Annotated in this window: 55 protein-coding genes (2 of these 55 running past the window's edge); 25 read left to right on the top strand and 30 right to left on the bottom strand. The window is 36.2% G+C overall.

The features are described 5' to 3' along the window. From E7413_00810 to E7413_00780, 7 genes are all read left to right on the top strand, one after another. Positions 1–667, top strand: partial view of a shikimate dehydrogenase gene (locus E7413_00810; GenBank protein ID MBE7018409.1) — the 3' portion only. Its footprint begins 581 nt before the window's first position; only the last 667 of its 1,248 coding nucleotides appear in the window; the start codon falls outside the window, past its left edge; the stop codon is at positions 665–667. Next, the gene (aroQ, locus tag E7413_00805) at positions 664–1,092 is read left to right on the top strand and encodes a type II 3-dehydroquinate dehydratase (GenBank protein MBE7018408.1); all 429 of its coding nucleotides are present in this window, start codon (positions 664–666) and stop codon (positions 1,090–1,092) included. Before E7413_00810 ends, aroQ begins: the two co-directional genes overlap by 4 nt. A gap of 1 nt (position 1,093) precedes the next feature. Next, the gene (locus tag E7413_00800) at positions 1,094–2,296 is read left to right on the top strand and encodes a 3-phosphoshikimate 1-carboxyvinyltransferase (GenBank protein MBE7018407.1); all 1,203 of its coding nucleotides are present in this window, start codon (positions 1,094–1,096) and stop codon (positions 2,294–2,296) included. Next, complete coding sequence (locus E7413_00795; protein MBE7018406.1) at positions 2,296–3,150, top strand: prephenate dehydrogenase/arogenate dehydrogenase family protein; 855 nt, start codon at positions 2,296–2,298, stop codon at positions 3,148–3,150. The genes E7413_00800 and E7413_00795 overlap by 1 nt, the downstream gene beginning before the upstream one ends. A gap of 13 nt (positions 3,151–3,163) precedes the next feature. Further along, on the top strand, positions 3,164–4,198 hold the full coding sequence (locus E7413_00790) for a 3-deoxy-7-phosphoheptulonate synthase (GenBank protein ID MBE7018405.1): 1,035 nt from the start codon (positions 3,164–3,166) through the stop codon (positions 4,196–4,198). A 162-nt stretch (positions 4,199–4,360) separates the two neighbouring features. Beyond that, complete coding sequence (locus E7413_00785) at positions 4,361–5,308, top strand: radical SAM protein (protein ID MBE7018404.1); 948 nt, start codon at positions 4,361–4,363, stop codon at positions 5,306–5,308. Further along, positions 5,301–5,507 carry a hypothetical protein gene (locus tag E7413_00780; GenBank protein ID MBE7018403.1) on the top strand — a complete coding sequence of 69 codons (207 nt, stop codon included), beginning with the start codon at positions 5,301–5,303 and terminating at the stop codon, positions 5,505–5,507. Before E7413_00785 ends, E7413_00780 begins: the two co-directional genes overlap by 8 nt. 37 nt (positions 5,508–5,544) lie before the next feature. On the opposite strand, the gene E7413_00775 is transcribed toward E7413_00780, so the two are convergent. From E7413_00775 to E7413_00765, 3 genes are read right to left on the bottom strand one after another with little or no spacing between them, the layout of a single operon-like run. After that, the gene (locus tag E7413_00775) at positions 5,545–5,793 is read right to left on the bottom strand and encodes a TIGR03905 family TSCPD domain-containing protein (GenBank protein MBE7018402.1); all 249 of its coding nucleotides are present in this window, start codon (positions 5,791–5,793) and stop codon (positions 5,545–5,547) included. A gap of 26 nt (positions 5,794–5,819) precedes the next feature. Next, on the bottom strand, positions 5,820–9,254 hold the full coding sequence (addA, locus tag E7413_00770; GenBank protein ID MBE7018401.1) for a helicase-exonuclease AddAB subunit AddA: 3,435 nt from the start codon (positions 9,252–9,254) through the stop codon (positions 5,820–5,822). Beyond that, positions 9,244–12,588 (bottom strand): hypothetical protein, encoded by a 3,345-nt coding sequence (locus E7413_00765; protein MBE7018400.1) that lies wholly within the window; start codon positions 12,586–12,588, stop codon positions 9,244–9,246. The genes addA and E7413_00765 overlap by 11 nt, the downstream gene beginning before the upstream one ends. A 200-nt stretch (positions 12,589–12,788) precedes the next feature. Here E7413_00765 and E7413_00760 point away from each other — a divergent pair, with 200 nt between their 5' ends. Continuing rightward, complete coding sequence (locus E7413_00760; protein ID MBE7018399.1) at positions 12,789–13,349, top strand: ECF transporter S component; 561 nt, start codon at positions 12,789–12,791, stop codon at positions 13,347–13,349. After that, complete coding sequence (locus tag E7413_00755) at positions 13,336–13,908, top strand: uridine kinase (protein ID MBE7018398.1); 573 nt, start codon at positions 13,336–13,338, stop codon at positions 13,906–13,908. The genes E7413_00760 and E7413_00755 overlap by 14 nt, the downstream gene beginning before the upstream one ends. Positions 13,909–13,945: 37 nt before the next feature. Here E7413_00755 and E7413_00750 read toward each other — a convergent pair whose 3' ends face one another. The 16 genes from E7413_00750 to E7413_00675 are packed head-to-tail and all read right to left on the bottom strand — an operon-like array spanning position 13,946 to position 29,351. After that, the gene (locus tag E7413_00750) at positions 13,946–15,364 is read right to left on the bottom strand and encodes a PDZ domain-containing protein (GenBank protein ID MBE7018397.1); all 1,419 of its coding nucleotides are present in this window, start codon (positions 15,362–15,364) and stop codon (positions 13,946–13,948) included. A 10-nt stretch (positions 15,365–15,374) separates the two neighbouring features. Next, entirely contained in the window at positions 15,375–17,063 is a 1,689-nt protein-coding gene (locus tag E7413_00745; GenBank protein MBE7018396.1) for an arginine--tRNA ligase, read from the bottom strand. Between the two features lie 20 nt (positions 17,064–17,083). Beyond that, complete coding sequence (locus E7413_00740) at positions 17,084–17,521, bottom strand: DUF1934 domain-containing protein (GenBank protein MBE7018395.1); 438 nt, start codon at positions 17,519–17,521, stop codon at positions 17,084–17,086. Positions 17,522–17,553: 32 nt separating this feature from the next. Continuing rightward, on the bottom strand, positions 17,554–18,384 hold the full coding sequence (locus E7413_00735) for a glutamate racemase (protein MBE7018394.1): 831 nt from the start codon (positions 18,382–18,384) through the stop codon (positions 17,554–17,556). Between the two features lie 32 nt (positions 18,385–18,416). Beyond that, positions 18,417–19,460: a D-alanine--D-alanine ligase gene (locus E7413_00730; GenBank protein MBE7018393.1), complete on the bottom strand. Its 1,044-nt coding sequence runs from the start codon at positions 19,458–19,460 to the stop codon at positions 18,417–18,419. 12 nt (positions 19,461–19,472) lie between these two features. Next, positions 19,473–21,032, bottom strand: coding sequence for a hypothetical protein (locus E7413_00725; protein ID MBE7018392.1), 1,560 nt, complete (start codon positions 21,030–21,032; stop codon positions 19,473–19,475). 15 nt (positions 21,033–21,047) lie between these two features. Then, positions 21,048–21,872 carry a peptidoglycan editing factor PgeF gene (pgeF, locus tag E7413_00720; GenBank protein ID MBE7018391.1) on the bottom strand — a complete coding sequence of 275 codons (825 nt, stop codon included), beginning with the start codon at positions 21,870–21,872 and terminating at the stop codon, positions 21,048–21,050. A gap of 3 nt (positions 21,873–21,875) precedes the next feature. Then, positions 21,876–22,775, bottom strand: a complete 900-nt coding sequence (locus tag E7413_00715; protein MBE7018390.1) for a bifunctional riboflavin kinase/FAD synthetase — start codon at positions 22,773–22,775, stop codon at positions 21,876–21,878. Continuing rightward, the gene (truB, locus tag E7413_00710; protein MBE7018389.1) at positions 22,775–23,680 is read right to left on the bottom strand and encodes a tRNA pseudouridine(55) synthase TruB; all 906 of its coding nucleotides are present in this window, start codon (positions 23,678–23,680) and stop codon (positions 22,775–22,777) included. The genes E7413_00715 and truB overlap by 1 nt, the downstream gene beginning before the upstream one ends. After that, positions 23,655–24,602, bottom strand: coding sequence for a bifunctional oligoribonuclease/PAP phosphatase NrnA (locus E7413_00705; protein ID MBE7018388.1), 948 nt, complete (start codon positions 24,600–24,602; stop codon positions 23,655–23,657). Before E7413_00705 ends, truB begins: the two co-directional genes overlap by 26 nt. After that, on the bottom strand, positions 24,592–24,942 hold the full coding sequence (gene rbfA / locus E7413_00700) for a 30S ribosome-binding factor RbfA (GenBank protein MBE7018387.1): 351 nt from the start codon (positions 24,940–24,942) through the stop codon (positions 24,592–24,594). Before rbfA ends, E7413_00705 begins: the two co-directional genes overlap by 11 nt. 15 nt (positions 24,943–24,957) lie before the next feature. Further along, positions 24,958–27,228 carry a translation initiation factor IF-2 gene (infB, locus tag E7413_00695; GenBank protein ID MBE7018386.1) on the bottom strand — a complete coding sequence of 757 codons (2,271 nt, stop codon included), beginning with the start codon at positions 27,226–27,228 and terminating at the stop codon, positions 24,958–24,960. Next, entirely contained in the window at positions 27,206–27,523 is a 318-nt protein-coding gene (locus E7413_00690; GenBank protein ID MBE7018385.1) for a 50S ribosomal protein L7ae, read from the bottom strand. Before E7413_00690 ends, infB begins: the two co-directional genes overlap by 23 nt. Continuing rightward, complete coding sequence (locus tag E7413_00685) at positions 27,523–27,786, bottom strand: YlxR family protein (protein MBE7018384.1); 264 nt, start codon at positions 27,784–27,786, stop codon at positions 27,523–27,525. The genes E7413_00690 and E7413_00685 overlap by 1 nt, the downstream gene beginning before the upstream one ends. A 12-nt stretch (positions 27,787–27,798) precedes the next feature. After that, positions 27,799–28,821 (bottom strand): transcription termination/antitermination protein NusA, encoded by a 1,023-nt coding sequence (gene nusA / locus E7413_00680; GenBank protein ID MBE7018383.1) that lies wholly within the window; start codon positions 28,819–28,821, stop codon positions 27,799–27,801. Positions 28,822–28,868: 47 nt separating this feature from the next. After that, a complete protein-coding gene (locus tag E7413_00675; protein MBE7018382.1) occupies positions 28,869–29,351 on the bottom strand; it encodes a ribosome maturation factor RimP in 483 nt (160 codons plus the stop codon). A 263-nt stretch (positions 29,352–29,614) separates the two neighbouring features. On the opposite strand from E7413_00675, the gene E7413_00670 reads away from it, so the two are divergent. Genes E7413_00670 through E7413_00655 form a run of 4 tightly spaced genes read left to right on the top strand, consistent with a single transcriptional unit; the run spans position 29,615 to position 32,353 of the window. Continuing rightward, positions 29,615–30,040, top strand: a complete 426-nt coding sequence (locus E7413_00670) for an acyl-CoA thioesterase (GenBank protein ID MBE7018381.1) — start codon at positions 29,615–29,617, stop codon at positions 30,038–30,040. Beyond that, positions 30,037–30,420, top strand: a complete 384-nt coding sequence (locus E7413_00665) for a DUF4430 domain-containing protein (protein ID MBE7018380.1) — start codon at positions 30,037–30,039, stop codon at positions 30,418–30,420. Before E7413_00670 ends, E7413_00665 begins: the two co-directional genes overlap by 4 nt. A gap of 32 nt (positions 30,421–30,452) precedes the next feature. Beyond that, positions 30,453–31,295: a DUF624 domain-containing protein gene (locus E7413_00660; protein MBE7018379.1), complete on the top strand. Its 843-nt coding sequence runs from the start codon at positions 30,453–30,455 to the stop codon at positions 31,293–31,295. Between the two features lie 14 nt (positions 31,296–31,309). Next, positions 31,310–32,353 carry a galactose mutarotase gene (locus E7413_00655; GenBank protein MBE7018378.1) on the top strand — a complete coding sequence of 348 codons (1,044 nt, stop codon included), beginning with the start codon at positions 31,310–31,312 and terminating at the stop codon, positions 32,351–32,353. Between the two features lie 117 nt (positions 32,354–32,470). Here the strand turns inward: E7413_00655 and E7413_00650 are convergent, their stop codons facing one another. After that, complete coding sequence (locus E7413_00650) at positions 32,471–32,680, bottom strand: DUF4368 domain-containing protein (protein ID MBE7018377.1); 210 nt, start codon at positions 32,678–32,680, stop codon at positions 32,471–32,473. 307 nt (positions 32,681–32,987) lie between these two features. Between E7413_00650 and E7413_00645 the strand changes: the two genes are divergently transcribed. The 6 genes from E7413_00645 to E7413_00620 all read left to right on the top strand — a co-directional run bounded on the left by E7413_00645 (position 32,988) and on the right by E7413_00620 (position 41,046). Beyond that, on the top strand, positions 32,988–34,967 hold the full coding sequence (locus E7413_00645; protein MBE7018376.1) for an AAA family ATPase: 1,980 nt from the start codon (positions 32,988–32,990) through the stop codon (positions 34,965–34,967). A gap of 44 nt (positions 34,968–35,011) precedes the next feature. Next, on the top strand, positions 35,012–35,803 hold the full coding sequence (locus E7413_00640) for a hypothetical protein (GenBank protein MBE7018375.1): 792 nt from the start codon (positions 35,012–35,014) through the stop codon (positions 35,801–35,803). Between the two features lie 47 nt (positions 35,804–35,850). Beyond that, positions 35,851–36,123, top strand: coding sequence for a hypothetical protein (locus E7413_00635; GenBank protein ID MBE7018374.1), 273 nt, complete (start codon positions 35,851–35,853; stop codon positions 36,121–36,123). 191 nt (positions 36,124–36,314) lie between these two features. Then, positions 36,315–39,902 carry a sce7726 family protein gene (locus E7413_00630; GenBank protein ID MBE7018373.1) on the top strand — a complete coding sequence of 1,196 codons (3,588 nt, stop codon included), beginning with the start codon at positions 36,315–36,317 and terminating at the stop codon, positions 39,900–39,902. A gap of 37 nt (positions 39,903–39,939) precedes the next feature. Continuing rightward, positions 39,940–40,551 (top strand): hypothetical protein, encoded by a 612-nt coding sequence (locus E7413_00625; GenBank protein ID MBE7018372.1) that lies wholly within the window; start codon positions 39,940–39,942, stop codon positions 40,549–40,551. Positions 40,552–40,557: 6 nt separating this feature from the next. Beyond that, the gene (locus tag E7413_00620) at positions 40,558–41,046 is read left to right on the top strand and encodes a hypothetical protein (GenBank protein MBE7018371.1); all 489 of its coding nucleotides are present in this window, start codon (positions 40,558–40,560) and stop codon (positions 41,044–41,046) included. A gap of 448 nt (positions 41,047–41,494) precedes the next feature. On the opposite strand, the gene E7413_00615 is transcribed toward E7413_00620, so the two are convergent. The 3 genes from E7413_00615 to E7413_00605 form a co-directional block, all read right to left on the bottom strand. Beyond that, positions 41,495–41,890, bottom strand: coding sequence for a hypothetical protein (locus tag E7413_00615; GenBank protein MBE7018370.1), 396 nt, complete (start codon positions 41,888–41,890; stop codon positions 41,495–41,497). Between the two features lie 331 nt (positions 41,891–42,221). After that, positions 42,222–43,445, bottom strand: coding sequence for a hypothetical protein (locus E7413_00610; protein ID MBE7018369.1), 1,224 nt, complete (start codon positions 43,443–43,445; stop codon positions 42,222–42,224). A gap of 2 nt (positions 43,446–43,447) precedes the next feature. Then, positions 43,448–44,677 (bottom strand): WYL domain-containing protein, encoded by a 1,230-nt coding sequence (locus E7413_00605; GenBank protein ID MBE7018368.1) that lies wholly within the window; start codon positions 44,675–44,677, stop codon positions 43,448–43,450. A 214-nt stretch (positions 44,678–44,891) separates the two neighbouring features. On the opposite strand from E7413_00605, the gene E7413_00600 reads away from it, so the two are divergent. Both E7413_00600 and E7413_00595 read left to right on the top strand, forming a co-directional pair. After that, a complete protein-coding gene (locus E7413_00600; protein ID MBE7018367.1) occupies positions 44,892–45,578 on the top strand; it encodes a hypothetical protein in 687 nt (228 codons plus the stop codon). A 20-nt stretch (positions 45,579–45,598) separates the two neighbouring features. Next, positions 45,599–46,822: a leucine-rich repeat domain-containing protein gene (locus E7413_00595; protein ID MBE7018366.1), complete on the top strand. Its 1,224-nt coding sequence runs from the start codon at positions 45,599–45,601 to the stop codon at positions 46,820–46,822. Between the two features lie 342 nt (positions 46,823–47,164). Here E7413_00595 and E7413_00590 read toward each other — a convergent pair whose 3' ends face one another. The 7 genes from E7413_00590 to hprK all read right to left on the bottom strand — a co-directional run bounded on the left by E7413_00590 (position 47,165) and on the right by hprK (position 52,959). After that, a complete protein-coding gene (locus E7413_00590) occupies positions 47,165–47,644 on the bottom strand; it encodes a TnpV protein (protein ID MBE7018365.1) in 480 nt (159 codons plus the stop codon). Positions 47,645–47,657: 13 nt separating this feature from the next. Next, a complete protein-coding gene (locus E7413_00585; protein MBE7018364.1) occupies positions 47,658–48,212 on the bottom strand; it encodes a CDP-alcohol phosphatidyltransferase family protein in 555 nt (184 codons plus the stop codon). 28 nt (positions 48,213–48,240) lie between these two features. Continuing rightward, entirely contained in the window at positions 48,241–49,212 is a 972-nt protein-coding gene (pfkA, locus tag E7413_00580) for a 6-phosphofructokinase (protein MBE7018363.1), read from the bottom strand. Between the two features lie 123 nt (positions 49,213–49,335). Continuing rightward, positions 49,336–50,292: an HD domain-containing protein gene (locus E7413_00575; protein ID MBE7018362.1), complete on the bottom strand. Its 957-nt coding sequence runs from the start codon at positions 50,290–50,292 to the stop codon at positions 49,336–49,338. A gap of 21 nt (positions 50,293–50,313) precedes the next feature. Continuing rightward, positions 50,314–51,375 (bottom strand): nucleotidyltransferase family protein, encoded by a 1,062-nt coding sequence (locus E7413_00570; GenBank protein MBE7018361.1) that lies wholly within the window; start codon positions 51,373–51,375, stop codon positions 50,314–50,316. Positions 51,376–51,391: 16 nt separating this feature from the next. Beyond that, entirely contained in the window at positions 51,392–51,934 is a 543-nt protein-coding gene (pgsA, locus tag E7413_00565) for a CDP-diacylglycerol--glycerol-3-phosphate 3-phosphatidyltransferase (GenBank protein ID MBE7018360.1), read from the bottom strand. 83 nt (positions 51,935–52,017) lie between these two features. Continuing rightward, positions 52,018–52,959, bottom strand: a complete 942-nt coding sequence (gene hprK / locus E7413_00560) for an HPr(Ser) kinase/phosphatase (protein ID MBE7018359.1) — start codon at positions 52,957–52,959, stop codon at positions 52,018–52,020. A gap of 189 nt (positions 52,960–53,148) precedes the next feature. Between hprK and E7413_00555 the strand changes: the two genes are divergently transcribed. The 4 genes from E7413_00555 to hydG form a co-directional block, all read left to right on the top strand. Beyond that, positions 53,149–55,068, top strand: a complete 1,920-nt coding sequence (locus tag E7413_00555) for a hypothetical protein (GenBank protein MBE7018358.1) — start codon at positions 53,149–53,151, stop codon at positions 55,066–55,068. A 64-nt stretch (positions 55,069–55,132) separates the two neighbouring features. Next, positions 55,133–55,957, top strand: coding sequence for a transketolase (locus tag E7413_00550; protein ID MBE7018357.1), 825 nt, complete (start codon positions 55,133–55,135; stop codon positions 55,955–55,957). Next, a complete protein-coding gene (locus E7413_00545) occupies positions 55,957–56,886 on the top strand; it encodes a transketolase family protein (protein ID MBE7018356.1) in 930 nt (309 codons plus the stop codon). Before E7413_00550 ends, E7413_00545 begins: the two co-directional genes overlap by 1 nt. 184 nt (positions 56,887–57,070) lie before the next feature. Continuing rightward, positions 57,071–57,671, top strand: partial view of a [FeFe] hydrogenase H-cluster radical SAM maturase HydG gene (gene hydG / locus E7413_00540; GenBank protein MBE7018355.1) — the 5' end (the start) only. It continues 788 nt past the right edge of the window; only the first 601 of its 1,389 coding nucleotides appear in the window; its start codon is at positions 57,071–57,073; its stop codon lies beyond the right edge, outside the window.

Genomic DNA, 57,671 nt, shown 5'->3' with positions numbered 1-57,671 from the left:
TGCGGTATATAATCCGCTTTGCACCAATCTAGTGCTGGATGCAAAAAAACGGGGATTAAAAGCCGAAGGCGGTCTGTATATGTTGGTGATGCAGGCAGTGGTTGCCGTGGAGAAATTTTTAAATATCGAAATTGCAAAAGAAAGGGCAGACAGCATTTTTGCCCGGATTCTTTGTGACAAAGAAAATATTGTGTTAACAGGAATGCCCGGCAGCGGAAAAAGTACGGTAGGGAAGTGTATATCCTTAGATGGTTACACCTTTGTGGATACTGATACTGAAATTGAAAAACGGTGCGGATGCAGTATTAAAGAACTCATAAAAGAAAAAGGGGAACCTTATTTCAGAGATTTGGAAACCCAAGTGATTTATGATATTTCCAAAGAAAACCGCCAGATTATTTCCACCGGTGGCGGTGCCATCTTACGGGAAGAAAATGTGCTTTACCTAAAGCAAAACGGCAAACTATTCTTCCTGGAAGCCACTCTCAAACGGTTACAAGCTACGGATGACAGACCCCTATCCGATACCGTGGAAAAACTGCAAAAATTATATGATGAACGAATCGACATTTATCGGGACACGGCAGATATCATCGTTCCCGATTTAAAAACACCCGAAGCAGAAGCTCAATTTATTACAACAAAAAGAACGGAGCTGATTATATGAACATTCTTGTGATAAACGGACCGAATTTAAATATGTTGGGTATTCGGGAGCCGAACCATTACGGCAGAGAAACCTATGCGGATTTATGCAACAAAATCAAACGATACTGTGATGAAAGAAATATTGAGGTGTCGTTCTATCAATCCAATCACGAGGGAGATTTAGTGGACGAAATTCAAAAAGCATACGGCAAATTTGACGGCATTGTCATCAATCCCGGTGCCTATACTCACACCAGTATTGCCATTTTGGATGCCTTAAAGGCAGTGGCAATTCCCACGGTGGAAGTGCATATTTCCAAAGTGGAAGAACGAGAAGATTTCAGACAAATCAGTTATATTCGGCTTGCCTGCAAAAAGACCATCACCGGTCACGGCACAAACGGATATTTAGAAGCCATTGACTTTTTATCAGAAGGTAACTAATATGAACGCGAAATTCAAATCTTGTCACTTAAAAGGGAATATAGAGGCACCGCCGTCTAAAAGTATGGCACACCGTTATCTCATTGGTGCTGCCTTATCGGGAGAAGATTGTACATTATCCGGTGTTGATTACAGTGAAGATATTTTGGCAACCCTTGATTGTTTACAAGCGTTGGGTGCAGAGGTTACTGTAAATGACGATACTGTAACAATTCATCCCAAAAACTTTATGAAAGCCCATAGCCCTGTTTTAGAATGCAGAGAAAGCGGAAGCACCCTGCGATTTCTGATTCCCCTTGCGTTGTGCCTGGGGAGAGAAGTTGTTTTCAAAGGAAGCACCCGTCTGTTAGAGAGACCTTTGTCTGTTTATGAAGAACTTTGCAAAGAAAACGGTTTTCTGTTCCAAAAAAACGAAGATTCCGTTACTGTTTACGGTAACTTCAAAAGCGGAACTTATCAGGTAAAAGGGGATATCAGCAGTCAGTTTATCACAGGACTTCTGTTTGCATTGGTGTATCGGAATGAAGATGCAAAAATCGAAATTATCCCACCTTTTGAAAGCCGTTCCTACGTGAAGCTAACCCTTTCGGCATTGCAGTCTTTTGGTGCGGATGTTTCTTTTAGTGATGAATATACCTTAGTAGTTAAATCGTCCGAATTGCATGGGTTTTCCGGCAGAAGTGAAGGCGATTATTCCAACGCCGCATTTTTGGATGCTTTTAACTTGCTTGGTTCAGATGTTACCGTCAACAATCTGAGGGAAGACAGTTTGCAGGGAGATAGGGTTTACAAAGAATATTTTTCTAAGCTGGATACGGGAACACCCATCCTTGATATTTCTGATTGTCCTGATCTTGGGCCCATCCTGATTGCACTGGCGGCTTTGAAAAACGGTGCTACTTTCATAGGTACCGACAGACTAAAAGCCAAAGAAAGTGATCGTGGTATGGCGATGCACGAAGAACTCTCAAAACTGGGAGGCGGACTGGTGTTTGGTGACAATATGATTATCGTACCAAAACAGAAATTAACGTATCGCGGCACAGTTTTATCCGGACACAATGACCATCGGATTGTGATGGCTATGTCTGTGATACTCTCTCAAATCGGCGGAGAAATTTCGGGGGTTGAGGCAGTGAAAAAAAGTTATCCCAACTTTTTTAATGATATCAGAACTCTCGGAGCAGAGGTGAATATAACATGATCGTAGATGTTAGTAAAAATATTTTAATTGTGGGACTTGGTCTTTTGGGTGGAAGTTATGCCAGAGTGTTAAAACGCTTCGGCTTTCATATTTCCGCAATCACCAAAGAGCAAAGCTCCATTGATTATGCCTTGCAAGAAGGTATTATTGATGAGGGTTCCACAGAACTTGACAAAAAATTGATCGAAGAAGCAGACCTGGTGATTTTTGCGCTCTATCCTCATATTTTTGTGGAATGGATTGAAGCAAATCAGCATCTTTTAAAAAGCGGTGCGATTCTTTCTGACGTAACAGGCGTCAAAGGAAGTATCGTCTATAAAATTCAGAATATGTTACGGGATGACGTGGAATTTATTGCCGCCCATCCTATGGCAGGACGAGAGGTTTCCGGTGTGGAAAACAGTACCGATAAGATGTTTGCAGGTGCCAACTATATTGTAACTCCCACCGATAAAAACACACCTAAAGCAATTAACACTTGTCTGGAATTAGGCAGATTACTTGGTTTTTCCAACGTGACAACCTTATCGCCTGAAGAACACGACGAGATGATTGGGTTTCTTTCCCAGTTGACGCACTGTATTGCCATTACGTTAATGACTTGCAATGACAAGGAACATATGGAAAAATTTACGGGGGATTCCTTCCGTGATTTAACCAGAATTGCCCGTATTAACGATTTGATGTGGAGTGAACTGTTTGTAGCAAACAAAGAAGTGCTCCTTAGTCAGATGGACTTATTTATGAATAAATTCAAGGAATTGAAAACAATGCTCGAAACTGAGGATATCGACGGTATGCGACAAATGATGCGCCATTCCACTGAGCGCAGAGCGTTATTTGATAAAAAATAGTATCTTGGAGGAGATTAAAATGAACATGAATTTCAAACGGAAACTGCCAATCCCTATGGAAATTAAGGAGCAGTATCCCTTATCTTATCAGTTAGAACAGTTAAAAGTAAAAAGAGATATGGAAATTAAGTCAATCTTTGAAGGCAAAGATGATAGGTTTATTTTAATTATCGGTCCCTGTTCTGCCGACCACGATGACAGTGTGATTGATTACATTTCCCGTCTTCGCACCGTGCAGGACAAAGTGGCAGATAAAATTCTTATCATCCCCAGAATTTACACCAATAAACCCAGAACCACAGGCGACGGTTACAAGGGAATGCTTCATCAGCCTGATCCAAACAAAGAATCGGATATGTTAAAAGGGGTAGTGGCAATCAGAAGTCTACACATCAGAGCGATTGCGGAAACCGGTTTCACCTGTGCAGACGAAATGCTGTACCCTGAAAATCACAGATATTTATCTGATTTGCTTTCCTATGTTGCTATCGGTGCACGTTCTGTGGAAAATCAGAAGCACAGACTCACCGCAAGCGGATTGGATATTCCCGTTGGAATGAAAAATCCCACCGCAGGAGATATTTCCGTTATGATGAATTCTATCACCGCGGCACAACATTCTCACACCTTTATTTACAGAGGATGGGAAGTGGAAAGTCATGGTAACCCGTTAGCTCACGCAATTTTAAGAGGTTATGTGAACAAACATGGGCAGTCTATGCCAAACTACCACTATGAGGATTTGATTCACTTAGCAGAAACTTACGCAAAATCAGGTCTTACAAATCCCGGTGTGATTATTGATACCAACCATGCAAACTCCGGCAAAAAATGGGCAGAACAACCTAGAATTGCGAAAGAAGTGCTGCATAGCTGTCGTCATAGCGAGGATATTAAAAAGCTGGTGAAAGGTCTGATGATTGAAAGTTATCTGGAAGACGGTTCACAAAAACCTGAAGAGGGCGTTTACGGAAAATCTATTACCGACCCTTGCTTAGGTTGGGAAAAAACCGAAAAACTCATCTACGATCTGGCAGATGTATTATAATCAATATCCCTCCGTTTTCGGGGGGATATTTCTTTCATATATTGAAATTATGGATAGTAAAAAAATGAAAAAGTGCTTTTGCTATTTTTTTTATACCAAATAAAGGAACAATTTTAGGAACAATGTTGTCTAATTATGTAATAAGAAAAGAAGGTGTGAACAATGCTATCAGCACAACATAGTCGGGCAAATATTGGTCATATTACCCGATTGCGTATCAATGAAGACGGACCGGGGGTTCGCAGCGTTGTTTTTATGTGTGCATGTCCGTTAAACTGTCTTTGGTGTTGTAATCCTGAACTTTGTGCATCAGAACGATTCAAATCATTGACTGTTGATGAGTTGTATTCTTATATTGCAAAAGATGTGATATATTTTAAAAACAGCGTGGGAGGCGTGACTTTTTCAGGAGGAGAGCCTCTGCTGCATACAGATTTTATTAAGAATTTCATTCAAAAATACTGTAAAGATTTTTCTGTAGCGATTGAAACTTCCTTGTATACCGACAGAGATACCCTAAAAAAGTTGATTCCCTTGATCGATAGATGGTATATCGATTTTAAAGTGTTTGAGGAAAAAAAGCACCTGAAATATACAGGTGTTTCCAATGAAATCATTAAGGAAAATTTGCGGTATTTATGTGAACATATCAATCAGGATAAAATTACAGTTACTTATCCAATGATTCCGGGATATAATACGACGGATGAAAATCTTACGCAGATGATAGTGTTATTAAAAGAATTGAATATTTTTCATATTGAGTTACATCCCTATCGGAAAGAACAGGAAGAAAAACACCTGGATATCGGATTAGAAGCTACAGTGATAGAAGAATTGGACCCAGAGTTGTACAATGATATTCAGAATCGGTTTTTACAAAACGGTTTTCAAATACAAAAGTTACAACCCTATCGTGAAAAAGAGAAATGTAAATATTTAAAAGATATCCGAAAGGAACTTTGCCGAAAATATCAGATACCTTTAGATATTAAAAATTGCTCATTTGAGGGACGTTGTGTGGGCACGTGTCCTCAATGTGAATATGAACTGCAAGTGATTAATGAATGGTTCAAAAATAATTGGAAAGGAAATGGTATCGATGAATAAGACAACAAAAATGATTGCTGCAGCAACGTTATCTACTGTATTACTGACCGGATGTGAATCGGAAGCACTTTTAAAGCCGATTGAAAGTATTCAGGATTGGTTTATCAGTGTGGATCCGCTTAATGTACATGATGAAACGGAAAATGTTGTGGGAATGATGATAGCCCCTACTTTTACTCCTAATCCTGATATAGACTAAAAAAAGAAGCACCTCGCAGTGCTTCTTTTTTTTAGTTTTATGATTTGATAGCTTCTTTTAAAGCTTTTGCCAATTGATCAGGGCATGAGGTTCCTTTTCCCATACAGTCAATCCCTTCTAACCGACGAATCGCTTCTTCTACGGAAAACCCTTCCATTAATCGGGAAACTCCCTGAGTGTTGCCGTGGCAACCTCCTAAAAAGCGAACTGATGTGATAATTCCGTCGGTGATTTCAAGATCAATTTTTCGGGAACATACACCCTTGGGATAATAAGTATATTGCATAATTGGCTTGTCCTTTCAGAATATTGTTAAAATTGAATGATATTTTGGTTTTGAGTGGTGTAAATCACTTTTTTTACTACCTTTTTTTGCTCGATTTTTTCCAGAGCATATCCGTAAAGCTCCAATTGCTTTTGGTAATTCTGACGAATTTTTTCTTCATTGGGATTGCTGTCTGTTTTAAAATCCAGTAATGTAATTTCATTATTTTTTATGTAATAACAGTCACATACCCCTTGCAGTAGTATCACATCTTCTGTGTCCACTGGATAAACCATTTTAGCAGGGACGCGTACCAGAAAGGATTTTTCGCGGTAAATCGTATCTGCTGCTAATATTTCTTTTGCAAGATCTGTTTGAAAGAAAAGCTTCATTTTTTCTGAAATTTCCTGAGAATATTCCCGTTCCCCTGCCAAAAGAATTGCATTTTTGATGGCGTCAGGTATTGATTCTCCTTGGTTTATGGCATCTAAATCCATCAGTTCAAACACTTTGTGAAAATAGGTTCCGTATTCACATTGGGAATAACCAAGCTCCATAGAATCCAGATCAGATAATCGCAAATTCACAATCGGAGTTTCAGCTTTTGCCAGACGATTTGCTTCTGTAACTGCAACTTTGGTTGGAAGGGAAGTGCGATATAAATGATGGTAAGGGACAAACAGATGATTTGTTTGCATAGAGACTTCTTCTGTTTGGACTGTTGCAATTTCATTGGTGTCAATCGCGGTATCATAGGTTTGTGCACCAAATACCTTCAAATTGAATTCAGGTCGTTTCAAAACACAAGGTAAAATCCATTCGATAAAGGTTAATGTTCGACGAAGTTTACTTTTGGTGATACCACAGGCATCTAAGGTTGCCAGCCATTCGTTTGATTTTTTTTCAAAATTCGAGATAGTTCCGGTGAGAATCAATTTTTCTTTGGCTCTTGTTAGTGCAACGTACAAGATACGCAGTTCTTCTTGCAGTTGATCTTCTTTTAAAGCAGCAAGGACTACTCGTTTGGTCAGCGTGGGATAATAATAACGCTTGTGAGCATCTATATAGTTTGCACCAATTCCGTATTCCGGATGAAATACGGCTTGTTTTTTTGCTTCCTCCTGATTAAATCGGGTGCCAAGACCTGATACAAATACAATTGGGTATTCCAGTCCTTTACTTTTATGCATGGTGACAATACGTACTGCATTTTCCGGAGGCTTTTGTTGAAAAGCATTGAGCGTTTTTTTGGATTTGGATGCATCATCCAAATGGCAAAGGAAACCTTTTAATCCGCTGATTTCTGTTTGATCAAAAGATTTTGCAGCTTGATAGAATAAATCCAGATTTTCCATTCGCTGTTCAGGATTTTGATATACACAAAACAATTCTTTTAAATGGTAATCGTTATATAACATGTTAATTAAATCTGAAATTTTTTTACCATATGCTGTTTTTTTGCAAATGTTCAAAAATTCTTTTACTTTGGTTGCATCAGCAGTTTCAGATTTTTTTAATGCACAAAAGAAAGGTTCCCTTGGAGCCGAATCTCTTAAACTAAGAATAGCGTCTTCGCTCCAGTAAAAGAGAGGCGATTTTAATAACCCTAAAAGTGCTAAATCATCATAGGGATTGTCAATTGCTTTTAAAATACCCAGGATTACTTTAATTTCCATTGTATCAAAAAGTCGCTCGGTTGCATCCATTGCAACGGGAATTCCGTGTTCCGATAAGGTTTTATACAAATTGGTTGCAAATTCTTTGATACCACGGACCAAAATGACAATATCACCGTAATTAGCCGGACGGGAAGTTTGTGTTTTTAAATCGTATACAGGCATTTTTTCTTCTGCAATCAACTGGTGAATTCGTTTTGCGATTACTAAAGTTTCTTGATTAAAGTCTTCAGTTTCTTCATCCGTAAACTCTTTGGCAAGAGAACAATCTGCAAACAGAACTTCTGCTTGATAATTAACGTCCGTCATTTCAGGATAAGAAGCGGTTTGAACAAGGGATTCTTTTTCATAATCTGTTTTTCCGGTTTTGGGTGTCATTAATTTTTTGAAAATTACATTGACTCCTTCCACCACTTCTTTGCGGCTTCTGAAATTGTTGGATAAGTAAATGACTTCGTGTTTTTCATCTTGGTAGGTTTCTTGTTTTTCGATAAAAATTTGAGGTTTGGCATGACGAAATCCATAAATACTTTGTTTCACATCACCCACTAAAAACAGGTTTTCTCCGTTTTTAGAAATCAATCGGAACAAGTGATCCTGAATGTCATTGGTATCCTGATATTCGTCAATTAAAATTTCGTGAAACCGTTGTTGATAGCTTTTTGCGATTTCGGAAGGATTCCCGTTTTCATCAGACAAAACTTTCAGCGCCAGATGTTCAAAGTCTGAAAAATCCAACAAAGCTCGTTTTTGTTTTTCCGCTTGGTAACGCTCAGAAAATTCTTTGGTTAATTGGGATAAGACCTTGATGAATTTTAGAACTTCTTTATAATCATTTTGTTCATGTTCCAGAGAATTTGAGATTAAGGGAATAAATTTACCGATATCTGTTTTGAAATTTTCACGGAGATTTTTGATAAAGGTGTTATCTGTTCCTGCTTTTACACCTTTTACTCTGAACGCAACGAAGGAAAATGACAGAATTTCTGCTTGAATTTCTCTGAAATTATTTGATTTGCAAAGGGTTTGTAGCTTTTTAATAAACAAAAGCTCCTGAGCAAAAATTTCATAATAAGGGGCAAGATCCGGCTTCAATTCAATTTCTTTAATCGCTTTGTGATATCCGATTTCATTGTCTGCAAGAATTTCTTGTAATTGATGAATGATAAATTCACCGTAGATAGATTTGGAAAAATCTTTTGTTACCGCAGTTGCGCTGGACATACATTTATCAAAATAAGCATCCGGATTGGAAAGGGAAGAAGTGAAATGATCATAAGCAAGAATCATATCCACAATTTTTTTATCGTTCCGTCCATAGCCGTAAGTGTCGGCCAGTTCCAGAAAATCAGTATCTTCTTCTAAGTATTTGTCCTCGATGAGTTCTGCAATACAACGCTGTTTTAAAATCATGGTTTCTGCTTCGTTGGTGATGCGAAAATTCATTGGGATATTGAGCATATTGATATTTTGTTTGATCACATTCAAACAAAAACCATGCATTGTTTGAATATTGGAATTTGGCAACAAAAGAAGCTGACGTTTTAATCTTTTATCAGACGGATTTTCTGCAATTTTTTTCATAATCGCCTGATAAATTTTATCTTTCATTTCTGCAGCTGCCGCATTGGTAAAGGTAACAACCAACAGCTTATCAATATCCGGACCGTTTTCTTTACAAACCATCTCAATAATACGTTGAACCAAAACTGCTGTTTTTCCGCTTCCTGCAGCTGCAGATACCAAAATTGATTTATCAGTGGTATCAATGGCTTTCTGTTGTGCCGGAGTATATTTAATTGCCATCTATTGCACCTGCCTTTTCTTGAGATTCAGGATGGAAATAGTCATCCTTTGAGAGTGTTTTGATATTGCGGTATGAATGCATTTTTTGATCAAACATGCAAATAGCGCCATAAGGGCACCAGTCGCAAGCTGTCATCGCACCATGACGGTACGGTTGGATAGCAAAATCACCGCTCATCATGGTATCTCCAATAGATTTTAAAGTATTTTCGCAATCGTTTAGTAAGCGATTAAATTCCTCTAAAAACAGGAAATTACTCAAACTTATCTTTCCGTTTTTATCTACTTTTATATCAGTCACCTGAGATTGATACGAAATCTCTTCCCCTAAGTGACGATCGATCGCTTGAATCAGAGAGTCATCGTTTAATACGAAGCCCTTCATCGTAAATTTCCGACGTAAGGCATCTTCTGATTCATCTGTTCCGGGACGTTCTTTAAATGGAATCAGATCGTCATTAAAGTTGGTATAAAATGCGGCTCCGGGCAAAATTTCGCCTTCAAAATCCAGATATTTTCCGCCATTTTTTATGACGGTGCGCAAATAGGTGAGCAGTTGCAGCTGAATCCCTTCTTTAATGAGTGAGAAATTAAATTCTTTCGCACTGGATTTATAGTCGATGATACGAACATACAATCTATCACCTAGATTTGCTGCATCAAAACGGTCAATTTTTCCGTATAACTGCATTAGAGTACCATCTTCTAAGGAAATTATAAGAGGCGGTATTCCGTCTTCTCCAATGGGAACTTCATATCCAACCGGGTAAAAATCGCCTTCCTGAAAATGTTCTTTGATATAAGAAATTGCCCGTTTTAGCAGACGTTTGATTTTTTGAATCAAATATTTTGTTTGGGGGTTATATAGAGATAATTCCGGGAATGAATGCATAATTTCGCGTGGAACCATTTGTTCTGTTTTTTCTTCAATATAAGTTTCCGTCAGTTCTTCCCAGGTAAGATTGTCTTTTTTGATTTGTTTTGAGAACGCATCAAACAGATTATGCACAATGGTCCCGGTTTTTCTGGGGTCGTAGCTGACATCTTCTCGTTCCTTTGCTTGCAACATATAGTTGATAAAATACATATATTTGCATTTTTGATAAGTTTCAAAACGAGAGACGGATGCGCCAAGTTGCTTTTGATATTTGGAATCCATAAGTTTTTTGGACAGTTGTTTATCGGTTCGGTAATAAGCTGCCTCTTTCATCATTTCTATTTGTTTCCAAGCTTGCATCAGTTGCTCTTTTTCGGGATTATTCCAAAAATCGTCAGGCATACTTTTAGGAGCTAATTTTTGTTTATAGGGGTTCTGATAAGTCATCAGGGATTTTTGTGAATATTCAGAAATATTCACAAAGGGGGATGTAAATTCTACTGTTTTCTGAAATTTTTCCAAGTGACTCCACAAATAGCAGGGCATCCGTTTGACCTGCTCAGTTTCAGCATTATTATAACTTAAATATAACTGTTTTTCAGCGGTGATGAAAGAACGGTACAGGGCCAGATTGGAATCACAGTTTTGAAACAGGGAAGTGGGAAGTTCAATTCCGGTTACCTCAAAAATAGTTTCCCTTTCCACATCGGATAAATAGGAAAGATTGATATTTGCTTTTGGGGTAACATTTTCGTTCATTCCCAGAATCAATACATAAGAGGAGGATAAACTTCTTCCACGTTCGGTATCTGATACGGTAACGGTATCCAGGGTGTTGGGAATATCGCCGGATTCGTAAAGTTCCAGAGATTGTTTTAGCACCAAATGATAGTCGGTAAGTGTTATCTTTTCGTCACCGAGTAATACATCAATATTTTTGATGGCTTTTAAAATGGTGTTATATGCCGTTACGGTTTCCTGGCGTAAGGATGCTTCCGATTGGTCTAAATAACGTTTTATGGCTGTTTCCAAATGAATAGCACGTGCGTAGGAAACAAACGCCTGTCGATAGTTGGCTTTTTTTGTAAAATAGGTAAAAACAGGAGCTAAAAAACGATTGTAAATATCGTTTATTTTCGGTAGAGAATATACAAAATAGTTTTTTTGTTCTTTCAAAAATTCACATTTTTGTTTCCATTTATCGGTGTCATACAGTTCTTTTTTCTGGATATGGAAGCGATGCATCAATTCTTCAAAAATGCAAACCTCATCATGCATCTCATAAAGAGCGCAAAGACTCTTTAAATATGCCAACACATGTTCTTTTTTATAGTCAGATAACACCATCTGAAAAAGTGTCAGAAAAATTTTGGAAACCGGATTTTGAGTCAACGGAGTTTTCTGATCTAAAAAGCAGGGGATATTCGCTTGCGAAAACACGGCATCGATGTCATCCTTATAAAGAGTTAAATCACCTGTTAAAACAGTAATTTCGGAAAAAGATGTACCACTTGCCACCAGTTTTAAAATCGTATCTGCCGCAAAGCGAACCTCATCATGAGTGTTTTTCGCACGAATCAGCGAATAGGAAACTTTTGGTTTTTCCTTGGGATAAGAGTCAAAAAGGTCCACAAAAAAACGGTCAGATTGCTCCGCTGTTTTTATTTGTGTTACTGTTTGATTCTGTTTTTTGGCAATCCCTAAAAGGTGTGAATACGTTTTGTAGGTAGGGAAAAACAATTCTCCCGGAGATTTTGGATTTGTATCATCCAAGAGCAGGGAAATTGTCATTGCTTCAGCGTTTTTTAATAGAGCTGAAATGACCAGATACTCGGCAGGAGAAAATTGATTGAAGTGATCAATATATACGGTATAGTTTTGGTATAATTTTTCTGTTTCGATATAATTTGCCAGGGTTTGAAAGCTATCTTCAAAATCACGGAATTTTTCAGAAATTGCTTTTTGATATTCACAAAATATAAAATCAAGATCACAGATTTTTTGATATAATGAGGAGCCTTTTTCCAATTTGTTTTTCATTTCATCAAAAACAGTGTGGTCGATTAAATATCCTTTACATTCTGATAAAATATTTTTAAACACAGCAACAGAATCAGGACTTTGTTTTCTGTTTTTAATGGTGGTTAATTCTTCGGGATGATTTCTTAAAATTTGGTATAAAATTAAATTTTTAATTTCTTCATCAATATAATCTAATTGATTCGGTTGATATTTTTTATTCACGATCGTAGCAAGACGCTTAAAGTTCACAGTTTCTGTGAGATGGGAATAAGTTTCCCCTAAAGAATCCAGAAGAGATTTTTCTGCATTAAAAGAAAACTGCTCCGGTACAATGTAGAGCACGTTTTCTCCGTTATCTATGGAAGTTTTCATTTTTTCGAAAAGGAGTTTCTCATTGGGAGCAATCTCTTTTCCGTAAAGAATTTCTAAAGCCATGGAAATTCTCCTTTTTTTTATTTTTTTATGACGAATTTATTCGAAATTTCTCATTCTTATTATAACATTTTTTTGATCAAATTGCAACAGTAAAATATTTAAAATTTATGTTAAAAAACTTGTCAAGAAAAAAATAGTGTGATATGATAATAAATAAAGATGAATGAAGTTTTTATCTAGCAGAAAAAGGAGGAGAAATATTGAAAACAATCCAAAAAATTACATATTCAGCTTTATTTATGGCGTTAGGATTGATTCTTCCGTTTTTTACAGGACAGTTGCAGCAGTTTGGGAATATGCTTTTGCCGATGCATTTACCTGTTCTGATTTGCAGCTTTATTTGCGGTTGGAAATACGGCCTTTTCGTTGGATTGGTTCTTCCGATTTTTCGGTCTGTACTATTTTCTATGCCTGCGATGTATCCTGTGGCAATCGGAATGGCTGTGGAACTTGCTACATACGGATTTGTAGCAGGGTTTCTTTATGAAAAACGTTCGTGGAAATGTTTGAAATCCCTTTACATTTCCTTAATTTCTGCAATGATTTTGGGAAGAGTGATTTGGGGAATTGCACAGTGGATTCTTTTAGGTTTGGGCGGTCAGAATTTCACTTGGAAATTGTTTTTAGCAGGAGCCGTAACCAATGCAGTTCCCGGTATTGTTTTGCAGTTGATTTTCATTCCTGTATTGATGTTATCGCTTGGAAAAACCAAATTTGTTACCATCCATAAGAAGGGAAATGGCGTAAATGAAACCAAATGATTATCGTAATATTATTACAAAAATCAGAGAATTACTTTGTCAAAAAGATTTTGCGGTGATTGCTATTGACGGACGCTGTGCATCCGGGAAGACCACTCTGGCAAAACAGCTACAACAAGAACTTTGTTGCAATGTGATTCATATGGATGATTTTTATTTACCGCTTGATAAAAGACATGCCGACTGGAAACATATTCCCGCCAAAAATATTGATTTTCAAAGCCTTCTGGATGTGTTTGGTAACATCAAGGCGCAATCAGAATATCAGTTTTCTCCTTACAGTTGTCAAAAAGGTGCATATGGAGAAGTATTGACGTTTTCACCGAACCCGATTACCATTATTGAAGGCTCTTATTCCTGCCATCCGGACTTATATGACCATTATGATGTTCGGATATTTATGGATATTACATCTGATGAGCAGAAAAAACGGTTGCATATCAGAAACAAGGAAGATGGATATACTAAATTTCAGCAGTTGTGGATTCCGTTGGAGGAAGCATATTTTAAAAAATATGATGTGCGAAATCATTGCGATTTTGTGCTGAAAAATGAATAAAAAATACCGTCTGTCCAAAAGAGACAGACGGTATTTTTTATTCTATTAACAATTCAATTGCTTTATCAAATTGGGTATCATAGTAAAATACGGTATCCAATAATTTTTGTTTGATATGTTGCTGTGTGGTAAAATCACAAACACCGTAAGGATATAATTCTGCAGTTTTTTGGAACGATTTTACGGCATTGAATGTGTTCAGGTCAAAAATATCGGTGTCATCCAAAGAATAGTTTAAAGCTTTTAAAGCCTGCTTCATATTCTTAACATCTTCACCGGAATCTCCCATTTGCATTACTCTCATAAACGGAAAATGAGGAATCTCATCTTCTGTGAGCGTGTAGGTTTCGTTATATACAGTAAGATTCGGCGCAACTCCGTGTTTGTTGATTTCAACACCGCCAGGAGCAAGATATTCTGCAATAGTATATTTGAAATATCCACCATAAATGGGAAGGGAGAATAAATGTTGAACTGTTCCTTTCCCGAAGGTTCTTTCCCCAACAACGGTGGCACGTTTATGCTCTTTTAGAGCACCGGTTACCACTTCAGATGCGCTGGCAGAATATTCATTGACTAAAACAACTACTTCTCCGTCAAATACTTTTCCGGATGCGTAAAAGGTTTCATTTTGTGCTTCATCCCGTGGCTCAACCGTTAAGATTTCCAGCCCTTCATCCAAAAACGTACCTGCAACCTGAATAGCGCCTTCCAACACGCCGCCGCCATTGTAACGAAGGTCTAAAATCAATTTAGTAACACCTTGTCCTTTTAAATCCTCAATGGCTTTTTTAAGTTCCTCTCCGGTGGTTAAGGAGAAATTAGTAATTTCGATATAACCGATTTCGGGATAGTCAATCAAGGTAGCGAAATTGACAGATGTAATTTCAATAATATCCCGTACTAAAATCATATCATATTGTTTTCCCCTAGGGTCTTCAAAAGTAATGACTACTTCTGTGCCTGCATCTCCGCGAATATAGGTGAGTGCTTCATCTAAAGATAATCCGTACAAATCGATTCCGTTTGCCTTTATGATAGCATGCCCAACTTGTACACCTGCTTTATCCGAGGGGGAACCTGCCAACACATTTACCACATAAATTTTTCCATTTCGCATTTCAACAGAAGAGCCGATTCCACCGGTCTTTCCTGTTAACTCTGTATCCATGTAAGATGTTTCTTCCGGAGAGATATAATCTCCGTATTCATCAATGGACTGGGTAAAATATTTTAAAATTTGTTCGTAGGTTTCATCATCGTCTTCAGCAATTTTCATCAGAGTATCTAAGAACAACTCAACTGCATCCACATTATCTTTTGAGGTGGCTAAAGCGTTTAAGTAAATATAGCGAATCAGTTCCCGTTTATTATTCTGGCTGACACTTCCTGCAAAAGAGGGAAGCGTGAAGCAAAATACCAATAACAGGATCAGCGCAATAATTTTTTGTTTCATAAAAAACTCCTTACATAGAATCAGGTGCTTCTACGCCTAAAATGGTGAGGGTGTTTTTAATCACATTTTTGGTTAAGATGATCAAGCCGATTCTAGCCTGCATCAAAGCTTCGTCTTCGATTTTTACGCGACAAGCATTGTAGAAGGAATGAAAATCTGCAGACACATCCAACACAAATTTAGTAATTCTGGAAGGATCGTAACTTGCAACTGCTGCTTCGATTTCTTCGGGCAGCTGAATCAGTTTTTCCATCAGAGTTTTTTCTTCTTTTTCTTTTAATAATGTAAAGTCACCCTGATTGTTATAGGAAATGTTTTCTTCGTTTAACACTCTTAAAATACTGGAAATTCTTGCATGCGCATACTGACAGTAGAATACCGGATTTTCGTTGCTCTGAGAAACCGCCAAGTCTAAATCAAAATCAAAATGGCTGGAAGGCTGACGCAGATTAAAGAAAAATCTTGCGGCATCTTTTCCGATTTCATCAATCAAGTCATTTAAGGAAATTGCTTTACCGCTTCGTTTGGATACACGGTAAGGCTCATTATCTTTGATTAAACGAACCAGCTGCATTAAGATAATATGAAGCTTGTCCCCGTTATAACCAAGTGCAGAAAGTGCGCCTTTCAAACGTTCAATATGGCCATGATGGTCTGCACCCCAAACATTGATTAACAGTTCGTTACCACGTTCAAATTTATCGGCATGATATGCAATATCTGCAGCAAAATAGGTGGGAATACCATTGGTTCTGATTAATACATCATCTTTTTCAGAGCCAAATTTAGTGGATTCAAACCATGTTGCGTTATCTTTATCGTATGCCAAGCCTTTTTCTTTTAATTTATTGATCACTTCAATGACTTTATTTTCAGCGTGTAATTTACTTTCGCGGAACCATACATCGTAGTTGATGCCGTATTTACCGGTGTCAGTTACAAGTGCATTTAAGTTTCTTTCCAACGCAAAAGCTACAAATTTCTTCTTGCGTTCGGTAGAGTCCATATCAATGTAATCTTCAGAGCCGAACTCTTTGATAAATGCTTTCATGGATTCAATAATGTCTTCGCCGTGGTAAGCATCTTCAGGAAATTCAATGGCATCTTCGCCTTTTACTAATTGAATAAAACGCGCTTCTAAGGAAATACCGAATTTTTCAATCTGATTTCCGGCATCGTTTACATAAAATTCTTTGGTAACATCATAATTTGCCCAAGACAAAATATTTGCCATACAGTCACCGATGGCACCACCTCTGGCATTACCAACGTGCATGGGACCTGTGGGATTTGCAGAAATATATTCCACGTTTGCTTTTGTGCCGTTGCCTACATTGGTTTTCCCGAAATCGTCACCTAATTCCAATGCTTTTTTTGCACTGTTTGCATAAAAGGTGTCTTTCAGATAGAAGTTGATAAAACCGGGACCTGCAACTTCGCATTTTTCTACATCGGTTTCCAGATAATCCAGTTTGGAAATAATGATTTCGGCAATTTTTCTGGGATTATTTTGCAAAGCTTTTGCATTTCTCATTGCAAAATTCACGGAAAAATCACCGTGATTTTTATCTTTAGGGATTTCTATATCTGATACATATTCGTTTAATTTGGGCAGATCTCCATCCATAAATGCTTGTTTGTAGGCATCGAATACCATCGTGTTGATGGATTCTTTCATTTCTTTGATAAAATTTCTCATTTTCTTGTTCCTCCTTGCTTCTACATTTGTTCTTTCAGGTGGATGCTCAGTTCATTATATTGTGAAATCAAATCGTTTAAGTAAACACCGTAGGATACATCTAAGCTACCGCCGTTTTCTGAAATATCCACTGTCAGATTGTCGGCAAATACACCCACTGAAAATGCACCGTAAGGGGTTTCGTATTGGCCGGTATGTTTTTTTCCTTGTTCAAAAATAAATTGAGTATTACTGGTTCCGTAACGGAGTAATGTTACTTTCTCATTTTCTATTTTTAATGTGGTTTTAGACGGCGTTTCGTTCCCAAGCGCTTCTGTATCGCAAAAGGTAACATAATATTTATCATTTTGTTTTACCAACTCAGCCCGGGTTACAAATTCAATCTGATCTTTTTCTTCTTCTAAATTTTTCATATTGCTTTTAAAGGTTAAAAGCATATTTTTTTTAATGGGATTCATTATTTGATTCCTCCTTTTTATTTTTTAAGAAATCAATATGTCTCAATATCAATCTTTTTCACATCTGTTTCGATGGGGTGACCCAAGAATACACCACCAAGATGAGCAAATTTTTCCACATCATCACTGACAAAATATTGATTGCTTCCAACATCGGTGTTATCAGATAATAAATTATTTTTTATGAGAATATTTTTGGTATATAGTGCAGTTTCGTATCCTGCATTGATAATGGAAACATTCTCACCTACGATGTCTTTAATCACTTTTTCCAAAAGAGGGTAGTGGGTACATCCTAAAATAATAGTATCGACTTTGTTTTGAATCAGCTCCGCAAGATATTCTCTGGCAATGATATAAGTAGCTTCGCTTTCTAAATATCCGTTTTCTACTAAGGGAACAAACATTGGACAAGCTTTTTGAAATACCTGTGTATCCGGCATTATAGCTTGGATTCCTTTTTTATAAGCGTTGCTGTTAATTGTGCCGGGGGTTCCCAGAACACCAATTTTTTTATTCTTTGTTTTGTTAACAGCTGCCAGACAGACAGGTTCTAACACACCGATTAACGGAATATTAAATTCACTTTTTAATTGTTCCAAAGCAACCGAACTTGCAGTTCCGCAAGCAGCAACAATTGCTTTTACTTGGTGGTTCATCAAAAATTTGATGTCTTGTCGAACATATTTTACAATGGTTTCGTTGGAACGGGTTCCATAAGGAACTCTGCCGGTATCTCCAAAGTAGATAATAGATTCCGAAGGCAAAATGTGCATGAATTCTTTCACGGCTGTTAAACCGCCGAGCCCTGAATCAAATACACCAATGGCACGATTGTCTGTTTTTTTTGTATTATTTTCCATATTGGTGAGCATTATGGTGATTCACATCCTTTTTATTTTGCAAGTTTAATCAGACGATCCAAGAGATCCTTGTATGAAACGCCTTCGTTTTTCATCAGAAGAGGATACATACTCTGTGCAGTAAAACCGGGGATAGTATTAATCTCATTTAAGTAAATCTTGCCGGTTTTTTTGCATACAAAGAAATCAACTCTGGAAAATCCGTTTAATCCTAATGCAAGAAAGGCTTTTTTTGCGTATTTTTTAATGGTTTGAATGGTATCTTCCGGAAGATTTGCGGGAATATCCAGACGATTTGCACCGGTATTGATATATTTGGTATCAAAATCGTAAAATTCGCTTTCGGTTGAAATTTCACCGGGGGTAGAAATAAAAATATCTTCATTGCCTAAAACAGCACATTCAATTTCACGGCAGTCTATGTATTCTTCCACTAAGACCTTAGAATCAATGTGAAATGCATTTTCTAAAGCAGGCGCCAACTCTTCTTTTGTAAAAACTTTGGAGCAACCGACGGAAGAACCCGCATTTGCAGGCTTTACAAAGACCGGTAGAGAAATCTTGGCGAGAATATCATCGCGGTTATCTGTGTCATTCAAATACACCGCAGGTACAACCGGTACACCTGCTTTTTCAAATATGGTTTTAGAAACAGCTTTGTCCATTGCCATTGCTGAGGATAAACAGTTTGCACCAACTCTTTTAATACCCGCCAGCTGTAACAGAGCCTGGATGATTCCGTCTTCACCGTTGCTGCCATGCAGAACAGGGAAACAAACGTCGATGGGAATTAACTCGTAGGAATCACCTTTTAAAATAACAAGACCTTGGTGTTCTTTGGAAGGGGAAATCAGTGCAGGATAACTTGTTTTTTGAGTCCAGGCACCTGTTTTAATATCTTCCAAGGAACAGCTATCGTCCACTAAAAACCATTTTCCGTCTTTCGTAATGCCAACTTTGGTGATTTGATATTTGTTTTCATCCAATTCGTTTAAGATATTAGATGCAGAAATATTGGATACATCATGTTCCGGGGATTCACCGCCGAACAAAACTAATAATCGAAGCATAAGAATGGACCTCCTGAGTTATTGATTTAAAATTTCGTAATAATAATAGCACGGCTTAATTTGCGTTACAGTTTTTAATTTAGTACTGGTTAACATAGTATTTTTGGAAAATACCAATGGAATATGTGGCATATATTCATAAAAATCATCACATAGACGCATATATTCCGGTTGTTTGACCGACATTTCATCTGATACACCGAATTTTTTTAGATAACCATCGTAATCAATGGAAAGGGGAGTTTTAAAAACACCATCGAAGAATGGCGAAATATCCAAATCATATCCAACATTGGTAGTAATCAGATATAAATCGTATGTTTTTTCTTCTATTGCGCTTTGGAATTCTTCCGCAACAACATGTTGCACATTTAAAGAAATTCCAACTTCTTTGAAATTTGCAGTTAATGTTTCACAGATTCCTTCTTTGATGGGATCTTCTGTGGTTAATAAATTCAGAATCAATTCTTTTTTTTCATTGCCTTCGTATCGTTCTATAATTCCGTTATTATCCACATCGGAAAATCCCAGTTCCGTTAGCAGAGATTTCGCTTCGTCAATGTTGCGAATATTCTCTTTGTTGTCATTATATGCCCAGCTGTTCGGTGGTAATGGCAAATAAGTGCTTTCCGCGTGTGACATAAATACTTCGTCTCGGATAGTATCTCTTGCAACAGTATAAGAGAGTGCTTTTCGGAATGCTTTTTCCTTCATCAAAGAATTTTCATAGTTGAGGGATAAAAAAGTATATTCGTCCGTCAGATAATCAATTTTATGAGTTTCATTTTTAGAAATTGACTTCACGCCCTCATCGGAAAATGAAAAATAGAAGATATCCATAATTCCACTTCCGGAGAGTGCTTTTGCAGTTTCTATATCAGGAATAAAGGAAACCTCAATTTCTTGAATGTCTGATTGAAAATCCCTATGATATTTTTTGTTTTGTTCTAGGACGAGTTCTTTTCCCTTAGTTTCAGACGCCATACGGTAAGGACCGGTTCCATTATGCTTGAACTGTGTGGTGTTTAATAATTCTTTTTTACATACGATGGGGAAGGTTAACTGTAATTTTAAATTTGGAGTCAGTTTGGATAAATCCAAGCGAACAGTGTGATCATCTACAACCGAAGCCGATTGAATATTTCGCGTTTGATAGCTGTAATAACCGGGATTATTCAATAAGTAATCAATTGTTGCTTTCACGTCGTGGGCAGAAAATTGAGAACCGTCATGAAATGAGACATTTGGTTTCAGATGAATGATTACCGAACGTCCGTTATCCTGAATTTTATATCCGCTGGCTAAATTTTCCTCTGCTTCATAATTGGTATTGACGGTATATAAACTATCATACATTAAGAAGTTCATTTGTTCGTTATATTCGGATTTTACCAAAAGCGGATTTTTATTTTTTGTTGCATAAGCACAAATGGTAATTTTTCCGGGATCGACGGAAGCATCTTCTGAATCATCGTTATTTTTTTTCAAAACGGAACATCGGAAAAGCAGAGTGATTAACAGAATAATTACCAAAATGTAGATGAAAAGTTTTTTTACTTTTGGAATGTTTACTTTCATGATTTCACTTTCTTTTTAGTTTTCATTTCCGTCATTTTTTAAAGCGATGAAAGCAGCCATACGGCCGGAAGCTTCGCCTTCACGACGGAAGGAATATAAAGATTCTTCACAAACGGTGCAAAGAGTAGACACAGCAATATTTTCTTCTAAAACTTTATGAGAAATTAATTGTTTTTTTACTGTTTTCTTTAGATCTAAATAATATTTATTGTCGGTAATCAGACCTGTGTCATCTCCGTATAAAGATGTCATTTCTTCATATAAGTCTTGGCTAACTTCGAAATGGCAAGGACCAATGGAAGGACCGATAGCACACAGTAAATCTTCCGGCTTGGAATTGTGATTGTTTATAAGTTGCTCTACAGCTTTTCCCACAATATTTTTGTAAGTGCCTTTCCAACCGGAATGGATAGCAGCACAAATTTTTTGTTTTTTATCGCCGATTAAAATGGGGACACAATCTGCAAAAAAAATCAGAATGGCTAAGTCTTTTTCTTTTGTAATTAACCCATCTGCTTCGGGGTAGCGTTGTTCTCTTAAAATTCCTTCTCCACCATAGCTTTTATCCACGGTTAATGTAATATCACTATGCGTCTGTTTAGATTTGACTCCTTGATCGGGAGAAAGGTTCCAGAGGTTTAAAACATCGGTATAATTCTTTAAAATTGCTTCTTCGGTATCATTACAGTTGGTACCGAAATTCAGTTCACCACCTTCGGTTCGTTTTGGAAAACTATGACCGTGTAATTTTGTGGTGAACATATTATGAAAACCTGCATCCGTTAATTCGGGCACGGTATAATATTCAATATTGTTTTTGGTTTCTTTTAAAAATTTCATATCTTAAAATCCTTTTTGATCGAAATAAGATTTGCATTTCGCAACATCTTTTTCTATTTGTTTCTTCAGAGTATCCATAGAAGAGAACTTGCGTTCTTTTCTAATGTATTGATAAAAAGAAATTTTCATTCGTTTACCGTAAATGTCTTTGGAAAACCCTAAAATAAAAGTTTCTGCCGTAGGTTTTTTCTTCGGTAATGTGGGAGCATATCCTATGTTTGTGACAGATGGGTATATGACACCGTCAATTTCAGTGGTAGTGATATAAACTCCGAAGGGAAGTGCAACACCGTTTTTGGGCATTGATAAATTTGCTGTGGGTACATTCAGGATGGAAGTTCCTGCAGCATAACCTTTTTTGACTGTTCCTGTAAGCGAAAAAGGCTGGAACATCCATCGGTTTGCTAAGGCGATTTTTCCCATGGCTAACTGTTCTCTGATTAAAGTGGAAGAGAGCGGATGATTGTTTACTTTGCTCATTGTTACAGTGATAACAGAAAAACCATAAATATGTCCCAGTTCTTTTAATGTATTTACATCACCACTTTGCATTTTGCCAAAACGAAAATTTTCACCAACCACCACATATCGTGCATAAAACCGTTGCTTTAAAAACAATTTTGCAAAGTCATCGCAACCTAATTGTTTGATTTCGCCTGAAAAATCCAGATTGGCAAAATAATCAATTTTTAAAGTGGAAAGGCAGTCCTTCAGTTGAGTTCCTGAAAAAATAGTCTGAGCACCTTTGGTGTTACAGTTGAAACTGCAAACAAGACTTTTTAAATTGTGTTTTTCGGCAATTTTTTTGGTTTTTTCAATAAGTTTTAAATGGCCCTTGTGAAGACCGTCGAAATTGCCGATTGTTACCACAGTTTCTTTTGTGGTTTGCTTGATTGTTTTCATTAATTGGGTTCTCCATTGGAAAAAAATGTGGTTTTCAGTTTTAAAAATTTAGTTTCAAAAATTTCCATGATGGCAAAGAAATTGCCGTCTTCACCATAAACCCGGAAACGCTTTTTGTCTTCGGTTTCGTGCGATAATCCTAGACGTTTCAAATCCACCATAATGCCGTTTTTAATGAGTCGTTCAAAATGAGGGGTTGCGGTATATTTTGGATAGTCTAAAAATGCGCTGTCAACAGGATGGAGTAGGGGAGAAATGTCATCCATTTCTTCTAATTCTTCCAATGTGTATGCTTTAGAGGATTCTAAGGAAAATTGTCCTGATTTTACTCGTTTTAATTCTGTCATAATAGCGCCATAGTTTAATTGTTTGCCGATATCGTCAATCAAAGAACGGATATAAGTACCTTTAGAACATTCTACGTAAAAAGTAATGGTGTCATTTTCGATTGATTGTATGTCTAATTTTAAAATAGAAACCCGAACAGCTTTTCTTGCTATGGTTTCGCCTTTTCTTGCGAGCTCATACAATTTTTTTCCGTCAATTTTTTTAGCAGAATACATCGGAGGAGTTTGTTCGTATTCTCCGAGAAAGGAAGCGAATGTTTCTTGAATTTGCTCTTTTGTAATATCTTGTTTGGGAAGTGGCGTCACGTTACCGGTGCTGTCTAATGTATCAGAAACAAAGCCTAATTTCATTGTTGCGAGATAGGCTTTGTTCCCGTTTGTAATATAATCTGCTGCCTTGGTTGCACTTCCGATGCACACAACCATTAATCCGGTAGCCATAGGATCCAGGGTTCCTGTGTGACCAACTTTTTTGGTTTTTGCAATTCTTCTTACACGATAAATGATATCGTGGGATGTGGGACCCTTTGGTTTATTGATGAGTAGATAACCATTCATGTATTTGTTCCTTAATTTGTTCGTAGGAAAGATTTGTTTTAAAGCCTGCAGCCCTCATATGTCCTCCTCCGCCAAATATTCCTGCCAGTTCATTGGCGTTGTATTTGTCATTGGAACGGACACTTCCTTTGATCATACCTTTTTCCCGCTCAGTTAAGAGTACTGCGCATTCTACGCCGGAAATGTTTCTGAGCGCAGCGGAAAGACCTTCTGTATCTTCTACGGTTGCACCAAGAGAACAATAGGTATCATAATCAGTAAAACCTATCACGGCACAATATTCTTTGTTGTGATATAAAGTTTCAAATAAGTGGGCATACAGCTTGCTGTATGTCAAGGATTTTTCCTGAAAGCTAATTCTGGCGATTGCAGTTTTGTCAAAATTGTATTCTAATAAATCTGCAGCAATCTGGTGAGTTTTTTTTGTGGTATTCTGAAATAAAAATCCGCCGGTGTCAGTTAAAATTCCCGTATAGATTGCAGCTGCAATATATTCATCACAAGAGATATTCCATGCTTTCATTAAATCATACATAATTTCTGCTGTAGCTGCAGCCTGAGGAACTACAATATTGATATCTCCATCCAGAGGATTGGAAATATGATGGTCCACAAAACAGAGTTTTTTGGGAGTCGGATAAGAAACTCCTGTACGGCTTCTGTCGGCACAGTCTGCTAAAATGATTAAATCATAAAGTTCATCGGTAGATTCTTTTATTGTGAAGTATTCTTTCAGATGTGGAAAGCGGGAAGGGCAGATTTCTTCTAAGAAGCAGTCTGCCTTTTTTCCCATCTTATGAATGATTTGTTTTAATGCGGCAACCGACCCTAATGCATCTCCGTCCGGAGACGAGTGGGTTAAAATCATAATTCGATTGCTGTTTTCAATAGCATTCTTTAATAAAGCAATATTATTCTTCATGATATTCCAAACTTTCCATCATTTTTAAAATTCTGTTACCTTCTTCTAAAGAATTGTCAATTTCAAAGATGAATTCAGGAGTTACCCGTAAGGAAAGAGCAGCGGCAATTTCTTTTCTAATAAAGCCTTTGGCGCTGTTTAATCCTTTTAATACATCTTTTTTGGAAGATTCATCTCCAAATACGCTGATGTAAACTTTACAGAATTTTAAATCTTTGGTGACATTGGTTTTTAAAACGCTTACCATACCGCTGATTCTGGGATCTTTTAATTGACGCAGAACTGCAGTGAGTTCCCGTTTCACTTCTTCGTTCACACGTTGTTCTCTATGACCTGCCATGATACACCTCCGAAATTACTGCTTAATTTCTTCCATCACGAAGCATTCGATCACGTCGCCTTCTTTTAAGTCGTTGTATCTGTCAAAGCCCATACCACATTCATAACCGCTGGCAACTTCTTTGGCATCGTCTTTAAAACGTTTTAAAGAGTTTAATGCGCCTTCGTAAATAACTACACCGTCACGAACAATACGAACTTCAGAATTTCTGACAATTTTACCGTCTAATACATAACATCCTGCAATGGTACCAACGCCACTAACTTTAAAGGTGTTACGGATTTCTGCGTGACCTAAAATATTTTCTCTGAATTTGGGGGCAAGCATACCTTTCATAGCTGCTTCTACTTCTTCAATTGCCTGATAAATAACACGGTATAAACGAATATCTACATCATTGGTTTTTGCAGATTCCATCGTTTTATTATCAGGACGAACATTAAAGCCGATAATTAAAGCGTTGGATGCAGATGCCAACAGAATATCAGATTCCGTAACGGTACCAACACCGCCGTGAATTACTTTTACTCTTACTTCTTCATTAGACAGTTTTTCCAAAGAAGCGGTAACTGCTTCTACAGAACCCTGAACATCCGCTTTTACAATCAGATTCAGATCTTTAATTTCACCTTCAGCAATCTGAGAGAACAAGTTATCTAAAGTAATGGTTTTTCTTGCATTAAAGATTGCTTCTTTTTCATTGAATTTTCTTTCTTCAACTAACTGTCTTGCTTTTTTCTCATCATTAACTACTTTAAATACGTCACCTGCGGTGGGTGCTTCATTTAAACCGAGAATTTCAACAGGAACAGAAGGACCTGCTACGCGGATTGCTTTGCCCTGATAGTCAGTCATTGCTCTGACTTTACCAACACTGGTACCTGCCACAACAATGTCGCCTGCATGTAAGGTACCATTCTGAACCAATACAGTAGCTACGGGGCCTCTGCCTTTATCCAGTTTTGCTTCAATTACAATACCGCTTGCTGCTTTATCGGGATTTGCTTTTAATTCTTTCAATTCAGCAATTAATAAAACGGTTTCCAAAAGTTTATCAATATTCATTTTGGTTTTTGCAGAAACAGGTACACAAATGGTGTCGCCGCCCCATTCTTCGGGAACTAAACCGTACTCGGTTAATTCCTGACGGATTTTGTCTGGATTTGCAGTTTCTTTATCCATTTTGTTAATTGCAACCACAATAGAAATATCTGCAGCCTTTGCGTGGTTGATTGCTTCCACGGTCTGAGGCATAATGCCATCATCGGCTGCAACAACTAAAATTGCAATATCAGTAGCTTTGGCACCTCTGGCACGCATTGCGGTGAACGCTTCGTGACCTGGAGTATCTAAGAAAGTTAAATCGTTGTCACCGATTTTTACTTTATATGCACCGATATGCTGGGTAATACCGCCGGCTTCGGTTGCGGTAACATCGGTGTTACGAATCGTATCCAGTAAGGACGTTTTACCGTGGTCAACGTGTCCCATAACAACCACAACAGGCGGTCTGGGTTTTAAATCTTCCGGACGGTCTTCTTCTTCGTGGAATAATTCTTCCTCTAAAGTTACGGTAACGATTTTTTCAACCTGTGCTCCAAATTCTTCTGCAATCAAATAAGCAGTATCATAATCAATAATCTGAGAAAGGGAAGCCATCACGCCAAATCCCATCAGCTTTTTGATCACTTCAGTACCGGTTTTCTTCAGACGTTCTGCTAATTCACCAACAGAAATTTCATCAGGAATTTTCACCTTTAAAATTTCAGGTTTGATTACAACAGGCTGTTTCTTTTCCTGATTATTTTTGTTGAACTTGTTGTTGTGTCTTTCAAATCTTTGGTTTTTACCATTTTTCTTAATTTTCTGCTTGGAAGTGCTTCCGGTAGCATAAATATCGGTACCTTGCATGATCTGTTCAATTTTGGTATCGTCTAAACGAGATTCATCAATGGTATTCTGACGGGTATCGATATGACGAACTTTTTTCTCGATGGGTTTTTCAATCACTTCGATAATTTCCTGTTCGTTTTTCTGTTCTTCTTCGATGCTTTTTTCGTCTTTCTTGGATTTAGCTTCTGCTTTTTTCTCAATTGCATACATAGAAAAATCTTCTACCTGATGAGAAAACATAATCGCATCTAAAACCTGATCCAATTCTTTTTCATCTAAAGAGCTGCTGGCGCTGTTTTTTCCTTCAATGCCGAGATTTTTGATCATTTCCATGACTTGTTTATTTGGCAAATTAAATTCTTTTGCCAATTCAGATATTTTCTTTTTCTTCAAATGAACTCACCTCTAAAATTCCTTTTTTAAAATTTTCATCGTTGACTGACAGCACGCCTGTTGGTTTGGTACCGATAGCATAGCCGATTTCCTCCATAGAACAGGGGATAGTCAACACCTTAATGTTTTTGATGGACTCCATCAAATTACGCTTGGATTTTTCCTGGAAATCCGAAGCAAATATAATGAGCTTACTGCGAGATTTTTTTATTTCATTCCCAACGGCGGTTTGCCCGTATGTCAATGCACCCGCACGTCTTGCAAGACCCAGAAAACGTAATATTTTTTGTTCCATTATGAGAGTTCCTCCATAAACATTTGAAGAGCATGGTAGCAATCTTCGGGAACTTTGGTCTTAAAAGACTGATGTAACGATTTTTTTTGAATGGCACGTTTGATACAATCCGGGTGATTACATAGATATGCTCCGCGTCCGTCGAATGAATTTGTTGGGTCCAACTGATAATTGCCATCCGGTAAGCGCGTGATTCTTATCATATCATTCTTTGGTTGAATCTTTCTGCAGGCAATACATTTTCGTTTGGGAATGTATTTCATTTTGAAAACTCCTTAGATTGCTTTGATATCTACTTTGTAGCCGGTCAGTTTTGCAGCTAATCTTGCATTTTGACCTTCTTTTCCGATGGCTAATGAAAGCTGGTCTTTTACTACGGTAACGTTGCAGATTCTTTCTTCCTGGTTTACGGTGCAACTTACGATTTCAGCAGGGGAGAGTGCTTCTTTCACAAAAACTTCAGGATCTTCATCGTATTTTACGATATCAATCTTTTCCCCTTTTAATTCTGCTAAAATATTTTCCACACGCATTCCTTTGGGGCCGATACAAGAACCAATACAATCAACATTTTCATCGTTGGAATAAACTGCAATTTTAGTTCTTGCACCTGCTTCTCTGGCAATGGATTTAATCTGAACCACGCCGTCAGCGATTTCAGGAACTTCCTGCTCGAATAAACATCTTACCAACATGGGGTGAGAACGGGAAATGATAATTTGAGGGGCTTTGCCGATAATTTTTACTTGCACAACATAAATTTTAATTTTATCGCCGTGTTTATAACTTTCTCCGGGAATCTGTTCCTGAGGAGCCAGCACAGCCTCGGTTCTGCCGATGGAAACCATAACATTTCCTTTTTCGATTCTTTCCACGGTACCGGTCACTAAGCTGCCGGTTTTTTCAGTGAATTCGGAAACCATCATGCCACGTTCCACTTCTCTGATTTTCTGCACAACAATACCTTTTGCATTCTGCGCAGCAATTCTTCCGAAGGTTTTGGGAGTAACATTTACGTTTACTTCGTCTCCGATTGCAACTGCCTTGGAAATTTTCTTCGCTGCTTTAAAATTGATTTCCAATTCGGGATCGGTTACTTCTTCCACAACGGTTTTTCTTAAGTAAACTGCTGCATCACCGGTTTCGCGTGATACGGTTGCAATTACTTCCGCAATCGGATTATAATCCTTTTTGTATGCGGTAACCAGTGCATTTTCCATGGCTTCAATTAAGATTTCTTTCTCGATACCTTTTTCTTTTTCTAAAAGATCGAGAGCCAATAAAAATTCCTTGTTCATAATTTTGTTTTGTACCTCCAAGTATATCAGTTAAATTTTAATACGGTTTAGGATTTTGATTTCAACACTTCGTTGATATCAAAATATAATTTTGCGGATGCAATTTTATCTTTGGAAAGGGAAATGGAACTTCCGTTTTCTGAAAGAGTGACTTCACCTGCAGTGAACGATTCTAAAATCCCTGTCAAAGTTTTTTTGCCATCCAATGGTGCATAAAGAGAAATTTCAATTTGTTTTCCCAGCACTTTTTCATAATGCCAGTCTTTGGTCAGCTTTCTTTCAGCACCGGGAGAAGAAACTTCCAGCTGGTATGCTGAGGCAATAAAGTCTTCTTCATCCAGTTTTTTTGAAATCAAACGGGACACGGTTTCGCATTCGTCAATATTGATACCGCCATCCTTGTCGATAAAAATACGCAGAACTTGATTTTTTCCTTCTTTTTGGAATTCTGCATCATAGAGGAAACAGCCGTTTTCTTCGCAGAGTGGCGTTACCGTTTCAATAACTGTTGAGAGAATATTCTTTGCCATAACATACTCCTTTTATTGGTGTTTTAAATCGTAGAATTTAAAAACAAAAGAGTGGGAAACCCACTCTTCTACTACGAATATTACTTTACTATGAGTATTATAACATTATATATATGAAAAATCAAGTCTTTTTTTGAAATTTTTTTATTTTTTTCTCTTTTGTTTCAAACGAAAGAAAATTTTATAAAAATTTGTCGGAAAGCTAGACAAATGATGAAAAAAATGTTATAATAAATTGAAATATTTGTTGCGAGGTGATTGCTGTGGTTACATCCTCTAAAATCACTGTTCGTTATCAGGAAACAGATCAGATGGGAATTGTGCATCATTCTGTGTATCCTGTGTGGTACGAGGTTGCCAGAACAGATTTTTGCAAAGAAATGGGATTTTCTTATTTACAAATGGAACAAATAGGGATTATGACACCTATTTATGAGGTGCATTCTCATTACAAAAGTCCGGCACGGTATGACGATGTGCTCACTGTTCAAACCAAAGTAAAACGACTTACACCTTATCGAATTGAATTTTACTATGAAATTTATAAAGAGAATCAATTGATCCATTATGGGGAAACCATTCATGTTTGGGTGGATGCCGGTGGATTTAAACCGCTGAATCTTAAAAAAAATTTCCCCGTGGTATATGATATGTTGGAACAAACGATAGAAAAGGGAGAAGAGAAATGAAAAAGATTTTAGCAATTAGTTTGATTTTTGTTTTGTGCTTGTTGTCAGGTTGTCAGAAAAAAGTTGATACCCCTGAAATTACAGGTCTTGTCGAGGTAATATACAATGAGCAGAAAATTGTTTCGGAAGTGGTCACCACCCATTGTGATAATGCAGAAGATGTGTTGTTGGAAGTTTGCCAAAAAAACAAAACCCCTTATCAACTAAATGACCATATGTTTAATGGATTTGGCGGATATGCCTCCACAGAAACAGACGGCTGGATTTTATATGTAAATGATGAAATTGCTGATAAAGGTGCCTATGAAATGAAATTGGAAAATGATTTCAAGGTGGTTTTTTCTTATGTGAATTATGACGAAGTATTTTTTGCAGAGTGATTTTTTAAAAACGCGCAGAAAGGATTTTTAAAATGGGTTTGTTTCATTCTTATATGAAGGAAGGAAAGGGGGTTGAAAAGAACGAATTACGTCCGATTCGCCCTTTGTATTTTTTTCAGCTTTTCGGTAGAAAGTTTTGGCAAATGTGTCAGTTGAATCTTTTATATGTGTTGCTTACTATCCCTGTTTGGTTAGTGCTTTGGATGTTTCTTTTAAGTGATGCTTTGAAATTTGAATTTTCTTTGCAACTGGTGGGAGAGCTTCTTAGCCGAATTGGTTTATTCTTTATTCTGTTTTCCTGGACAATCGGACCGGCAACAGCGGGTATGACACATGTTTTAAAATGTTATGCCACGGAAACACCGGCATTTTTATATGCTGAGTTTTTTGAACAGTTTAAAAAGAATTTTAAACAAGCTACCCTGATGTCAATCATCAATGGTGTATTCGTATTGTCTTATGCCTATACAATTCTGGGTGCACAGTCACCGATTCTTTTATTTGGCGGACATCTTACCCTTGGATCGATGCAAGGAATATTATTGGTTTTAAATATTCTGCTGATTTTTATGGCATATTATGTTTATACGATGATGGTGACGTTTGAACTGAAATTTTCAGATTTAATTAAGAACGCTTTTATTTTCGCTTTAGCAAAATTACCACTTAATATTTTTGTCTTGATTTTGGTGGCGACAATCTCTTATGGCGCATTTGCATTTATGAAAATTATAGTTGGTGTTGTGTTATCGGCTGTGATCGTGTATGCGTTATGTGGATTTTTAGTAGTCTTTTCAATTTATCCAACCATTGAAAAACATATGCTGATTCCTGCACAAAAACTGGAAGAAACCAAAGAAAATAGTGAAATATAAAGGAGAACATAATTATGAATCAGAGAGTTTTTGACGTCTATGACGGTGTTGACATTATTGCAACACAATTACAAAACAAAAATGGATGTACCGCAGAAATTATCAATTTTGGAGGTGTCATTCATTCTTTGAAAGTACCGGATAAAAACGGTAATTTTCTGGATGTGATTTTAGGCCATAATACTGTGGAAGAATATCGTACAGATGGTGCAAGCCATGGTGCATTAATCGGTCGTTATGGTAATCGTATTGGGAAAGGTAAAATCAATGTCAACGGAGTAGATTATCAATTGGCATTAAATGATAACGGTATCAATCATTTGCACGGCGGTAATATCGGATATTCCAGAAGAGTTTGGGATATTATTTCTGTTAGCGAAAACAGCATTACTTTGTCTTTGGTAGATGAAGACGGAACTGAAAATTATCCCGGAACGATCCGTCTAGCGGTTACCTATACTTTAACTGACGATAATTCTTTTGATATTGAATATCGAGCAACCACTGATAAAGATACATATTTCAATCCTACCAATCACGCGTACTTTAATTTATCCGGCTATCAAGGTGGTCCTATTACCGATCATCTTATGAAAATCAATGCAGATTTTTATACTCCCACTGGAGCAGATTTAATTCCTACCGGTGAAGTTCGTTCTGTGGAAAACACTCCCTTTGATTTCAGAACTGCAAAAGCGATTGGTAAAGATGTGGAAGCAGAAGATGCTGATCTGAAAAACGGTGGTGGATATGACCACAACTTGATTTTAGGAGAACCCAAAACCTATAAAGAAAATGCTTGTGAGATTTATGATGAAAAGAGCGGTATTGTGATGACGGTTTCTACTGATATGCCTGCTGTTCAGCTTTATATCGGTAATTTCCTGGATGGCTCTTTCAATGGTAAAGATGGAAAACCTATTACCCGTCGAACCGGCTTCTGTTTAGAAACTCAGTATTCTCCGGATACCCCCAATCAAGAAAATTTTCCATCTTGTTTGCTGAAAAAAGACGAAACATTTTATTCTAAAACTTCTTACCGTTTTGCATTAAAGTAAATAAAAATTAAAAAAGAGCGCTTTAGCGGCTCGCTCATAAGGAAGTATTAAGATGCGGCGATACAATATAGTTTTTACGGCTATTGTATCGCCGTATTACTTTTGATTAAAAATATTTTAGATAGCAAATTCTTGAAAGTGCTGTGGTATGTCGATTACTCCAACTGCAGTGTAATAAATGTCAATCTGTTGAATACGCTGGCCATTTTCTTTTATGGGAGCATGGATTTTGATTTTGTCAATTAAATCATTTACCACTCTTGCATTAAGCTCCTGAATATCTGTGTACTGACGAACAATTTTTAAGAAATACTCAACATTGTTTATGGTTTCTTCGCTTTATATAAGTTCTGTTTCAAGTGTTTCTGTTTCAGCTTTTAAGAATTTTTGTTTTTCCTCGTAATCCTTTGATAGTTTTTCAAATCGTTCATCTGTAATCTTGCCACTTAAGTTATCCTCATAAAGTCTTTTGAAGATTATGTTGCTGGATTAGAGAAATAAAATTTAATATGTGAAAAAATTCACCCATCATTTGCGATATACTAATCGCAGATGATGGGTATTTTGTTTTATTACTGTACAAAAAAATGCACACAAGCAGAGATATAATATTAATAAAGAGAGGTAATTCGCTATGATTTTTTATAAGATAATAACACGAAAAACGAGAAACGAGAATACTGAACAAAATATTGAAAAACAAAAGTATAGGGAAGCTACAGAAACACTATATCAGAATTTAGAAGAAAATGCATATATTGCAGTTACTGATATATCCGAATTTACCTGTACATTAATCACGGCAATAAAACCGGAAATGACACATACGTACACTGCTGCATCACTTGTCGAAGAATTTAATAAGGTTACTGAAGGAAATCTAATCATAAAAAATTATGTAGAAACTTCACTCAGTCAGTTTAAGCGTTCCTTGCGCAGGTCAGAATATGAAGAGTACATAGAAAACGAGAACAAAATTATATCAGATTTGAAACTTGAATGTGACTGCAGATATAAAGAGATTGTTGCAAAAGATATTACTAAAAACCAGATGGAAGAGCTGGCTCAGGAACTTTTATATGACAAATCCATGAAATCAGAAATTGACAGAATATATCAAGTGAAAAACAAATCAGAAAAGTTGCATCATCCTGTTCACTATATTATCCGTTCTAATAATGAGGATGATTATCACGAAATCATAGAATGTCTGCTATCGGCTTTATATGAAAACAACAGAATATTTTCTAAACGATACAGCGAAATCGAAGTTTACGACCGTATGGATAGCGGCAGGCACGATTTAATCAAGCTGTATTCCATGCAACGAGGTGGAACAGTAGTTCTGAAGGTGGTGCCAAATCGAGGTATTGAAAGCACATATGAAATCGATAGACTTTGTGACCATATAGAAAGAATAGCAAGAGTAATCAATAAATTTAATCAAGATGTTCTGACGGTATTTATACTGCCACAGGTGTGTGAAAAGGAAACGGAAGCCATATATAAAAATACAGAGTCTGTATTTGTTGAAATTGTACCTGGAAATGCATGTGGTGAAAGAGCTAGAGAATATTTGAATTATATGGCGCGAAAGGCTGAGGTAACTGTTACAGATTCACTTTACAGAGGGATAGATGATGAAAAAGCATTAAGTAGACAAGAATTATCTGAACATTTTGCGAGTTGGTATTCTCATCACATAAGAACTGAAATGTATCCGCAATACACCGAGATTAAGAAGAAAATAAATGATGAAAGTGACAATCGATTTGGAAAAGCATTAAAGGAATTAAACGAAATGATTGGTCTTAAAAATGCAAAAAAGATTGTATATAATGCGCTTGATTATTATAAGGTGCAAAAAATGTATAAACAGCTCGGAAAAAGAACAGAATCACCTTCCATGCATATGGTATTTACAGGTAATCCCGGGACTGCCAAAACCACAGTTGCCAGACTGTTTGCGCAGATTTTAAAGGACAATGATGTTATAACCAATGGAAGATTTGTGGAGGTAAGCAGAGCAGATTTAATAGGTAAATACGTAGGACATACTGCTCCACTTGTAAGACAAGCTTTTGAAAAAGCGGCAGGTGGTGTACTGTTTATTGACGAGGCATATTCGCTTCTTGATGATAAAGGTGGTATGTATGGGGACGAAGCCATCAACACCATCGTTCAGGAAATGGAGAATAGACGAAATGAGACGATTGTCATCTTTGCCGGATATCCAACTGAGATGGAAGCTTTTTTAAGTCGCAATCCGGGACTTAAATCTAGAATTGCTTTTCATGTTCCGTTTGACGATTATTCCCCTGAAGAACTTGTTGAAATAACAACGCTTATGGCAAAGAACAAGAATGATATAATTGATGAATCGGCCCTTGAGAAAATTCGGGGAATTTATAACGATGCAGTAAAGATAAGCGATTTTGGCAACGGCAGATATGCAAGAAACATAATTGAAAAAGCAGAGCTAAACAGAGCTACTCGACTTGCAAAACTTGACTTTGATGAGGTTACAAAGGATATGTTGGAAACCTTCATTTCGGAAGATTTTGAAGCCGATAAAAAACAGGTAAAGGAAGAAAAAAGAATTGGTTTTCTTTAATATGAACGGAAAGAATAATTAAAAAATATTTAGGAGGTAGAGAAATGTTTAAAATAAGTGAATTTTACAGCAACAACAGATCAGGTAGATTTGAAATCGAAAAAAAGGAAAATTTATATAGCCTTAGATTAAATGGTAAAACCTTAAAAGAAGGATATGAAAATATCTTTTCTTACGGCGATAATCTATTTGTTTTAGTATCCGGTGGGAAATTTGGGGTGGTGCAATATGATGAAGAGCTAAATGAAGTTTGGTCATTGCCCTGTGAATACATAACACTTGACGAATATTGGCATAATCTTTTGTTTTCCAAACTAGATGAACTCGTATATTATGCCGAAGCATCAAAGATGTGGATAAAGCTTATAGATGCATCTTCGGACGGGAAATTTTTATATGCTGAAGATGAAAAAACATATCTGATTATAGATTATAGCGATGGAAGTATTATATGGCAAGAGGATAAAAGTAATAAACACTTTATTGATAAGCCTTGCTTTGTATTCTGCGGCAAGGTAAATGAAAATCCAATATTTTATGACATTACCCACGCAGAGTACATAACAAAAACATCTGATGGATATATAAGACACAAGAGCTTGCCTTCTCTGCAAAAACCAATTATTGTAAACGGAGTCAATGTGGTCAACATTTGCTGTGAAAATGGCAAAATCGGAACTATTGATGAGAAAAACAAAAAAATAATCAAGCCACGTTGGAACGAAATCAAAGTTGAACTGAAGGTCACATATCAAGGCAGTGACAAACCACGGGGAGAGACATTTAACATTGCTGATATAAAAGCGGATGATGTTATATCAATTGAAGAATGGTAAAAAACGAAAAAAGGAGTGTGTAATATATGTGTTGGCATGGTGGCCCTATGAAATTAGATGAATATCGAAAAGAAGTGAGTGGCATATATAACATTTATCAGACTATATTTGAAAAATCGCAGGACGAGGAAGTGTACGAAGCAACTTTGAATTTCAGAGATGATGAAGATTTTGACTATCAAGAGGTTAATATCGCTGACAGGGTTGTGAAAACAAGTTTTTATAATGACAATAGTGATTTGCAGGATTTTGAAATAAAACAAACTATCGAAAAACTTACATATGGAACTTCATATTATGGTTGCTGCTACTTGCGGTAGGCTAGATATTCATTTGTTAAATGAGATTTTATTTTCTTTGTCCCAAACAGGTATGATCAGAGTAGTAGCAAAAAAGTAAATTTGATTGTTTGAACAATGTTTATTGTTCAAATATACAGTATAGCGATTATAAATATATTTTGTTTAAACTGTACAATAGATAAGATAAAACAGAGATTACAGAAAAACGCATGTGGGAAGAACTTCATAAAACAGGGGTTTTAGTTATGAAAGATAAAGAAATACGTAATATTTTAATTGCTTATTTAAAAGCAAATAATCAAGAAGTCAGAATTTATCAGGAAAAAAATATCGGATCTGCTATTTGTGATGTTATGGCGGTTACGGATAAATTGATTGGTTTTGAAATCAAAAGTGATAGTGATAATTATCAGAGATTAGAAAGACAGATAGCGTTCTATGATAAGTTTTTTGATAAAAACTATATTGTAGTCAGCAAAAAGCATATTGCAAGTATCGAAGCTAAAGCACCTGAACACTGGGGCATTATATATGTCGACAACAATGATATAAGAATTGTGAAAAAAGCTTCTGTAAATAATAAGGTGTCCAGAAGAAATCAGCTTACAATTTTATGGAAAATAGAATTGAAAAACCTGCTTATAAAGAATTGTCTTCCGTTGTATGCACAAAAAGATAAAGGATATATAATGGATGAAATTTATAAAAAGGTAGAATTGGGACTTCTTGGTAAACAAATAGCCAACGAACTCATGAAACGTGATTATTCTGTGTATGATGCAAAGGACTACACGATATATAATAAGCAGGAAATCCCATCTATTGAGATTATTGACTCACTTTCTGAACAAAATTTTGACCAATTGACTTTCGAAAAATGGATTGAACTTTATCAGATTGCTAAGGATATTCAAAAAGAAAAAGAAATAATTTATGCAAAACAAGATGTAAACAGAACTCCCCACGACATCACATACAAAGATATAGAGGCTTCTTTAGGTGTGCCATGGATAAGCAAAGAGATAGTCAATGATTTTGTGAATTATATTATAAATGGCAACAATAACGGAGAATATTATAACCTTGTCAAATATGAGCCTGTTACAGGCGCATGGCATATAGATAATAAAAATCACTTCAGGAATTCAAATGTTGATACAAAATATGGAACGAATTGTCGAAATGCGTTATATATAATTGAATCAATTTTGAATCTCAGGGAAATAAAACTCTATAACAATAACGGCACCTTAAATGAAATAGAAACTATTGCGGTTTTAGAAAAGCAAAAGCTTATAAATGCTGAATTCAAAAGATGGGTGTGGGAGGATGAAGATAGGATATGGGAAATCGAAGAAAACTATAATAAAATATTTACCGGATATACAACTGACAATTTTGACGGCAGTAAACTTTCATTTCCGGAAATGAACCCGGAGGTTGAATTGTTTGATTATCAGAAAGATGCAATTCAAAGAATTATATCCTCTCCAAACACGCTTCTTGCATTTGATGTTGGTGCAGGAAAAACATATATTATGATTGCTGCTGCTATGAAAATGCGTCAAATGGGAATATCACGAAAAAATTTATTTGTTGTGCCAAATAACATTACAGGACAATGGGAAAAGATTTTTACACTTCTTTATCCGAAAGCGAGAATTTTAACCGTTGAACCGGGAACGTTTAAACCTGCAATGCGCGAGAAAGTTATGATGCAAATGAAAAACGGGGATTATGACGGTATTATTATTGCGTATAGCTGTTTTGAACAGATACCGTTGTCATCGGAATATCTTTCAAGTAATCTGCAGGAAAAAATCGATGAAATTAATGTGAGTGCAAAAAATTATTCTATATATGTAAATCGATGGGAAAGAAGTGCCATACAGCGTGAAATAGAGTATATCAAAAAACTAACAGCATCTTTATTAAAAAAAGTAATATCAAAAAACTCGTGTGTTACATTTGATACATTAGATATAAATACAATTTTTCTTGATGAAGCGCACAATTTTAAAAATATACCAATTCGCACCAAACTAAAAAATCTGCGAGGTATAAATACTTTAGGTTCCGCACATTGTCACGCTATGTTACAAAAGGTCCGCTGTGTTCAGAAATTAAATAACGGTCGCGGCGCTGTTTTGGCAACGGGAACGCCTCTTTGCAATTCTATTTCCGATGTATATACTATGCAGATGTATTTGCAATATAATGCATTGTGTGCCTGCAATCTTGAAAAATTTGATAACTGGGTAAAAACTTTTTCGCAGACTGAGTTGGTCTGCGAGGTTGATGTTACAGCTTCAAATTATCGTTTTGTATGCAGATTTGCAAAATTTTTCAATCTGCCGGAGCTATCCAAAATGTTTTCCTCTGCAGCAACATTTTATTCTATGGATTTAGCGGATAATATACCTTTGCACACCGCATACACGGATATACAGGTAAAAAAATGCAATGAACTTGACAAATATATGAAAAAAATCTGCAAACGAGCTGAGAAAATACGAAATCGTAAGGTTCACCCCAAGGAAGATAATATGCTTAAGGTAAGCACAGACGGACGCAAGGCGGCACTGGATTTAACATTAGTTCACAAAGCTCAGCCTTATGACCAATATTCAAAGCTTGTGAAGTGTTGTAATCAGGTTTTAAATACATACCGTGCATATCCCGGTTGTACTCAACTTGTATTTTGTGATTTTTCAGTACCAAAGGCAAGTGAATTTAATGTTTATTCTAAAATCAAAGAATTATTGTGTGAAAAAGGTATAGATAAAAATGAAATTGCATTTATTCACAATTATAAAACGGAAAGCACAAAGCTGAAATTATTCCATGATGTCAATGCCGGAAAAATCAGAGTGCTGATTGGCTCAACTTCCAAGCTTGGAATCGGCACAAATGTACAGACAAAGCTAAAAGCCATACACCATCTTGATGTTCCGTGGCGTCCTGCAGATATGACTCAAAGGGAGGGAAGAATATTAAGACGAGGCAATGAAAACGAAGAGATTTTTATATTCAGGTATATAACAGAAGGAAGTTTTGACTCATATTCCTGGCAGATTCTTGAAACAAAACAAAAATTTATATCACAGTTTTTAAGCGGAAGTTCATATCAGAGGAGTATTGAGGACCTCGACAATAACGTTTTGAGTTATGCTGAAGTAAAAGCTCTTGCTCTTGGTAATCCTATTATGAAGCAGATTGCAGAGAAAGAAAATGAAATTAAAACACTACAGATTCTGTGTAATAAAGACGCTGAAAACAGAAGAAAACTAGCTGAAAGAATATCAGAGCTGGAACAAGAAATCCCTGTGTTAAAAGAAAGAAAGGCTATGACATTAAAAAATGAAACGTATTTAAGCAGTATAACAAATAATATGTATTTAAGAGAAATGAAGGCATCAAAGGACATATTAAAGCAAGAACTTATAAACGCTGCACCTTCGGGCAAGGTACTGATGTCATTTTTGGGATTTGATGTGGTTGCCAAAGAGATGAGAAATGATAAATTATTCATATCATTAAAACGAGGTGGTGTGGAATATTCGGTTGAGATGGGTTCATCTGCCCAAGGGAATATAAAGAGAATTGTCAATTTCTTAAAAAGGTTTGGTTCAACTGTCAGAGCAGAACAGGAACGTATTGAGAAAATACAGAATGAATGTGACGAGGCAAAAAAATCATTGTCTCTCCCAAATGAGCATTATGATAAATTAAAAAAATGTAAGGAAGAGTATGAGGAATTAATGGAAACAGCAAAAATAAGAAATTTGGTAGAATAATATAGTCTTAAATTTGCAGGATTAAAGGAGGAAAACAATGAAAAAACTTAAACATTTTATTGGAGAATTTAAAAAAGGGTATATCTATTGTATTGCCGGACGACCGGGAATGAGAAAAACAATGTTTTTAAAAGAAATTATCAAGGATGAAAAAGACAAAAAAATTACGGTATTTTCTTTAGAGACAAAGAGAGAAAAATTTATGGCAGGACTTGAAAATCATAAAAATATTACTGTATATGATACTATAAGAACAATAGAGGATATAGAAAAAGTTCTGTGGGAATCAAAGCCGGAGATTGCAGCGATAGATTGTTTTCAGCTTTTGAATTGCGAAGGAAATAACTTTGACGAAATATATGCCGTAGCGAGCATTCAACTGAAGAAACTTTCAAAAAAGTTAGGTATTCCGATCATTATTGTGTCTCAAATTGGGCGAGAATGTGAGAAAAGAATTGACAAAAGACCGAGATTAGATGATTTTCGCTATACAAGTTACAGAACTCTGTTGCAAGATGTTGATTGTATCATGTTTTTGTATAATGACCATTATTATGATTGGGCGAAAGAAAGCAAACAAGAAATTATTATCGTGAAAAATCGCGGTGGAGAGATTGGGACAATTGTTGAAAAAACAGAAAAGGAGTGAAATGGTTTGAAAATATTTATTTGCAGCAGTATTATTGTTCTTGTTTTATTATTGGGAGGGTGTACAGGAGAAAAACCTGAATCACATATCGAAGAAAAGTCAGCGACGCAAGAAACGGTGGTTGCAACAGAGGTTCAAACAGTAGAAGATGTTGAGCCGGTTAAGGAAAGTGACCGAAAAACGACAACAGATAACAACAAAGAAGACGGTTGGCTTACATATGCTGAAAAATATGATACAGAATATCGCTTTACAGACCTTTATCTGCCTGCAAAGTGTTGGCTGGTTGGAAAAGAAAATATAGTGGAGATTATTTCTGTTGGTGGTATTGATGATGTTACTGTTACAGAGCATACGGCGGTAGAAAGAGTTGAACATTCAACTGTTATGAATTTTTGTAATGTAACGGTATTTGATAAAACCGGACAATCGATTTCGATTATTGTTTCGCCGGAGGATTCTGAAAAGCTACTTGGCTTGATAAAACAAAACTAAAATATTACAAAAAACAGGCGGCTATGGTCCATTAAAACCATAGCCGCTTGCTTTTTATGCTTTGTGAATTTCAATGAGTATTTGCCCGCCAGGAAGCCTTGTTAGTGTTTCGAGAGCATTGGAAATGCCGATTCTATCCTCGTCTTCCCAAGGAAAGTTTGCAAAATCCATAGTTGAACCATCGGAATAATGTATGTAAACGCGAGCGAGGTTGTATCTTTTGGATTCATATAAATATCTATAATCTTCCTGTGGCCAACCGAGCTTTTTGTGGTATGCCATATTCTTATAGTCGAGTTTGAAACATATTTTCAGAAGGATATATTGTCGGTTGTAAGCTCCATACAATCAGTATTTGAAAGAAGCAATTCTATTTTTTTTATCATATCAAATTCTCCAATCAAGAAAATAGGTTAACTGCAGACGGTCTTGAAAATTAAGAAATATTCTATTTTACAAATAAAGTCGCTTCTCCATTTTGCGATGAAAGGATTTCTAAAGATGTACCATTCGAAAAAACTATGGTATAGTCTTCGTTCATTCCTTCTATGCTTTTAATGACAGTGTTTTCTGTAGCTGAATTGCATTTTTTTAAAACATCATCAAAGAAGTCATCTGTAATTAAAGCATCTTCTTCAAGTAGCACTGATGATACTGCCTCTTCACAACTGAACATGAGGTCATTAGATGTTGCGATGACTTTATTATTGGTTTTAAGTCTCCATATGCATGTATCGTTATTTAATCGAATGGATGACGAACCAAAGAAAAATTCAATAAATTCAGGCGACCAATAAGAAACAAGAACCTGTTCTCCTTCAAAGTTTTTTAATTCGTTATTCATTTTATATCCTCATTCTTTCAATTTAGCTTAAAAGCCTAACACATCCTGCAGGAAGAAAAGATATTTTCTGCCCTCCCTGCAACGCAAATGCATAGCATTGTGTTAACCTATTTGTCTTTGTCCATACCATTCAACGCCAGTTGCACCAAGCATTTTTGCCTGCGCTTCAATCATCTTTTTTGCTTCTTCCAAATAATTAGCCTTGATGATATCAGTTTTTAAGCCGTAGTTCCAAGAAATTCCTGTCGGCTTCCATTTCATTTCATATGTGTTCATTTGCCTCACCTCCTGAGATTATTCTAGCATAGGGGGAGTACATTTTTTTGTACTATTAACCATATACTTCTTTGATTTCAATTTTTTCTTCTCCGTTAATACTTTTGATTTTAAAATTATATCTGTCGTTTTGACCGATTTTTCGCTTCCCGCCATTTGACGTTGGAAAATATAAAAGTTTATTTTTGAAATCAGCAATTTTTTTAGGTATTGAGTTAGATGATATCATAAAACAATATCTGCTTTTCCAATCATCAAAATTATTTCCAATTACACTATACATATCCTCTACATTAAATCCGTCTGTACTATTGCAGAAAATTTCTGCTTCTTCCAGTGACTTAATTGATTTAAGAGCTTGCGTATATTTCCATTCTCGTTCTCTGATGGCTAGTGGATATTTAGGGAAATCATATCCTTCCGGAAGGTTTTTTCGTTGACACCAAGAATTTTCATCAACTCGGTAAATTCCAACAACTTGAGAATTGTATAATGCAAACACATATTCTATTTTGTCAACTCTGTCTTTACTTATTTTCCATGCGGCACGTGAACAGTCATAAATTGCTAATTCTTGTTCATCAGGATTTAAATCTTTACAGTCAGGATAAGTTTTGCTTATATTTACCAACATGATGTGTGAATTATTAATATCTGTAATTAGAATATCTTCGATAGCGCATTCTTTCAAAAATTCATCGATGCTTCTTGCCCTGGTTTCATGTGCAATGTTATGCTTTTCTTTCTTGCTCATATGACCATTTACAATATTTGTTAGAATTTTTTCGTCGTGTATACTTTTTGCGTTTTCAATGTTTATATTTGTGTTATTAATGTAATAGTACATATTCATCAATGCAGATTCAACCATAAAAGCTTCTTCTTCGGTTAATCCCCATTTTACTATTACTTTGTTTATCTTTATATTTTTTTCTTTCAACGATTTTATCTTAGAATATTTGGCACTGATATCGCTCGTAATTTGAGTTATCATATGTTTCCTTTTTTCCTCTAAAGAAAGTAAAACATCAGTGTCGCCCTTTGCTTTACTAATCTCTCTATTTATTGCATTGTTAATTTCATTAATATGATAATTGATTTCGGACTGTTTTTCTTCCTCACCATATTCATGTTGCCATACTCTATCACCTTGGCCTTTGCCTATATAGAACGGTATTCTTTCGTCACATAACATATAAACATAGAATCGATCTTTTTCTGAATCATTACCTAATGTAGTTGTTATTCTTTTGATTTCGTTTGTATCCATTTCTTTCACCTTTACACTCCGTATTTATTATTTTTAAGTTTATTGATTACTGCCTCTCTTAATTCAAGAGGTTCAATAATTTCACATTTATCAGGGTTGTTATAAGCGAATGTAAGAACTCTGTTTTGATTAGCTGTGTGAACAACCGTAAATGTACCATCAGCGTTGTCGCGAAGCTTTGCGTTGGGACCGAAGTAGTCAACTACCTCGGTTGCGAAAGAAGAGTCGCAAGTCATACTAAATTTGCGTTTTCTTTCGTTATGTTCTGAAACATCCATATTAAGCGGAATTGAATTAAGGTTATGAATATCAATTCGTGTGTTTTCGAGTGCTTCAAGATTATACATTCTGTCAACTCTGAATTTGTATAATTTCTTGTCATCGCCAGCACATATTAGATACGAGGTAAACTCACGTGTATGATATCTTACAGGAGAAAGAGTAAATGTGTTATCATACATTTTTACTGGTTTTCCGTTTGAATCGTATTTCATGTAATCAAATGCGATTTTTTTATTGCTAAACATTGCAATGTTAATTTCATTTATATTTCCGTAGAAAACTGCCGGTAATTCTTTCTTGTTGACTTCTGACACAACATTATGCAGCGTTGCACAGTTATACTTTGGCATAAGTCGCTTTGTTTTATAGTATAGAGAACGTTCTTCATCTACAGGGAGAAGTGGATTTAGTTTTATCGAATCTAGTAAAGCTTGTACTTCGTCAGCGTCAAACATCCTGTCCTGAAGCATATCTCTGTTTGAGAGCAATAATTTGTACTTGTAATCTTCTGAAACAATGTTATATCCAAGGTCCTGTAAAATTCTTATTGCAGGATATACGGTTCTTCTCTCGATTGTCATTCCGTAAGCTCTGTAGACAGCATCGATTATCTCATTTGTAGATAACCCGTGATTTATATCGGTTTTTAATTCTAAAATTCTTAAAATACACACAGTATTGGCTCTTGGTGTTAAACGTGATGTATGAGGCTTGTTGCGAGGTCTTACTTTGAAGAAAGTAATAATTTTGTCCTCTCCGGCAGGAAGTGGGATCTTAGCCTCTCTTTGTCCATTTTTAAACGACCAGTAACTTTTGCTCGGACGCGGAATATTATATGTGTCGCAAGCAGTTACCAGACTTCTGTAGGATATTGAAAATTCTTTCGAAATGTCGGCAATCGGCTTTTTCCACATTTTTTCATACAAATCAGTTCTTTTCATTTTTACTAAATCTGACATAATAACACCTCTTTTAAATTATAGCATAATTTTTTCGCTTTATCAATACTTTAACTGTATTTTATCATCTGCACTGTACATTTTTTTGTACAAGCGTGTAGATATAATTTAATATATCTTGACAATTATATTAAAATCTTCAAAAGCTTATGGTGTGCAAAAAATAGTACAACGACTGTTATATAATGTTGATATAACGAAAGGAGTTAATGATATGAAAAAGTTAACATTAGAAGAATACAAAGAAAAATTGGCAAGAGCAAATAAAAAGGTATATAAGCTGCTTGCGGATGATTCGCAGGAAAATACGGTTTATGTACTGCACGAGAGAGGCAGGAACGCAGGAGAGAATAATCGTTTTATAGGGATATTCCAAAAGTTTGAACAATTGTATACTACAGTCACAGATAAAACAGATTTCTTACATACATGTGAGTGGATTGATTTTTGTATAAAAGATTACTACTGGTATGCAGTTCGAAAATACATTTTGATAGATAGCGAGTATCGGCTTGCATTAGATTGTGATTTTGACATCGACGGAAATTTGTTAAAATATAGCATCGATAATGAAAAATCAGAGATAGATATACCACTTTGCAAAAATGTAGAAAAGTTATTTGAAAACGGAGATATTATTAAAGTAAATCCATCGCCTTTTGGAGAGCCTTACTATGGTATATATCTATATGATGATAATGTCGAAAATCGTCATATTATTATGACGTATGATAAAGGCTATGACTGTTATTGGATTACCAAGCCTGAGCGTCTGGAAAAAGTGGAAACTTGCCCTATAAAGAAAATAAATCAATTAAATAAAATAATCAAAACATGTAATGGTGACTACAAAAAGGCGTTTAAAAAGAAAAAAATCACAATGGGTTTTATACCATTTTAAAAAAAGGAGAAGTGAAAAATATGAATAGTCAAAATGATTTTGTTATTGAAAATGGTGTTTTAATAAAATACAAAGGCAGTACAAGCAATGTATTTATACCGGATAATGTGAAAATAATTGGTGACTGTGCATTTATGGGGTGCGAGTACCTTGCGAGTGTTGTGCTTCCTGAAGGTGTTATAAGTATTGGAAATTATGCGTTTGAAAAATGTGAAAAGCTTGAAAGCGTACACCTTCCTAATAGTATATTGAAAATTGATGCCATTGCATTTTCAGGTTGCAGAAATCTTACAAGTATCAATTTTCCTTGCGGAATGAAGTGTATTGGTCGTTGGGCATTTAATGGTTGCGAAAATCTTGCTGATATAGATATTCCTGAGAGCATTGAGTGTATTAAAGAAGGCGCATTTCAAGGCTGTAAAAGACTCGCTGATGAAAATGGCTGGGTAATTATCAGGGATTGTTTATATGGATATTTTGGCCCGGAAGAATTTGCAGTTATTCCCAATAATGTGACAGATATAAGCGATGGCTCATTTAAGAATTGTCATAACATTACAAGTGTTGTAATACCTGATGGCGTAACCAATATCGGCGATTCGGCTTTTGAGGGGTGCGAGAATCTCACAAATATAGTCATTCCCAATAGTGTAAAGAATATAGGTATGGGTGCGTTTGCTGATTGTAAAAGTATTGACAATGTTGTAATCCCAGACGGTATAATAACCATTGGACAGATGACTTTTTTAAATTGTGAAAATCTGACGAACATAGTTATCCCCAATAGTGTGAACACCATTGATGATCTTGTTTTTTCTAATTGTAAAAAACTCGAAAGTGTAAATATTCCAGATAGTGTAAAGTTACTTGGTTTCGGTGCATTCGAGAATTGTGAAAAATTAGCAGATAGTGAAGGCTGGTTAATTATAAAAAAATGCTTGTTTGGTTATTTTGGTGAAAAAAATGATATTATCATCCCTGGCAATGTAGCTGAAATAGGTTTTAGATCATTTTGCGACAATGAAAATATCAGAAGTATTGTGATTCCATATGGAGTAACAACTATATGGGAGTACGCATTTGATGGCTGCAAAAACCTCGAAAGCATCTATATTCCTGATAGTGTAGAAGAAATATATTGTGGAAATGCTGAATGCGATAAACTAGTTGTATACGGGAATACAGGAAGCTATGCAGAACAATATGCAAAAGAAAAGAATATTCCATTTGTTGTGTATCAATAATACTAATAGTTTATAAGAACCTATTCTATACTACACCTCTGAGAGCAAATGGTGCATGTTACAGATATATCTATGTTACATTCCATACTTTAGCGGCTTTTTGTGCAAAAAAATCAAGACTACCTCTTATCATAACAGATGTTCAAAAATCCGCACAAAAAAAGAAACCGCATCAGTGATTTCTATATCCTTTTTGCTATTAATTATTTTCCAAGCCTCATACCACTGGAATTTTATTGTGCATATTTTAACACATATTTATACCAATTTGATGCAGATTAAATATGTTAGGAACATCAAACCCCGCCGAATAACTTCCTACGGCGAGGGTTTAAATTAATTTTATAGTTTATAAATCAAATTATTAAGCACTATTTCTTCTGCAGTATGCTTAATTTCTTCCACAGTATAAATCCAAGCGAATTGATCCTTTTCTTTGAGTTCCTTGATAATACCTTGTTCAGTTGCAAAATCTTTGATTATTTTATCGACCATTTCTCTTGCAGCGCTATCTATTTCTTCAAGGTAACCAAACCAAGTTCCGTCGAGGATTTTCGCAGAGTAGATGTAATGCTTGTTTTGTTTGATAAATTTTCCATGCATTCTGCCATATTTCCCAATATTGTATTTCTTCGCATCAGGCATTGAAATATTTGGGATATAATATTTTCCAACTTTTGTATAAGTTCCGCCGTTTTGTTCAAATATTGATTTCATTGTAATTCCTCCAAATTTTATTATTAGATTTTTACTACAATATTCAATCATTCCGGCTGTACATAGCAAATGCCCGTTACTCATAAGGAAGTGAGTAACGGGCATTAAGCGCTCTTTTTTAATTTGCTTGTTTCAAATTTTTCTTGTATTGAAAATAGACTTTAATGTATTGAACAAATGCGAGTCCGGAAGCTATTAAAAACACAGTAATAAAAACAATTTTCACAGGGAAAGATAAGTACTGACGATATCCTAATAATATGAAGAATAAAAGGAAGTAAATAAAAGATGCGAGTTTTCCATACACATTAGCGCCCAAAATTGTTTTTTCGTGATATAGAATCACGACACCAACCAACATTAAAATTTCTCTGATAAATAAAAACACCGGAACGATAATAAATAAAGGTTCTACATATGCAATACAAAGCGATACTAAAAACTGCAATAGTTTATCTGCCAACGGATCACAGATTTTGCCAAAGTTACTGATAGCTGAAAGCTTTCTTGCTAAATATCCGTCGATGATATCGGTAAGAGAAGCCACTGTGTAAAGTGTAAGTGACCAGGTACCGCTCGTTCCGTTATTAAATTCATAAAAGAATATTGGAGCAAACGCTAATGCCATCAATAGTCTCAGCGTTGTCAGAATATTCGGCAACATGCGCACCATGTTTTCAATTCACCTGCTTTAATATTTCTTAATAGGTAAGGATATCTGCCAATTCAGCTAACGGATCGTCAAAATTCTTTTTGGTTGCCAATGCTTCTTCAATGTCAAAATCAACGATATCAGCTTTCTTATAAACCACCACGCGATTTGAAACACCTTCCACAAGAAGCTGAATAGCCTTCAATCCCATTTTAGATGCAATAACTCTATCTTTTACAGTGGGGGTTCCACCTCTCTGGATATATCCCAAATTGGAAGGTCTGGTTTCAACGCCGGTTTGTTTTTCAACATTTTTTGCGATGAATTCAGTTCCGCCGACACCTTCAGCAACCACAACGATAAAGTGGGTTTTACCTTTTTCGGTGGTTTCTTTGATTTTATCAATAATATCATTCAAATCAAATTTCTTTTCCGGAATCAGACAAACTTCAGCACCGGTAGCAACAGCAACATTAACAGCTAAATAACCTGCATTTCTACCCATTACCTCAACAACGCTGCAACGGTCGTGAGAAGAACAGGTATCTCTGATTTTATCGATTGCATCACAAGCAGTGTTTAAAGCAGTATCAAAACCGATGGTGTAATCAGAGCAACCGATATCATTATCAATGGTGCAGGGGATACCAATAACAGGGAATCCGTGTCTGGATAATTCCAAAGCACCTCTGAAACTGCCGTCACCACCCAATACAACCAAAGCGTCAATTCCAAATGCACGTGCATTGTCTGCTGCTCTTTTAATGCCTTCAGAAGTTAAAAATTCTTTACATCTTGCGGTTTTTAACACAGTACCGCCACGATTGATAATACCGGAAACATCTCGATAGGTCAATTCTCTCATATCGTTTTCCAACAGTCCTTTGTAACCGTTAAAAATACCAATCATACGTTTTCCGTAATGTAATCCTGCTCTTACTACAGCACGAAGAGCTGCGTTCATACCCGGAGCATCTCCGCCACTGGTTAAAACGCCAATTGTATTAATTTCTTTTGCCATATTCGTTGTCCTCGCTATCTTACTAAGCTTTTTTAATATACCTTACTATTATATACAAACATTTTCAAAAAATCAACTCTTTTTTACAATTTTTTCAAAAAATATAAAAGTATTCGAGATGATTTATAATACCTCCAGAAATTGAACGTTTATATTGTAAGAATTCAGGAAGTATTTTACGGCATAGGAATCTGTCATACCTGCCATGAATGTCAAAATTTCTTCGTCGGATTTTTGTGCCTTCTTTTCCTCTTCGTAGATATGATAAAAAATTTTTTTTACTGTTTCATCTTTTTTTGTTACTTTTTCGTTGAAATACAGTCGTTCAAACATAAATTGACGAAGTTTTTTAAAGTTATCATCAATCTCATCTGACATTTTAATCTCATTTTTCCCTTGGCTGGTCAGTATCATATCCCGAATCATGGTGTCCAGCCTGTCGTTTGAAGTTTTTCCTAAAATGGAACGAACGGAAGAGGGAATATCTTCTTCGCTAATCAATCCCAGACGTATTCCGTCATCTAAATCAGAATTTAAGTATGCAAATTTATCTGCGTATTTGACTATCCTTCCTTCCAGTGTAATAGCTTCTTCGCCGGTTTCAATGTTGCTGTGTTTTAAGATCCCGTCTACAACTTCTTTTGATAGATTCATTTTGCGGGCAAGACGTGCACTATGCTTATTGTGAGAAAAACCTGAAAAAATTTCGTTTAACACAGTTTCTCCTGCATGAGAAAATGCGCAATGACCGATATCATGTCCCAAAGCGATAGCTTCTGTTAAATCTTCATTTAATCGCAGTGCTTTTGCAATGGTTCTGGCAACCTGACTTACCTCTAATGTGTGGGTCAAACGTGTACGGATATGGTCATTGTATTCAAAACTGGAAAAAACCTGCGTTTTATGTTTTAAACGACGAAATTCCTTGCTGTGAATGATGCGGTCACGGTCTCTTTGGAAACAGGTTCTGATACTGTCTTCTTCCAAGGGCTCAAATCTTCCTTGGGATTTCAAACTAAGGCACGCATAGGGACTCATCATCTTTTGTTCATTTTCTTCTGTCATTTGACGAATATTCATTGATTTATCCATTGCTTTTCCTCACACATTTGTCTTTTTTATGAAATCATATACCTCATTGCAATACAGTTCCATTTGCAATTGAGGGTGATTGTAAACATCTTTTTTGGTAATTCTGCTCAATACGGATATTTCGGATTTTTTCTTAATTTCTCGAAGCAGTTTTTTTCCGGTATCGTTAAATGCTAACACACGGGTGTACGTAGGTGGTTCTTCATTTTTTTTCAGATTCAAAAGTAACGAATACAGTGCTCTTCGGATTCTTGTTTCCGGATATCGTTTACATTTGATTTTTGCAATTAATTCGGAAAAAGATTCTGCATTTCGGTTTGCCAAAATCCGATTTTGGAGTCCTTCGCTGATTGCATTAAAGTTGGACAGTTCTTCGTTTTGTCCCATAATTAAACGATATTTTAAAAGTGGAAATACGCGTTCTTCAAAAACTGGAGTTGAGTTGGGTAAATTTGGAAGAAATGCAGTGATTGAATTGCCATCCCGAATTTGACTGCGAATCCAAGATGCTGATGCAAACTGTTGGGTTGGCTTTTGCGAATGATGCTCTACGGCTTTTCTTAATACGGTAAAGGGTTGGATATCCGATTTTAATTTTTTCAGTGCACGAAGATATTCAATTCCCAAGACATTGTTTGGTTTTTCTGCCAGTGCAGAACTGGAAATGGCTTTTGCATACGAAACACCTGTTTTCAACTGTTTTCTTAAGGAATCAGCATCAGTGGGTCGGTAAGCTGATAATTGTGATAAATCGCCGCATTCCGAGCCAAAAGAGAGATAGTCTACAATTCCTAGTTGATTCATAAGATAAACGCTGTAATAAGCATAGAATTCAGCTGAATTCAACACAAATTGAGGTGAAAGTTCCAAAACGAGATCCACACCGTTTTTTACGGCAACCTCTGCTCTGGAATGCATATCAAACATTGCAATTTCACCCCGTTGAGTAAAATTGCCGCTCATAACTGCAATGACGCCATCTGCGTTTAGCAGATCTTTTGTTTTTGCCACATGATATTTATGACCGTTATGAAAGGGGTTGTATTCCGCAATGATACCAACCGTTTTCATTGATTATAATCCTCCCTTATTTTAAAGAAATAAGCTTGCGGTTTAAAATCAAATATTCCAATCCTGAATAAATGGTGAATGCCAGCATAACCCAACTGAAAAATTCACCATAGGGCAGGGGATAAATCGCAGAGAGAGTATCGTTTAATAAAATGGCAATAACAGCGATAATCTGAGTAGTTGTTTTCAGTTTTCCACTCATACTTGCTGCAATTACGGTCCCTTTAGCAGAAGCTACCAGTCGAATGGATGTTACCAAAAATTCTCTTGTGATTACTGTGATGGTAATGATGGGATTTAGTCTGCCCTGTGCTACGAAAAGTACGAAAGCAGAAATCACCAAAATTTTATCAGCCAAGGGATCCAAAAATTTTCCGAAATCGGTAATTTGATTGTATTTTCTGGCAATATATCCGTCTAAAAAATCTGTCAGCGAAATAAACAGAAAAATAGATGCGGCAATAATATCATTATTTACATCGGGAACACCTGATGCAAATAATACATAAACCGGAACTAATAAAATTCTGGCGATGGTAATCATGTTTGCTGTAGTCATAGTTTTCAGTTTCGACATTTTCGTGAAAAAAAATTACAGATGTCGAGTTCCTTTCTTGTCCTTTGGGACATAAATTTTAGCGATTACGAATTGCTAATATCTTTAGACATTTGTTCAATTAAGCGATTGTTTAATTCCTCTGCAGCATTATATCCCATCTTTTTCTGACGATTGTTCATTGCTGCTACTTCCACAACAACTGCTAAGTTTCGTCCCGGTTTTACGGGAATATTTAAGCTTGGAATTTTATTGCCTAACAGTTCAGTATACTCGGTGATCAATCCTAATCTGTCGTATTGTTTTTGGGGATCCCATGCTTCTAACTTGATAATTAAATCAATTTTTTCGGTTTCTTTGATGGAACCCATACCGAATATCCGCCGAACATCAATAATTCCGATTCCTCGGATTTCGATAAAGTGACGAATATTTTCCGGTGCGGTACCGACCAGAGATTTATCAGATACTTTTTTGACTTCAACTGCATCATCTGCAACCAGTCGGTGACCACGTTTTACGAGCTCAATAGCGGTTTCGCTTTTTCCAACACCGCTTTCTCCCATAATCAGAACACCTTCCCCGTAAACTTCGCATAATACTCCGTGCAAGGTAACTCGTTCAGCCAGTTCCACGTTTAAAAAAGCAATCAGTCTTGCCATAAATTTGGAAGTGGTTTGTGCTGTTCTCAAAACGGGGATGCGAAATTCTTCGGCTGCATTTAGAAATTCAGGAAAAACTTCTTGGTTTCTTGAGATAATAATGGCGGGAATTTGACGTTTGCAAAGTTCGCGGATACAATGCAGACGTTCTTCGGATGTTTTTTGCTCTAAAAAAGTGCGTTCTACTTTCCCGAAAATCTGAATTCGATTCGGGTCAAAATAATCAAAAAAATCAACAAATTGTAAACCCGGACGGCTTACATCTGTGGTTGAAATTTTTACAGTATTCAGATCTTTATCTGCATAAACAGTTTCCAGGTTGCACTCATTGATAATTTGTTGTAATGTAACAGAAAAAGCACCCATAACAGATAACCCTCATTTCTTTGGTAAATTAACTACCATTATACAATACTTTCTGCATTTTTGCAACTTATTTTCGCAATTTTTTTATTTTTTTCGCATCCATTTAGAAACTTGTTGACAAGCATATATATAATTGCTATAATATTATAATAGAATAAAGGAAGCGTAAATTTTGGAGGAAGCGTAGCAATGAAGAGATTTGTGTCATTTGTTTTGACTTTATTCTTGGCTTTTGGGTGCATTCCTGTTTATGCATATGAAATACCCAACGCTTTTTGGGGCATTGACCGCCAGTATCAGGCGGCGGTTTCTGCAAAAGATTATGCAAAAGTGATTCAATATGCAAAAAAAGAAATTGATTTAATGATGCCGGAACCTGAGAATGAGCAGGTGTTGCAGATTATTGGTTCCCGTATGGAAATGATTGCCAAGGCGTATGAAGCGTTGGAAGATTATCCGAACGCCGCAGATTACTTTGAACGTTATGTTTATTATGCCGAAAAACTGAATTGGCAGGATGCTGTTAAGATTGCCAAAGCGAAAGTGCTCCATTACCGTCCCCGTTTGGAAATGTTTGAACAAACTTCTGAAGAAGAAGTGTATTTCCATGCTAAAAATGAACCGCACATGGGTGTTTTATTCGGTGCCACGAGCGATGGCGGAATTCGTGACTATTTAGAAAACGAATCTGCTGTTTTGTTGTACCATGAAGTGGGAAGTAATGATTTTGGATGGTTTCATCATATTTTTCGTCAGGCGGAAGAGAAAAATATCCGTGTTGTTTTTGCTTTAAATGTTGGTTATGAAGGCAGTGACATTCGAAACATTTATGCTTATGATGCATTTTTTGATACTTTGATTGCTGAATTGCAAAAATACCAGAGTGTTCCGGTTTATTTTCGTTTTGCTGCAGAAGTGAATATCTGGACAAATCCGTGTACTCCTGAAGAATTTATTACTGCTTTTCGCTATGTTGCAAACAGAGTTCACAACGAATTGCCTAATGCAGCAATGGTTTGGAGTGTGAACCAAAGCTCCGCTTGGAATATTAATATGCATGATTATTACCCCGGTGATGAATTTGTTGATTGGGTAGGGGTTGCATCTTACCTTGCAAAATATTTTTTAGGTAGAAACGATTGGTCGCCTGAAGAACAATTTAACGATAATGTGTTTTTTGCAGGTGACAGTGCAGATGCTGTGTTGTCATTAGAAGAAATCGTGGCAAGTTACGGGGATCGAAAACCCATTATGTTAACCGAATCCGGTGTTGCACATTATATCAATTCATTAAGCAAAGATGAAACAGAATGGGCGATTAACCATTTGCATCAGCAATATGAATTTTTGCCGAAGGTATATCCGCAGATCAAAGCAATCATGTATTTTGATAAAAGAATGCCTACCGAGGTAAATGACTATTCATTATCAGATAATGCTGCTTTGGCAAATGAGTATTTGGAGGAAATTGAGCATCCTTATTTTATTCACGGATCAGAATCAGATGCAGACGTAACTTACCATAAGGTAACAGAATCGATTATGATATCGGATGATTCTTTCACGTTCGGAGTATATCCGCATGTTTATAAAAACAGTTCACCCAAAGTGGATGTTTATTTTGATAATTACTATTTAGAAAGTCTTGTGGAACCGCATTTCCAAACAACTTTATATTTTGATAATGAACCGGAAGGAAATCATACATTGAAGCTTGTGATTGATGGTGTTATCGAAAAAGAATATCAGATTCAGTTGGAAAAACCGATAAAATTGTATTTAAACGGTGAAAGATTAAAAACAGACGTTCCGCCGGTAATTCAAAACGGCAGAACTTTGGTTCCGGTACGTATTATTTCTGAAAATCTTGACACAAAAGTAACATGGTTTGAAGACAGACGTGAAGTTTTTCTTTACGGCGGCAAAGCTTCTATTTTAATGGGAATTGATTATCCGAAGGTTATTGTAAACGGAAAAACCGAAACAATAGATGTTCCACCTACAATTATCGACGGAAGAACACTGGTTCCCATCCGATTCTTAGCTGAACAATTCGATTTAACTGTTTCTTGGGATGAAGCTACTCGTTCAGTATATCTCAATCAGTAATATTGGTGTTTAAAATATATTCAATTAATAAAAATAGCAAAAACGAAAGGTAAGGTTTGTTGTAATGCTTGAAAAAGAACAATTAAGACAACACGCGGAGAACATCCGCGCAAACATTATCCGTGGAACCCATTATGCGGCATCAGGTCATCCGGGTGGTTCCTTATCCATTGCGGATATCATGACCGTGTTATATTTTGAAGAGATGAATGTGGATCCTAAAAATCCCAAAATGGAAGACAGAGACCGTTTTGTATTGTCAAAAGGTCATACTGCACCCGCATTATATGCAACATTAGCAGAGAAAGGATTTTACTCTGAAGATGAAATTAAAAATCTTCGTAAGTTAGGTCATATTCTACAAGGTCATCCTGATATGAAAAAAATTCCCGGAGTAGATATGTCGTCCGGTTCTTTGGGTCAGGGATTATCCATTGCAAACGGTATGGCATTGTATGCCAAAGCAAACAACAAAACCTACCGTGTATACACCCTTTTAGGTGATGGAGAAATTCAGGAAGGGCAGGTATGGGAGGCAGCGATGTCTGCAGCTCACTACAAATTGGATAATTTAGTTGCCATTGTTGATAACAACAATCTGCAGATTGACGGGGAAGTAAGCAAAGTGATGTCTCCGTATCCAATAGATGAAAAATTCAAAGCCTTTGGATTCCACGTAATCAACATTGACGGTCATAATTTTGAAGAAATTGAAAACGCATTGGCAGAAGCAAAAACCGTGAAAGGAAAACCTACTGCCATTATTGCAAAAACCATCAAAGGCAAAGGCGTTTCCTTTATGGAAAACCTAGCAAAATGGCATGGAACTGCTCCCAACCGCGAACAGGCAGAACAGGCAATCAAAGAATTAACGGGAGGTAGCTTATAATGGAAAAATTATCAACCAGAGCAGGTTATGGAAAAGCCCTGGCAGAACTTGCTGAAAAATATAACTATTATGTTTTGGATTCTGATTTAGCAGAAGCTACCAAAACCATTGATTTTGCAAAAAGATATCCCGAACGTTTCTTTGATATGGGAATTGCAGAAAGTGATATGATGGGCACTGCTGCAGGTTTGGCAGCTTGCGGTGCAACAGTGTTTGCAAGTACTTTTGCAGTGTTTGCTGCAGGCAGAGCCTATGAACAGGTAAGAAATGCAATTTGTTATAACAATCTGAATGTGAAAGTAGTTGGTACTCACGGCGGTATTTTAATCGGGGAAGATGGCGGTTCTCATCAAGCGATTGAAGATGTTTCTTTAATGAGAACAATCCCCAATATGAAAGTATTGGTTCCTTCTGATGCTATCGAAGCAAAATACGCTGTGGAAGCGGCAATCAATGAACCCGGCCCTGTGTATTTACGGTTTGGACGATACGATGTGCCGGTGTTTAATACCAATGAAGATTATTCTTTCACCTTTGGGAAAGCAAATGTATTAAAGACAGGAACCGATGTTACCGTGATTGCAATGGGAGATATGGTATACGAAGCACTGGTTGCCTCTGAAGAACTTGCAAAAGAAGGCGTTTCTGTTGGAGTTGTCAACATGCACACTATAAAACCCCTCGACAAAAATGCTGTTAAAACTGCACTGGAAAGTTCTAAACATATTATGACTGCAGAAGATCATAATGTATTTGGCGGACTTTATTCTGCAGTGGCTGAAGTAGTAGCGGAATTGGGTGGAAAAATTAGTGACAAAGTTGCCGTAGAAGACCGTTTCGGTCAGTCCGGTAACCGTCCTGATTTGCAGAAAGAATATGGCTTAACTTCAGAAAACATCATTGCAAAAATCCGAAATTTAATGAAATAAATTCAATAACAAAAGCGAAAATACCGTTTGATATCAGCACGAAAGTCCTTTTATCTTACCAAATTTTCTTTAGAAAAACAACTGACAAAAAAGAATTTTCTGATTTGGAAGTGTATGCAAGCGGTAAAAAAGCATCTGTTCCATTTCAGAACAGATGCTTTTTTGTTTTTGAAGGAGAGTTTTTATGAAAGAATACGACAATTTTATTAACCATCAATATATCGTAAATTTGTTGGAACAATCCAAATCTGCAGATGATAAAAAAATTACCGAAATTTTAGATAAAGCAGAACGATTTGATGGATTGACTCCTGAAGAAGTGGCAATTTTACTAAACACTGAAAACCAAGAACATCAGGAACGAATTTTTAAAATTGCCGATAAAATCAAACAGCATATTTACGGAGACAGAATTGTGATGTTTGCTCCGTTGTATGTGAGTGATTACTGTGTCAACAATTGTGCCTATTGTGGATTTAACTGTAAGAATAAATTCCATAGAACCAAGCTTACTATGGACGAAATCCGTGATGAAGTGAAAATTTTAGAAGCCATGGGGCATAAACGTTTGGCGTTGGAAGCAGGGGAAGATCCAGTAAATTGTGATATTGATTATATTTTAGATTGTATGCAAACAATTTATGATATGAAATTAGGTAATGGTGAAATTCGCCGTGTGAATGTCAATATTGCATCTACCACCGTTGAGAATTACCGAAAATTAAAAGAAGTTGGCATTGGTACATACATTTTATTTCAGGAAACCTATCACAAAGAAACCTATG

The organism is Oscillospiraceae bacterium (assembly GCA_015068645.1).
GTDB lineage: Bacteria > Bacillota > Clostridia > UMGS1840 > UMGS1840 > SIG452.
This window is presented reverse-complemented; position numbering and strand designations above follow the sequence as displayed.

What these genes read in the sequence shown, in the direction of transcription:
- E7413_00675 (MBE7018382.1), bottom strand. Translation starts at nt 29,351, where the DNA reads ATGGCAAAGAATATTCTCTCAACAGTTATTGAAACGGTAACGCCACTC.
- E7413_00645 (MBE7018376.1), top strand. Translation starts at nt 32,988, where the DNA reads ATGATTTTTTATAAGATAATAACACGAAAAACGAGAAACGAGAATACT.
- E7413_00765 (MBE7018400.1), bottom strand. Translation starts at nt 12,588, where the DNA reads ATGGCTTTAGAAATTCTTTACGGAAAAGAGATTGCTCCCAATGAGAAA.
- E7413_00780 (MBE7018403.1), top strand. Translation starts at nt 5,301, where the DNA reads ATGAATAAGACAACAAAAATGATTGCTGCAGCAACGTTATCTACTGTA.
- nusA (MBE7018383.1), bottom strand. Translation starts at nt 28,821, where the DNA reads ATGAACAAGGAATTTTTATTGGCTCTCGATCTTTTAGAAAAAGAAAAA.
- E7413_00800 (MBE7018407.1), top strand. Translation starts at nt 1,094, where the DNA reads ATGAACGCGAAATTCAAATCTTGTCACTTAAAAGGGAATATAGAGGCA.
- E7413_00655 (MBE7018378.1), top strand. Translation starts at nt 31,310, where the DNA reads ATGAATCAGAGAGTTTTTGACGTCTATGACGGTGTTGACATTATTGCA.
- aroQ (MBE7018408.1), top strand. Translation starts at nt 664, where the DNA reads ATGAACATTCTTGTGATAAACGGACCGAATTTAAATATGTTGGGTATT.
- E7413_00775 (MBE7018402.1), bottom strand. Translation starts at nt 5,793, where the DNA reads ATGCAATATACTTATTATCCCAAGGGTGTATGTTCCCGAAAAATTGAT.
- addA (MBE7018401.1), bottom strand. Translation starts at nt 9,254, where the DNA reads ATGGCAATTAAATATACTCCGGCACAACAGAAAGCCATTGATACCACT.
- E7413_00545 (MBE7018356.1), top strand. Translation starts at nt 55,957, where the DNA reads ATGGAAAAATTATCAACCAGAGCAGGTTATGGAAAAGCCCTGGCAGAA.
- E7413_00785 (MBE7018404.1), top strand. Translation starts at nt 4,361, where the DNA reads ATGCTATCAGCACAACATAGTCGGGCAAATATTGGTCATATTACCCGA.
- E7413_00625 (MBE7018372.1), top strand. Translation starts at nt 39,940, where the DNA reads ATGAAAAAACTTAAACATTTTATTGGAGAATTTAAAAAAGGGTATATC.
- E7413_00555 (MBE7018358.1), top strand. Translation starts at nt 53,149, where the DNA reads ATGAAGAGATTTGTGTCATTTGTTTTGACTTTATTCTTGGCTTTTGGG.
- E7413_00745 (MBE7018396.1), bottom strand. Translation starts at nt 17,063, where the DNA reads ATGAGAAATTTTATCAAAGAAATGAAAGAATCCATCAACACGATGGTA.
- E7413_00690 (MBE7018385.1), bottom strand. Translation starts at nt 27,523, where the DNA reads ATGGAACAAAAAATATTACGTTTTCTGGGTCTTGCAAGACGTGCGGGT.
- E7413_00570 (MBE7018361.1), bottom strand. Translation starts at nt 51,375, where the DNA reads ATGAAAACGGTTGGTATCATTGCGGAATACAACCCCTTTCATAACGGT.
- pgeF (MBE7018391.1), bottom strand. Translation starts at nt 21,872, where the DNA reads ATGAAATTTTTAAAAGAAACCAAAAACAATATTGAATATTATACCGTG.
- E7413_00590 (MBE7018365.1), bottom strand. Translation starts at nt 47,644, where the DNA reads ATGCCCGTTACTCACTTCCTTATGAGTAACGGGCATTTGCTATGTACA.
- E7413_00715 (MBE7018390.1), bottom strand. Translation starts at nt 22,775, where the DNA reads ATGAAAACAATCAAGCAAACCACAAAAGAAACTGTGGTAACAATCGGC.
- E7413_00600 (MBE7018367.1), top strand. Translation starts at nt 44,892, where the DNA reads ATGAAAAAGTTAACATTAGAAGAATACAAAGAAAAATTGGCAAGAGCA.
- E7413_00635 (MBE7018374.1), top strand. Translation starts at nt 35,851, where the DNA reads ATGAAATTAGATGAATATCGAAAAGAAGTGAGTGGCATATATAACATT.
- E7413_00665 (MBE7018380.1), top strand. Translation starts at nt 30,037, where the DNA reads ATGAAAAAGATTTTAGCAATTAGTTTGATTTTTGTTTTGTGCTTGTTG.
- E7413_00660 (MBE7018379.1), top strand. Translation starts at nt 30,453, where the DNA reads ATGGGTTTGTTTCATTCTTATATGAAGGAAGGAAAGGGGGTTGAAAAG.
- E7413_00740 (MBE7018395.1), bottom strand. Translation starts at nt 17,521, where the DNA reads ATGAATCCCATTAAAAAAAATATGCTTTTAACCTTTAAAAGCAATATG.
- E7413_00705 (MBE7018388.1), bottom strand. Translation starts at nt 24,602, where the DNA reads ATGAAGAATAATATTGCTTTATTAAAGAATGCTATTGAAAACAGCAAT.
- E7413_00585 (MBE7018364.1), bottom strand. Translation starts at nt 48,212, where the DNA reads ATGGTGCGCATGTTGCCGAATATTCTGACAACGCTGAGACTATTGATG.
- E7413_00595 (MBE7018366.1), top strand. Translation starts at nt 45,599, where the DNA reads ATGAATAGTCAAAATGATTTTGTTATTGAAAATGGTGTTTTAATAAAA.
- pfkA (MBE7018363.1), bottom strand. Translation starts at nt 49,212, where the DNA reads ATGGCAAAAGAAATTAATACAATTGGCGTTTTAACCAGTGGCGGAGAT.
- E7413_00630 (MBE7018373.1), top strand. Translation starts at nt 36,315, where the DNA reads ATGTGGGAAGAACTTCATAAAACAGGGGTTTTAGTTATGAAAGATAAA.
- E7413_00685 (MBE7018384.1), bottom strand. Translation starts at nt 27,786, where the DNA reads ATGAAATACATTCCCAAACGAAAATGTATTGCCTGCAGAAAGATTCAA.
- E7413_00640 (MBE7018375.1), top strand. Translation starts at nt 35,012, where the DNA reads ATGTTTAAAATAAGTGAATTTTACAGCAACAACAGATCAGGTAGATTT.
- E7413_00750 (MBE7018397.1), bottom strand. Translation starts at nt 15,364, where the DNA reads ATGAAACAAAAAATTATTGCGCTGATCCTGTTATTGGTATTTTGCTTC.
- E7413_00615 (MBE7018370.1), bottom strand. Translation starts at nt 41,890, where the DNA reads ATGAATAACGAATTAAAAAACTTTGAAGGAGAACAGGTTCTTGTTTCT.
- rbfA (MBE7018387.1), bottom strand. Translation starts at nt 24,942, where the DNA reads ATGGCAGGTCATAGAGAACAACGTGTGAACGAAGAAGTGAAACGGGAA.
- pgsA (MBE7018360.1), bottom strand. Translation starts at nt 51,934, where the DNA reads ATGACTACAGCAAACATGATTACCATCGCCAGAATTTTATTAGTTCCG.
- E7413_00550 (MBE7018357.1), top strand. Translation starts at nt 55,133, where the DNA reads ATGCTTGAAAAAGAACAATTAAGACAACACGCGGAGAACATCCGCGCA.
- E7413_00725 (MBE7018392.1), bottom strand. Translation starts at nt 21,032, where the DNA reads ATGAAAGTAAACATTCCAAAAGTAAAAAAACTTTTCATCTACATTTTG.
- hprK (MBE7018359.1), bottom strand. Translation starts at nt 52,959, where the DNA reads ATGGGTGCTTTTTCTGTTACATTACAACAAATTATCAATGAGTGCAAC.
- E7413_00575 (MBE7018362.1), bottom strand. Translation starts at nt 50,292, where the DNA reads ATGAATATTCGTCAAATGACAGAAGAAAATGAACAAAAGATGATGAGT.
- truB (MBE7018389.1), bottom strand. Translation starts at nt 23,680, where the DNA reads ATGAATGGTTATCTACTCATCAATAAACCAAAGGGTCCCACATCCCAC.
- E7413_00605 (MBE7018368.1), bottom strand. Translation starts at nt 44,677, where the DNA reads ATGTCAGATTTAGTAAAAATGAAAAGAACTGATTTGTATGAAAAAATG.
- E7413_00755 (MBE7018398.1), top strand. Translation starts at nt 13,336, where the DNA reads ATGAAACCAAATGATTATCGTAATATTATTACAAAAATCAGAGAATTA.
- E7413_00735 (MBE7018394.1), bottom strand. Translation starts at nt 18,384, where the DNA reads ATGGAAAATAATACAAAAAAAACAGACAATCGTGCCATTGGTGTATTT.